This is a genomic window from Bacillus sp. DNRA2 (genome assembly GCF_012843265.1).
In the GTDB taxonomy this organism is placed as follows: Bacteria; Bacillota; Bacilli; order Bacillales; family Cytobacillaceae; genus Bacillus_BU.
Map to the genome: position 1 here is coordinate 115,344 of NZ_JABAIT010000008.1, position 41,800 is coordinate 157,143.

The 41,800-nt window shown below is 37.4% G+C and carries 42 protein-coding genes and 2 pseudogenes (1 of these 44 running past the window's edge); 16 read left to right on the forward strand and 28 right to left on the reverse strand.

The window, feature by feature from the left end; all coding sequences use genetic code 11:
• The 4 genes from HHO41_RS09210 to HHO41_RS09225 all read left to right on the forward strand — a co-directional run.
• Window positions 1–252, forward strand: the 3' end of a protein-coding gene (locus HHO41_RS09210; protein ID WP_169097730.1) for an ATP-binding protein. It extends 861 nt beyond the left edge of the window; only the last 252 of its 1,113 coding nucleotides appear in the window; its start codon lies off the left edge, out of view; the stop codon is at window positions 250–252.
• Window positions 253–361: 109 nt separating this feature from the next.
• The gene (locus HHO41_RS09215) at window positions 362–550 is read left to right on the forward strand and encodes a hypothetical protein (protein WP_169097732.1); all 189 of its coding nucleotides are present in this window, start codon (window positions 362–364) and stop codon (window positions 548–550) included.
• Window positions 551–768: 218 nt separating this feature from the next.
• On the forward strand, window positions 769–1,932 hold the full coding sequence (locus tag HHO41_RS09220; RefSeq protein WP_169097734.1) for a CapA family protein: 1,164 nt from the start codon (window positions 769–771) through the stop codon (window positions 1,930–1,932).
• Window positions 1,933–2,133: 201 nt separating this feature from the next.
• Window positions 2,134–2,424 (forward strand): HesB/YadR/YfhF family protein, encoded by a 291-nt coding sequence (locus HHO41_RS09225; protein WP_169097736.1) that lies wholly within the window; start codon window positions 2,134–2,136, stop codon window positions 2,422–2,424.
• A gap of 67 nt (window positions 2,425–2,491) precedes the next feature.
• Here the strand turns inward: HHO41_RS09225 and HHO41_RS09230 are convergent, their stop codons facing one another.
• Both HHO41_RS09230 and HHO41_RS09235 read right to left on the reverse strand, forming a co-directional pair.
• Window positions 2,492–2,782, reverse strand: coding sequence for a hypothetical protein (locus HHO41_RS09230; protein ID WP_169097738.1), 291 nt, complete (start codon window positions 2,780–2,782; stop codon window positions 2,492–2,494).
• A 13-nt stretch (window positions 2,783–2,795) separates the two neighbouring features.
• Complete coding sequence (locus HHO41_RS09235) at window positions 2,796–3,233, reverse strand: acyl-CoA thioesterase (protein WP_169097740.1); 438 nt, start codon at window positions 3,231–3,233, stop codon at window positions 2,796–2,798.
• Window positions 3,234–3,432: 199 nt separating this feature from the next.
• Between HHO41_RS09235 and HHO41_RS09240 the strand changes: the two genes are divergently transcribed.
• From HHO41_RS09240 to HHO41_RS09260, 5 genes are all read left to right on the forward strand, one after another.
• A complete protein-coding gene (locus HHO41_RS09240) occupies window positions 3,433–3,837 on the forward strand; it encodes a hypothetical protein (protein WP_169097742.1) in 405 nt (134 codons plus the stop codon).
• 4 nt (window positions 3,838–3,841) lie between these two features.
• On the forward strand, window positions 3,842–4,039 hold the full coding sequence (locus HHO41_RS09245; RefSeq protein ID WP_169097744.1) for a hypothetical protein: 198 nt from the start codon (window positions 3,842–3,844) through the stop codon (window positions 4,037–4,039).
• Complete coding sequence (locus HHO41_RS09250) at window positions 4,036–5,565, forward strand: glycosyltransferase family 2 protein (RefSeq protein ID WP_169097746.1); 1,530 nt, start codon at window positions 4,036–4,038, stop codon at window positions 5,563–5,565. The genes HHO41_RS09245 and HHO41_RS09250 overlap by 4 nt, the downstream gene beginning before the upstream one ends.
• Window positions 5,565–6,827: a nucleotide sugar dehydrogenase gene (locus HHO41_RS09255; protein WP_169097748.1), complete on the forward strand. Its 1,263-nt coding sequence runs from the start codon at window positions 5,565–5,567 to the stop codon at window positions 6,825–6,827. Before HHO41_RS09250 ends, HHO41_RS09255 begins: the two co-directional genes overlap by 1 nt.
• A gap of 80 nt (window positions 6,828–6,907) precedes the next feature.
• A complete protein-coding gene (locus HHO41_RS09260; RefSeq protein WP_169097750.1) occupies window positions 6,908–8,497 on the forward strand; it encodes a glycosyltransferase family 2 protein in 1,590 nt (529 codons plus the stop codon).
• Window positions 8,498–8,551: 54 nt separating this feature from the next.
• On the opposite strand, the gene tlp is transcribed toward HHO41_RS09260, so the two are convergent.
• The 5 genes from tlp to acnA form a co-directional block, all read right to left on the reverse strand.
• Window positions 8,552–8,773: a small acid-soluble spore protein Tlp gene (tlp, locus tag HHO41_RS09265; RefSeq protein ID WP_169097752.1), complete on the reverse strand. Its 222-nt coding sequence runs from the start codon at window positions 8,771–8,773 to the stop codon at window positions 8,552–8,554.
• Between the two features lie 142 nt (window positions 8,774–8,915).
• Entirely contained in the window at window positions 8,916–9,059 is a 144-nt protein-coding gene (locus HHO41_RS09270) for an acid-soluble spore protein N (protein ID WP_169097754.1), read from the reverse strand.
• A gap of 69 nt (window positions 9,060–9,128) precedes the next feature.
• Window positions 9,129–9,260: an FbpB family small basic protein gene (locus HHO41_RS09275; RefSeq protein WP_169097821.1), complete on the reverse strand. Its 132-nt coding sequence runs from the start codon at window positions 9,258–9,260 to the stop codon at window positions 9,129–9,131.
• Window positions 9,261–9,457: 197 nt separating this feature from the next.
• Entirely contained in the window at window positions 9,458–9,967 is a 510-nt protein-coding gene (locus HHO41_RS09280; RefSeq protein ID WP_169097756.1) for a peroxiredoxin family protein, read from the reverse strand.
• A 170-nt stretch (window positions 9,968–10,137) separates the two neighbouring features.
• Entirely contained in the window at window positions 10,138–12,876 is a 2,739-nt protein-coding gene (gene acnA, locus HHO41_RS09285; RefSeq protein ID WP_169097758.1) for an aconitate hydratase AcnA, read from the reverse strand.
• A 328-nt stretch (window positions 12,877–13,204) separates the two neighbouring features.
• On the opposite strand from acnA, the gene sspO reads away from it, so the two are divergent.
• Window positions 13,205–13,354 (forward strand): small acid-soluble spore protein O, encoded by a 150-nt coding sequence (sspO, locus tag HHO41_RS09290; protein WP_169097760.1) that lies wholly within the window; start codon window positions 13,205–13,207, stop codon window positions 13,352–13,354.
• A gap of 36 nt (window positions 13,355–13,390) precedes the next feature.
• Here the strand turns inward: sspO and HHO41_RS09295 are convergent, their stop codons facing one another.
• A complete protein-coding gene (locus HHO41_RS09295; RefSeq protein ID WP_169097762.1) occupies window positions 13,391–13,654 on the reverse strand; it encodes a hypothetical protein in 264 nt (87 codons plus the stop codon).
• Between the two features lie 110 nt (window positions 13,655–13,764).
• Here HHO41_RS09295 and HHO41_RS09300 point away from each other — a divergent pair, with 110 nt between their 5' ends.
• On the forward strand, window positions 13,765–13,908 hold the full coding sequence (locus tag HHO41_RS09300) for a small acid-soluble spore protein P (RefSeq protein WP_169097765.1): 144 nt from the start codon (window positions 13,765–13,767) through the stop codon (window positions 13,906–13,908).
• A gap of 238 nt (window positions 13,909–14,146) precedes the next feature.
• On the opposite strand, the gene selA is transcribed toward HHO41_RS09300, so the two are convergent.
• Complete coding sequence (gene selA / locus HHO41_RS09305) at window positions 14,147–15,556, reverse strand: L-seryl-tRNA(Sec) selenium transferase (RefSeq protein ID WP_169097767.1); 1,410 nt, start codon at window positions 15,554–15,556, stop codon at window positions 14,147–14,149.
• 147 nt (window positions 15,557–15,703) lie between these two features.
• Window positions 15,704–15,886, reverse strand: a pseudogene (locus HHO41_RS09310) (Rdx family protein); the annotation flags it as partial.
• A 195-nt stretch (window positions 15,887–16,081) separates the two neighbouring features.
• Between HHO41_RS09310 and selD the strand changes: the two are divergent.
• Window positions 16,082–17,134, forward strand: a complete 1,053-nt coding sequence (gene selD / locus HHO41_RS09315; RefSeq protein ID WP_169097769.1) for a selenide, water dikinase SelD — start codon at window positions 16,082–16,084, stop codon at window positions 17,132–17,134.
• An 85-nt stretch (window positions 17,135–17,219) separates the two neighbouring features.
• On the opposite strand, the gene HHO41_RS09320 is transcribed toward selD, so the two are convergent.
• The 12 genes and pseudogenes from HHO41_RS09320 to HHO41_RS09375 form a co-directional block, all read right to left on the reverse strand.
• Window positions 17,220–17,894, reverse strand: a complete 675-nt coding sequence (locus HHO41_RS09320; RefSeq protein WP_169097771.1) for a PspA/IM30 family protein — start codon at window positions 17,892–17,894, stop codon at window positions 17,220–17,222.
• Window positions 17,895–18,094: 200 nt separating this feature from the next.
• A pseudogene (locus tag HHO41_RS22725) lies at window positions 18,095–18,361 on the reverse strand (PspA/IM30 family protein); the annotation flags it as partial.
• A 2-nt stretch (window positions 18,362–18,363) separates the two neighbouring features.
• Window positions 18,364–18,894 carry a hypothetical protein gene (locus tag HHO41_RS09330; protein ID WP_169097775.1) on the reverse strand — a complete coding sequence of 177 codons (531 nt, stop codon included), beginning with the start codon at window positions 18,892–18,894 and terminating at the stop codon, window positions 18,364–18,366.
• Window positions 18,895–19,041: 147 nt separating this feature from the next.
• Window positions 19,042–20,274 (reverse strand): S1C family serine protease, encoded by a 1,233-nt coding sequence (locus HHO41_RS09335; protein ID WP_169097776.1) that lies wholly within the window; start codon window positions 20,272–20,274, stop codon window positions 19,042–19,044.
• A 721-nt stretch (window positions 20,275–20,995) separates the two neighbouring features.
• Window positions 20,996–22,405 carry a sensor histidine kinase gene (locus HHO41_RS09340; RefSeq protein WP_169097778.1) on the reverse strand — a complete coding sequence of 470 codons (1,410 nt, stop codon included), beginning with the start codon at window positions 22,403–22,405 and terminating at the stop codon, window positions 20,996–20,998.
• Window positions 22,395–23,105 carry a response regulator transcription factor gene (locus HHO41_RS09345; RefSeq protein WP_169097780.1) on the reverse strand — a complete coding sequence of 237 codons (711 nt, stop codon included), beginning with the start codon at window positions 23,103–23,105 and terminating at the stop codon, window positions 22,395–22,397. The genes HHO41_RS09340 and HHO41_RS09345 overlap by 11 nt, the downstream gene beginning before the upstream one ends.
• 279 nt (window positions 23,106–23,384) lie before the next feature.
• Window positions 23,385–23,846: a hypothetical protein gene (locus HHO41_RS09350; protein ID WP_169097782.1), complete on the reverse strand. Its 462-nt coding sequence runs from the start codon at window positions 23,844–23,846 to the stop codon at window positions 23,385–23,387.
• Window positions 23,847–23,929: 83 nt separating this feature from the next.
• Window positions 23,930–24,811: a peptidylprolyl isomerase gene (locus HHO41_RS09355; protein ID WP_211171099.1), complete on the reverse strand. Its 882-nt coding sequence runs from the start codon at window positions 24,809–24,811 to the stop codon at window positions 23,930–23,932.
• Window positions 24,812–24,960: 149 nt separating this feature from the next.
• Complete coding sequence (locus tag HHO41_RS09360; RefSeq protein WP_169097784.1) at window positions 24,961–25,920, reverse strand: L-threonine 3-dehydrogenase; 960 nt, start codon at window positions 25,918–25,920, stop codon at window positions 24,961–24,963.
• A 56-nt stretch (window positions 25,921–25,976) separates the two neighbouring features.
• Window positions 25,977–27,167 carry a glycine C-acetyltransferase gene (locus tag HHO41_RS09365; protein WP_169097786.1) on the reverse strand — a complete coding sequence of 397 codons (1,191 nt, stop codon included), beginning with the start codon at window positions 27,165–27,167 and terminating at the stop codon, window positions 25,977–25,979.
• 251 nt (window positions 27,168–27,418) lie between these two features.
• A complete protein-coding gene (locus HHO41_RS09370; RefSeq protein WP_169097788.1) occupies window positions 27,419–28,540 on the reverse strand; it encodes a phosphatidylglycerol lysyltransferase domain-containing protein in 1,122 nt (373 codons plus the stop codon).
• Window positions 28,541–28,905: 365 nt separating this feature from the next.
• On the reverse strand, window positions 28,906–32,358 hold the full coding sequence (locus HHO41_RS09375; protein ID WP_169097790.1) for a hypothetical protein: 3,453 nt from the start codon (window positions 32,356–32,358) through the stop codon (window positions 28,906–28,908).
• A 335-nt stretch (window positions 32,359–32,693) separates the two neighbouring features.
• Between HHO41_RS09375 and HHO41_RS09380 the strand changes: the two genes are divergently transcribed.
• The gene (locus HHO41_RS09380) at window positions 32,694–34,487 is read left to right on the forward strand and encodes a TIGR04190 family B12-binding domain/radical SAM domain protein (protein WP_169097792.1); all 1,794 of its coding nucleotides are present in this window, start codon (window positions 32,694–32,696) and stop codon (window positions 34,485–34,487) included.
• A gap of 40 nt (window positions 34,488–34,527) precedes the next feature.
• Here the strand turns inward: HHO41_RS09380 and HHO41_RS09385 are convergent, their stop codons facing one another.
• Entirely contained in the window at window positions 34,528–34,875 is a 348-nt protein-coding gene (locus HHO41_RS09385; protein WP_169097794.1) for a hypothetical protein, read from the reverse strand.
• A gap of 134 nt (window positions 34,876–35,009) precedes the next feature.
• Window positions 35,010–36,836: an APC family permease gene (locus HHO41_RS09390; protein WP_169097796.1), complete on the reverse strand. Its 1,827-nt coding sequence runs from the start codon at window positions 36,834–36,836 to the stop codon at window positions 35,010–35,012.
• A gap of 165 nt (window positions 36,837–37,001) precedes the next feature.
• Between HHO41_RS09390 and HHO41_RS22625 the strand changes: the two genes are divergently transcribed.
• Entirely contained in the window at window positions 37,002–37,136 is a 135-nt protein-coding gene (locus HHO41_RS22625; RefSeq protein WP_282434277.1) for a hypothetical protein, read from the forward strand.
• A gap of 52 nt (window positions 37,137–37,188) precedes the next feature.
• On the opposite strand, the gene HHO41_RS09395 is transcribed toward HHO41_RS22625, so the two are convergent.
• From HHO41_RS09395 to HHO41_RS09405, 3 genes are all read right to left on the reverse strand, one after another.
• Window positions 37,189–37,959: a GGDEF domain-containing protein gene (locus HHO41_RS09395; RefSeq protein ID WP_169097798.1), complete on the reverse strand. Its 771-nt coding sequence runs from the start codon at window positions 37,957–37,959 to the stop codon at window positions 37,189–37,191.
• Between the two features lie 224 nt (window positions 37,960–38,183).
• On the reverse strand, window positions 38,184–38,321 hold the full coding sequence (locus tag HHO41_RS09400; protein ID WP_169097800.1) for a hypothetical protein: 138 nt from the start codon (window positions 38,319–38,321) through the stop codon (window positions 38,184–38,186).
• 178 nt (window positions 38,322–38,499) lie between these two features.
• Window positions 38,500–39,219, reverse strand: coding sequence for a YebC/PmpR family DNA-binding transcriptional regulator (locus HHO41_RS09405; protein WP_169097802.1), 720 nt, complete (start codon window positions 39,217–39,219; stop codon window positions 38,500–38,502).
• Between the two features lie 259 nt (window positions 39,220–39,478).
• Between HHO41_RS09405 and HHO41_RS09410 the strand changes: the two genes are divergently transcribed.
• Window positions 39,479–39,958, forward strand: coding sequence for a hypothetical protein (locus HHO41_RS09410; RefSeq protein ID WP_169097804.1), 480 nt, complete (start codon window positions 39,479–39,481; stop codon window positions 39,956–39,958).
• Window positions 39,959–40,010: 52 nt separating this feature from the next.
• Here the strand turns inward: HHO41_RS09410 and ppnP are convergent, their stop codons facing one another.
• On the reverse strand, window positions 40,011–40,322 hold the full coding sequence (gene ppnP, locus HHO41_RS09415; protein WP_169097806.1) for a pyrimidine/purine nucleoside phosphorylase: 312 nt from the start codon (window positions 40,320–40,322) through the stop codon (window positions 40,011–40,013).
• A gap of 205 nt (window positions 40,323–40,527) precedes the next feature.
• Between ppnP and HHO41_RS09420 the strand changes: the two genes are divergently transcribed.
• Window positions 40,528–41,697 (forward strand): MFS transporter, encoded by a 1,170-nt coding sequence (locus HHO41_RS09420; RefSeq protein ID WP_169097808.1) that lies wholly within the window; start codon window positions 40,528–40,530, stop codon window positions 41,695–41,697.
• Window positions 41,698–41,800: the final 103 nt, after the last annotated feature.

Genomic DNA, 41,800 nt, shown 5'->3' on the forward strand with positions numbered 1-41,800 from the left:
ATTCGCATCGTCACGCAATCGATTGAAGACTTTGCTGTTATTAAAATAGAAGATAATGGCCTTGGCATGGAGAAAGAAACGGTGAATAATCTTTTTGTCCCCTTCTACTCAACAAAAGTCGAGGGAACTGGGATTGGCTTAACCGTATGTAAAAAAATCATCGAGGAGCATGGTGGAAATATTTCTGTTTCAAGCACACCGTATTTAGGCACATCTTTTAGAATTGAATTACCTATCTATCGGACCAGTTAATACCAGGTGTGATATTTGACACATGTTTCATGATTTTGTCAAAAAATATAGATAATTACTTTCTCATTTCAAGATACAATAAGATTAACGAATTGAGGAAGGTGTTATTATGATAAGTTCAAACACTAAGCATAACGAATTCATATTTGCTACATCTACAGGTGAAGCTTCTAGCCCTGTTGATGAATTCATTCTAGAACTTTTTGATTACTCTCCCAATCAATCTTGCGAAGGTACACCACGGAAAATCATTACAAATTTCGAAGAATTGATTGATTTTTTCGAATCAATAGAATAAACAAAATGACTTAGTCTTCAAAAGGTCTGATTTCCTAGTTCACATTACGCTTCTTAATTTAAGTGTGCTGTATAGGAAATCAGACCTTTTTGGTTTGAGGCAATTCCAAAAACTAAGAACTCACATAGTGCTTGCCATCTACAACTGTTACATAATATAGTTTAGTTTGATTAAAATAAGTCATATGTTCATACCTATATTTTTACAAGGAGATTATTATGAAGAAAAGCGTTAAGCTACAGATGCTGTTATCTGTTGTTTTGATTGCAGCCTTTGCATATTATTATTTTTACCAAGATGCTCAATCACTCACAGTTGAGAGTTCAAACTCAGTGAAGGTTCGCACCCATGGAGTGAGAACTTCCGCTAGCGTAAATGCTGATAAGGAAATTGTCCAAACTGCAACGATTGGTGCGATTGGTGATATCTTAATCCATGATTGGGTTTATCAAGATGCAGCGATCGATTCTACGTACGATTTTAAACCGATGCTTGCAAATATTAAACCTTTTATGACAAAGCCTGATTTCTTAATGGCTAACCAAGAAACGATTCTAGGTGGCGTTGCAATGGGACTTTCCAGTTACCCTACCTTTAATAGCCCACAAGAAGTTGGAGATGCATTTATAGATGCAGGGGTAGATTTTGTCAGTACAGCAAATAACCATAGCCTTGATAAAGGTGAAAAAGGGATATTGACTGAAATTGACTATTTCAACCGGGTAGGTTTACCTTACGTGGGTGTTTTTAAAGATCGTGAGGATCAACAGACGCTAAGAATTATGAATATAAACGGAATTAAGACAGCGATTCTTTCTTATACATATGGAACAAATGGAATCCCCATTCCAAACGGTAAGGATTATCTGGTTAACATTATTGATAAAGACAAAATAAAAGCAGAAATTAAGCGTGCGAAACAACAAGCAGACATTGTCGTCATGAGCATTCATTGGGGGATTGAATATCAACGTATCCCCTCAGCTGTTCAAAAAGATTTGGCCCAGTTTCTTGTTAATGAAGGGGCTAACATTATTATTGGACATCATCCCCATGTATTGCAACCGATGGAATGGTTAACTGATTCAAATGGACGTAAAGCATTTGTTATTTATTCATTAGGGAATTTTCTTTCTGGACAAATGCATGATTATAAGGATATTGGTGGAATGGTTACGCTAGATGTAAGAAAAACAGTTAGTTCAGATGGTGTCAACATCGAATTATCGAATCCAACCTTCTTACCAACTTATGTTTCCAATCAAAAGCTGCAAAATTATCGAGTTGTACCTCTTTCCGATGCTTCCGCTTTTGGATTATCAGGTGCTCTTGAAAAAAACAACGAAATCATAGCACACATGACCCAGTGGCTCAACAAATAAGATATTTGCCCCTAAGGTGGGCGAAGTGGCTACAGCGGAAATCAACAACACAACCATTTAAAAAGTAGTGACAATTGCATAAAAGTTTCATGGCAAAGGTATTACAAAATCATGAATTAACTGTGTAAACAGTGAATACCCATCGACATTGTTTTCGAGCTTTCTTATAATAAAATCATACCGAGGAGAGGAGTTTTCAATATGAAAATCCACATTAGTAATGAAGCAGCACAATGGTATAGAGATGAATTACACTTACAAAATGGTGATAATGTTCGGTTTTTTGCTCGATATGGTGGTCATAGCTCAGTTCAACAAGGTTTTTCACTTGGACTTTCAACCGAGAATCCTATCGATATCGGTGTTAAAGAAGTCATTGGTGGAATTACCTTCTTCATAGAAGATCGAGACCTTTGGTATTTCGATGACAAGGATTTATACATTGAGTTGAGTCAACAATTTCAAGAACCTGAATTTCTAATTCATGAATAATATAAACAAGCAGGCGATATCCTCGTCTGCTTGTTTTATTCTAGTCATATTCGTCAAACGTTAAACCTTACCAAATATAATCAACCAGACCTTCTTTTGTTAATATTTCAACCTGTTTCTCGCCGATAAGATCAAAATGAGGAAACATTTTATTTCTAGCATCAATCCATTCAGGCTTCAATCCATACTGATTTCCCCATTCAATTAAGCGGTTTATGTCCCTACAGCCAACTTTTGTAACTGTTTTACTAGTAGGAAACCGCTCATCAAGCCAGTAATGTGTAATAAAAGCAATTTGTCCACCAGCGACCTTTTGCTTCCACTCCATAAGTTCCTCTCGTTTGATCCCAAATGCCATCGAAATCCCTCATTTAAACTTGGTTTATTTGGTGTTTTTTCTTCGCATTTTCATACGCCTCATGCCAATCAGGGTATTTCCGTTTAATAGATATAGGACGAAAAGTGTCGTGCTTAACACATACATGCTTCGATTTACCTGTTACTGATAATTCATGAGCTTGATTATATATCTCATAACCATATGCTACACGGAACCCATCATATTCTTCTATCCAAGTATGCACAATAGCGGTTTCTCCGTAACGAAGCGGTTTTTTATAAGATGCTTCAATATCAATCACTGGTGAAATGATTCCATCTTTCTCCATTTCCGCATAATTGAAGCCTAGATCTTGTATTAGTTTGGTTCTGCCTAACTCCATCCAAATTAAGTAATTTGCATGATAGACGACACCCATTTGATCTGTCTCAGCGTATCGCACCTCAATTTCTTTTGTAGCTACAAGCATATTTAAATGTCCCCTTCATACTTTTTTTGCTAAAAATAGACAAATGTAATGGTCAATTTCATTTACCAAACATAAGTTACATATAGACCTAGCAGACAAGCATTAAATGATCTAATGTATCTATTTTACATTTGTTCTGTTATCAAAGTAAATCTTATGCTCATAAATGCTCATTTTATCAATTAAGGGGGATTTTAGCTTGCCAAAAAAACCACATGGTAAGGATATGGTGAACCAAGAGTTACTCAAAAAATTAGTCGAGATTAATTCAAATTTGAACCAACTAGCTTCTACACAAGAATCATTAATCGCTTTTGTAGATGATTTCGATGAAATTGTTAACAATATCATTCGTGAAAATTTAGCCTCATCATATTTTCAAGCCATACTGCAAAATATCCTTAATCCTAATGATTCGGACTTCGGAGAAATTGCCAAGGAATACATGAATATGGAGATAAAACTCATCACTACCGGTGGCACATTACAAGGACAGATTTTGAGTGTTGAAGAAGACTTTCTCATTTTCCAAGAAACATTAGGGTATGAAACATTGGTTCCTTATCGTCATATTCAAGGTATCACACTACAAGGGAGTGTTTAAATTAATGACATTTCAAGAAAAATTATCTAATTATATATCAACACAAATTTATGTAGCGACTTCAGATGACAATTATACGGGAATCTTACAAAATGTTACGGACAATTTAATAATCGTTCAAACGATTTTTCCAGGTTACGGTGACATAACTGACCATGTGATACGCATAGATCAAATCGCTTATGTCAGATTAATTCCATGAATCGCCTATCAGTCATCATACCGGCAAAAAACGAGGCCGATAGCCTACGCCTCGTTCTAGATGAAGTGGTGAAACTAACTCCAGACGAAATCATTATTATTCTAAATGGGTGTACTGATTCTAGTAGACATAGCCTCAATCAATATCCTTGCAAAATCATTGAGTACCCACTACCGTTAGGCAATGATACAGGTCGTGCCCTAGGTGCCTATCATTCCATTGGTGACATTATCCTTTTTCTCGATGGAGATATTCCAATTTCCGCCTTAGAATTAGCGCCCTTTGTTGAAAGTATTAAACAAGGTCATGATATTGCTCTTAACAACTTAATTTGGTCTAGTTGTTTGCCCATTAGACCTCATACAACGACCGTCATTAAACAAGCTACCAATCATTTGCTCAAACAATCACAGCTTTCAGTGAATTCCATCCTTGCCATCCCTCATGCCCTAAGTAGAAAAGCTTTAAATATGATCGGCTGGTGGAATTTAGTGGATCCGGTGCTCACACAAGCAATAGCAGCTGAAAACGGGTTATCCATTCATGCTCCCATAAGTATAGATGTAATCCATCGTAATAAGGTGCGAAATATTCATTTAAATATCGAAATGAACTCCCCCTACCCTATTACGACAAATCGAATTATTGGTGACCACTTAACAGCAATCCATTATCTTTTACAACAACGCGGTTTTCGCGGAGGCTTTTCAGAAGGGAATCGAAACCGTGCTGTCTTAAAAACGATAACCCCTCAAAAATTAACTGTTAAAGGAAGGCGGAGTGCGGTTATTCCAGTTGGTGAAGAGGCTGCAACAATTGAAGGTGTGATAAAATCAGTCAAAAATGCAGGAATCACGGAAATTATTGTTGTCGCTAATGGAGCCGATGAAACTACGATAAAGAAGGCTCGTCTTACAGGGGCAAACGTGATTGTTTATAACAAAGCTCTCGGACATAATGTCGGTCGAGCGATTGGCGCTCTATTTTGTACAGGTGAAACCATCCTTTTTGTTGATGGGGATTTCATCGTTCCTTCAGAAGATTTAGTTCCATTCATTACAGCTGTAGAAAACGGAACAGATATCGCTCTCAATAATTTGGAATCGTTATTAGATCGCTTTTATCCCATCGACCCCATTAGTGCCGTAAAATATTTCTTGAATATTTCTTTAAACATGCCAACTTTACTTAACAACTCCCTCACCGCCGTACCTTTTGCAATAAAAAAACAAGTGATTGAATCCATCGGTTACGATTCCTTAATCATCCCTCCACTGGCTTTAGCAAAAGCAATCCTGATGGGTTATGAACCAAGGGCTGTTCATTATGTGAATGTAGTTGAGCCAAACCGGCGTCGATCGGAGCATGAAATCGAAAAAGGAAGAATCCCAGCTTTTGACCGTATATTTGGTGATCACATGGAAGCGTTTCAATTTTTATTAAGCAAAAAGGATGAACGCGGAGGATTCAGTGATGGAAATCGGGACCGATCCGAAATATCTCGATTATTAATTGGAGGAGAATAATGATTGAAAATACGAAAATAGCAATAATAGGTTTAGGCTTTGTTGGCTTACCGCTAGCGATCCTTTTTGCAGGGAAAGGGTACAAAGTATATGGTTTTGATGTAGATCCCCAAAAAATCCAAATGTTAAACGAAGGTACAAGCTATATTACGGATGTTTCAAATTTTGAGATTCAAACATTACACAAACAATATGGCTTTGAAGCTAGCTTACCTTCATCAAAAATTCAAGAAGTGGCATATATTATTGTCACGGTGCCGACTCCGTTTGACGAGGAAAAAATGAAACCTGATTTAACAGCGCTAGTCACTGCCTCTAAGTACATTGCTGAACACTTGGCTAGTAATCAAACGGTTATTTTTGAGAGTTCTACTTACCCAGGAACATTAGAGGAAGTGGTCCTCCCAATCCTAACAACATCAGGCTTAACAGTGGGCAAGGATTTCTTTTTGGGCTATTCACCAGAACGGATTGACCCTGGTAACCTAACGTTAACAGTCGAACAAATTCCGAAAGTAGTTAGTGGGTTAACCCATACTTGTAAAACAAAGGTACACGAATTTTATTCTACTGTATTTCAAAAAACGGTACCTGTAAGTTCGCCAAAAGTAGCTGAAATGACAAAACTGTTTGAAAACATCCAGCGTTTAATCAATATCTCTCTCGTTAATGAACTGCAGCTAATTTGCGAGAAAATGGGAATTGATTTTCGTGAGGCAATAGATGCAGCTTCAACAAAACCCTTTGGTTTTACCCCTTACTATCCTGGCCCCGGTATAGGTGGACACTGTATTCCAGTCGACCCTTTGTACTTTCAGTGGAAAGCTTCTCATTATGGTCAATCCAGTAAACTAATCCAATCTGCGCACAAAATTAATCAATCTATACCGTTAGAGATTATCAATAAAATTAACAGCAAACTTGCCAATCAACCAAATAACAGGTCTGTGCTATTGCTTGGATTAACATACAAAAAAAACATTGCAGATCTTCGCGAATCACCTGCAATGGTTATTTTTAAAAAGCTAGTAGAATCATCCATCGATGTGCAATATCATGATCCGTTCATTCCCACTGTAAACATCAATGACAAAATCTATCATTCTATGCCGCTTACTACTCAAACGATTAAATCTGCTAATATCATTGTTGTTCTAACAGATCATACATCAATAGATTGGCAATTCGTAAGCGATCATGCACAAAATATAATTGACACACGTGGTGTAATCAGGAATCGGTTAGATAAAGGAGTATCCTAGCATGGCGAATATAAGAATTGTTATCACTCAAAGCATATCAATAACGACTCAATGGTTAATTAAAACTGGGGCTGTTTGATTTGAAAAAAAGATTACTTTCGATTGTTATTCCAGCTTGTAACGAAGAAGAAACCATTTCACAAGTTATTCAGTCATGCTTACAACTAGCCCCCTTTGAAATTATTGTCGTTGCCAATGGTTGTACAGACTCGACAGTAAACATTGCGAAAAATTCTTCACCCATTGTAAAAGTGATTCAAATAGACAGCCCGCTCGGAAACGATGTCGGACGAGCAATTGGTGCAGATGCCGCACAAGCTGAAGTAGTTCTTTTTCTCGATGCAGATTTTTCAATACCTACGGCACAACTAGAATTATTTTTATCACCAATTTTAACAGGCGAAACAGATGTTGTATTAAATGATTTATCATCATTGTTTCATGAAAAAAAACGACCACACTCCATTACTGTGTGGAGACAAGTCATGAACTCCGCCATCATCCAAAAACCAACGATTGGAATAAATTCTACGCTTTCCGTCCCCCACGCCATTACAAAGAAAGCGATTCAACAAATTGGTAGTAAAAATCTGGCTTACCCCATCCTGGCGCAGCTTTTATTGATGTCAAATCCAACTTTAGCAGTTCGACATTATCCAATTGAAGTCATTAAACTGAATCGCTATCGTCCTGAACTACATCAAACGAATCCTATCCAGTTATCTATTTCTGAAAAAAGGATGATTGGTGACCATTTATTTGCATTACATCGACATCTAGAAAAGACTAATTCACGCGGTAATTTTGCTGATGGGGATAGAAACAGAAAGATAATTGAAGATCTAACTAATCAGCAAAGAACGTTACGAGTTTCGCCTGGTAGAAAAATCATTAACCATTCTAATCTGTATGGTGGTCAATCTCTTTCTGTCGTTATTCCCGTTCAAAACGAAGCGCATACGATTGCGCATGTAATAAACGAGGTTCGAAAAATTGAGCCTTCTGAAATTATTGTTGTTGTTAACGGGACCACTGATAACACAGCGGCATTAGCAAAAGCCTGCGGAGCAACGACAGTTGAAATTGAGTCTAGACTTGGAAATGATGTTGGTCGTTCAATAGGAGCCATGTTAGCTACCGGTGATATTATCTTATTTATTGATGGAGATTTCCCCATTCCAGCTAAAGATCTATTCCCTTATGCAAAGGCGATTTCAAATGGAATTGATTTAACCCTCAATAATTTGGATTACTATTTAGATTTACGTTTTCCATTAAATATTGTCACGGCATTAAAATATGCTGTTAATTTGGCTTATGACCATAAGGATTTAGGAATTGGATCGATGGTGGCAGTCCCTCATGCTTTAAGCAGGAAAGCACTAAATCGGATAGGCGTGGAATGCTTGCTGTCACCCGTTGTTGCCCAAGGAAAAATCATGTTGAATAATACACTAAAGATTAAAAATATCCACTTAGTAGAAGTCGATAAATTAAATAAAATTCGTCCGAGCGAGCATTTTTCAAAAAGCGGCTTCCCAAAAGCAGTTGAACGAATTATAGGGGATCATATAGAAGGATTATCTTATCTCTTCATGCAAACTAGCGAACGCGGACTTTTTGCTGAGGATCAACGAAGAATCCATTTATTAGATCAGTTTATCAAATAATTGGTGATTAGTGAAAAGACCTATTCACTTTGAATAGATCTTTTCTTCATTTAATTATTTTCGAGCTCGCGCTTCATCTTTTACTTCTAATCGCATCGCATCAATACTTTCGCGACGGCGATCATTCTTCGCCTCAATCTGGGCTTTTTCTTCTGGGCTTGCAAATTCTAACGCTTCCTCAGCCTCGTCCATGTTTTCGATTGTATGAACAATCATTTCCTGCAGCTTTTCAACGTTATCACTACGATCATCTGGATTAGTTCGATTTTGAGCCATTTTTCATCATCCTCCAATTTCGTTAAGCTTGATACAAAATTAGTTTGTAACGAAACCTTAAAAAAATCTGAGGAAAAGTAAGGAAATTCAAGATAAAAAATAAAGCCCACCATTTGGCGGGCTGACTTGTAAAAGGATATATTTATTCCCCTTTAGTTTGGATGACTTGGGCGTGTTTTCCAGATGTATCCTGCATTTGCTTCCCTTTATTGCCTCCAAATCCTCGGGGTTGCGTACCTAGGGTTTCTGGAACAAAAGCCTGACTTCTCTTCTTCTGATTGCCCATATATTAATCCCTCCTCATAAATAGCTTACCCATTTATGAAAGGAACTTCGTTAGGAAATGCATCCAAATTTATTCTGCTTTTTCCAATCTTTTTTCTTCAATGCGATCTTCGATTTTTTCCATCGCAACACGGTCATTTAATAACTGACGCTTGTTTTCGGAAACTAACTCTGCGAAGGAGCGTTTTCTTGGTTTTCTCATCATATTCACCTTCCTTAATGTTATTGTATCAGTTATTCTTTCCGAAAACGGTTTCAATTATTACAACTTTTTGAAAATTATTTTAAGTATTTTTTATGTTAATAATCATGAAAACAAAATTGTAAAAAAATGCGAATTTTTCGTTCAAGTGTCAACAACAAAAAAGCTAACCAAAATATCATGGTTAGCTTTAAGAGTTATTTAGTGTTTTTTTCCATATCTTCGAGTTTCATCGAGCCATTAATTTTTTGTTTAATAACACCCTTCTCATCAATAAAGAATGTGGTTGGAATAGAAACAATTCCGTAGTCGCGATTCACTTCATTTTTTTCATCTAACAGAATCGGAAAAGTGATACCGTATTCTTTTGCAAAACCTTCAACATCGTTTGTAGTATCCATATTAACTGCTAATATTTCAACACGATCTTTATTTCCTTCATAAAACTTCTCCATATCTGGCATTTCAGCTTTACATGGCGGACACCAAGTTGCCCAAAAGTTTAACATGACTTTTTTGCCTTTATAATCAGATAACTTAACTGTATCTCCGGCTAAGGTTTTAAGTTCAAAATCGGGCGGTGTATTGCCAATTTCAAAACCAACCTCTTTCCCTGAATTATCTTGGTCGTCTTTCCCCATTGCCTGTACCATTGCTACAGCAAATAAGGCTACAATGACGACTGCAGCAATTACTTTTTTAATCATGCTGCGCCTCCTCTAAATTATTACTATTGAAAATATTTTAACCTAAAAAACTTAATATAACAAAGCCGTTTACCTATTTAAATGTGACAAATTAACGAAATACCTATACGGGTATTAATTTATCCCAAAAAAAAGCACCCGATAACTAATTATCGGGTGCCTTTTAACGATTAGTTAGCTTTAGCAGCTTTAACTTTTTCGCGTAATACCATTTGAAGGATACCACCATGACGGTAGTAGTCGATCTCAACTTCTGAGTCGAAACGAACAAGAACTTCGAATTCTTTCTTGTTGCCAGCTTCGTCAGTTGCTGTAACTTTTACCATATCACGAGGTCTAACATTTTCATCAACTTGAACTTCGATTGTTTCTTTACCAGTTAAGCCAAGTGTTTCAGCGCTTTCGCCAGCTTTGAACTGAAGCGGAAGAACTCCCATTAACACTAGGTTTGAACGGTGGATACGCTCGAAGCTTTGAGCGATAACAGTCTTGATACCTAATAGGTTAGTACCTTTAGCAGCCCAGTCACGAGAAGAACCCATACCGTAATCGTTACCAGCAAGGATTGCAAGACCAGTTCCGTTTTCTTTGTACTTCATGCAAGCATCAAAGATTGCCATTACTTCACCAGTTGGCCAGTAAGTTGTTAATCCACCTTCAGTACCAGGAGCAATCTGGTTACGGATACGGATGTTAGCGAATGTACCTCTCATCATAACTTCGTGGTTACCACGGCGAGAACCATAAGAGTTGAAGTCACGTGGAGAAACGCCTTTTTCAGTCAAGTATTTACCTGCTGGAGTATCTTTACCAATTGAACCAGCTGGTGAAATGTGGTCAGTTGTTACTGAATCACCGAATTTACCAACTACACGTAAGCCAGTTAAAGGTTTAACTTCATCTGGATCAGCTTTTAAGCCTTCGAAGAATGGAGGATTCGCAATGTAAGTTGAATCCGCATCCCAAGTGTATAATGGCTCATTGCTAGTTTTGATTTCGTTCCAACGAGCGTTGTCGCCAAATACGTTTTCGTATTCTTTACGGAATAATTCAGGTGTAACAGTTTGTTTAACAACTTCGTTAACTTCTGCTGTTGTTGGCCAAATGTCTTTAAAGAATACATCGTTGCCATCTTTATCTTTACCAAGTGAATCGTTTTGAAGATCGATATTTACGTTACCAGCAAGTGCATATGCCACAACAAGTGGTGGAGATGCTAGGTAGTTACCTTTTACTAGTGGGTGAATACGCCCTTCAAAGTTACGGTTACCAGAAAGAACAGAAGTTACTAATAAGTCGCTATCTGCAACAGCTTTTTCGATTTCGTCTTTTAATGGACCAGAGTTACCGATACAAGTAGTACATCCGTAACCAACTGTGTTGAAACCTAATTGCTCAAGGTATGGAAGTAAGCCAGAATCACGAAGGTATCCAGTTACAACTTTAGAACCAGGAGCTAATGAAGTTTTAACGAATTTAGGAACCTCTAGACCTAATTCAACTGCCTTTTTAGCAACTAAACCAGCCCCTACAAGTACGTATGGGTTAGAAGTGTTAGTACAGCTAGTGATTGCAGCGATTGCGATAGCACCAGTTTTCATTACAGTTTCGTCACCATTGTTAAACTTAACAGTGATTTCTCTGTCAAGTTCAGCTTCAGTCAAACCGAAACCTTGGTTGCCTTGTGGAGCACTGATTTGGTTAACAAAAGTTTCTTTCATTTGAGAAAGAGGAATTAAATCTTGTGGACGCTTAGGACCAGAAAGATTAGCCTCAATCGCAGAAAGATCGATTTCAACAACTTTAGTATATACAGGCTCATCACTTGGATCTAAGAATAAGCCGTTTTCTTTACAATATTTTTCTACAACTTTAACTGCTTCTTCGTCACGACCAGTTAATTGTAGGTATGCTAATGATTCACCATCGATCGGGAAGAATCCACATGTTGCGCCGTATTCTGGAGCCATGTTAGCAACAGTTGCACGGTCAGCTAATGGTAATGAAGAAACGCCAGGTCCGAAGAACTCAACGAATTTATTTACCACGCCAGCGCCACGTAGAACTTGAGTAACTTTTAATGCTAAGTCAGTTGCAGTAGCTCCGTTTGGAAGCTCACCAACTAATTTAACACCAATAACTTCTGGTACTGGGAAGTATGAAGGTTGTCCAAGCATTCCAGCTTCTGCTTCAATACCACCAACACCCCAACCAAGAACGCCGATACCGTTGATCATAGTTGTATGAGAGTCCGTACCAACTAATGTATCTGGGTATGCTTCTAATTCGCCGTCTTCTGTAGTTGCAACATGTACAACATCAGCAAGATATTCAAGGTTAACTTGGTGAACGATACCAGTTGCAGGTGGAACTGCACGATAGTTATCAAATGCTTTTTGAGCCCAGCTTAAGAATTGATAACGCTCAGCGTTACGTTCAAATTCTAATTCCATGTTAGCTTCTAAAGCAGTTTGTGAACCGTAGTTGTCAACTTGTACAGAGTGGTCGATAACTAGGTCAACCGTTTTTTCAGGGTTAATCGCATCAGGATTTCCGCCCATATCAGCCATTGCCTTACGAAGAGATGCAAGGTCAACTACTGCAGGTACCCCAGTGAAGTCTTGAAGGATTACACGTGAAGGCTTGAAAGGTACGTCGATTTCCTTAACTTCGCTAGTACCCCATTTAGCAAGGTTTTCAACGTGTTCTTTTGTGATAACGCGTCCGTCATATTGACGTAACACAGATTCAAGCAACACTTTGATTGAGTATGGTAATCTTGAAATGTTACCAAGACCTGCATCTTCAAGTGCGCTTAATCGATAATAGTTGTACTTTTTGCCGTTCAGTTCAAATGATGTACGTGATTGGAATACATCATTTTTTGCTAAAACATCATTTTTTGACATATGTATTACCCCCTATTCGTATTCAATTATACCAAAACAAGGTTAATTGTCGAAAAGTTTGAATTTTCACCCATCCGAACTTTTCTCGCAATTCCAATTTTAATACATTGCGCGTTATAAGTAAATAACAAGAAAGTTATTGCTTTATATAAGTTTTTCTTATTGTATTGAAGATAATTAACATTAAAATCGATAAAAACTTGATAATTTATGATGGTATAGATGCTCACTCCATCGATTGTTATACGAAAACATTATTTTTATATAATATAATAACTTCTGAATGACATTTATTGTAAAGGAAAAACTACCATGGGAGGTGAAAATATTGTCAAAGCGTAAAGCAAACCATGTCATACCGGGTATGAATGCCGCTAAATCGCAAGGAATGGGCGTCGGTTATAACGAAGAATTTGCCAATGAACCTTTAACAGAAAAACAAAAGTTGAATAATAAAAAAAGGAAGAAGAACCAATAACATAACAAAGCGGCCACTCATGTGACCGCTTTTCGTTTAATTATCTGGTAAATTCACTTCGTGGATAATGGTTTCCAAATCGGAACGGAACCGCTCGAGTTGTGCCCGCTGATGATCTGATGCAACCTCTAGTGCATTTTCAATTTGCTGATATGCTTCATTAACTTCGTTTTTGAGATGCTTCAACTGATGACCGTAGCTAGCTCCATCCTGAACGATTTCAGTATATAATCCTTGCACATCTTCTATTCCCTGCTGTGCTGCCTGAAACGCTTGTTGTTTGTTCTTATGATAAGGCATGCATTATTTCACTCCTATTTCAAGGTTACCGTTAAATTGTGCAATTTTTAAAAGAAATATTCAGTATAATCATTAGACGAATTCACACCCTATATTTAGGAGGGATGAATATGAACAAAAATGATGGTAAAGATATGCGCAGAAATGCTCCAAAAAGTGGTAACAGTGGACAACCAGAGCCATTAAGTGGTTCACATAAAGTAAAAAATCGCAACCATACCAGACAAAAACATAATCAGCATCATGACATGTAACATCGGGTAGGTACGATAATTGAATGGTGTTTTTGAGGTCTTCGTTACCCCTAGCATGCTATTGTGGTAACTAGGGGTTACGATTAAACTCTTTTCGTTACCCCTAAGATGATTAATATCAAGTTTGAGGGTACGATTAGCTTGTATTTGTAACCCCTGGGATGATTATTTTCGAGTTAGGGGGTACGATTGGCAAAACCAAATTCGCCAATATAAAAGAAAAAAGGTTGCAATGGCGTTATTCGCCATTTGCAACCTTTGATAAAGCAATCAAGATTAACTCCGCTTCTTCTTCGGTAACCGTTCTTAAGTCGAGCTGTATTTCTTCATTTTGAATTCGAACAATGATCGCTGGTTCGTGTTCGGTTCGCAATTTTCTCGCTAACTGCTCGGCAGTGAAATCACGATGTTTCAGGGCAACTACGTAAGTTGGCAGTGCAACATCCGGCATTGTTCCGCCTCCAACCTGACTAGTTCCTTCTATTATTTTACTTTGATAGGATTTAGGGATTTGATCGACGAAGTGCATTGCTTTTTCTTGAATATCTTCTTTAGAAACCAGCAAATCACGAATCGTCGGGATATTGCGTAGTTCGTTACCACCTTTAACATAATCTATTAAAGTACCCTCTAGTGCTGCTAAAGTCATCTTATCAACACGAAGGACGCGAGCGAGTTGATGTTTCTTTAATTTATCAATTAGGGATTTTTTCCCGGCAATGATACCGGCTTGTGGACCCCCAAGCAACTTGTCTCCGCTAAACGAGACAATGTCAGCGCCTGTTTGCAAAACTTCACCGACGACTGGCTCATCACCAATTCCGTATTTTTGAAAATCAAATAACACACCGCTACCAAGGTCTTCATAAAAAATGACATGATCATGTTTATAGGCTAAATTAACTAATTCCTTCGTATCCACCGATTTGGTAAAGCCAATCGTTTTAAAATTACTCGTATGTACCTTTAAAAGCATCGCTGTATGTTCGTTAATCGCATTTTCATAATCATATAAATGCGTTTTGTTTGTCGTCCCCACCTCAATTAACTTTGCACCGCTTTCTTCCATTATCGATGAAATTCGAAACGAGCCGCCAATTTCGACTAATTGGCCTCGGGATACGATTACTTCTTTTTCAAAAGCAAGGGCTCTAAGAACAAGGTAAACTGCTGCAGCGTTATTGTTAACAACCATAGCAGCCTCGGCACCTGTGATTTCTTTGATTAATGTCTCTACATGAATGTGACGAGACCCTCTTTCTCCCTCTTCTATTTTATATTCTAAGTTTGAATAATTTTGGGCAGCATTAGCAACATGGGCTGCCGCTTGATCGCTCAATCTAGCTCGACCAAGATTTGTATGTAAAATTGTACCAGTAGCGTTTATGACCCGCTTTAAAGTATAACTTATTCTAGTTTTTACTTGCGCTTCAGCACGCTTGAAGATTTCTGCTAAAAACTGCTCAGTTCCAGGGGCTGAACCGTTCCAACTGGCGTTTAATATTTCTTCTCTGATGCTATCAAGTGTTTGCTTCATCATTCCAGTTACATAATCTGTCGTAAGGCCGTACTCCGATTCGATATGGACAAACCGTGAATCCTTTTGCAGCTCATGAACAGGAGGTAATGATCGTAATAAATGTTTCAATTAATCCCCTCCAAGAAAAGATACAATAGCTATTATACCAATATTTCCACCATTTAAAAAATCAAGATAGAGTTGTCACACATATTTCTAAATTAACAGATATGAAAAAAGACTGATTTCTCATCAAAATCAGTCTGTACAATCAAGTTAACCATTCATTTTTTCTATTAAATCATTGGAACGCGGGAATCTTCCTGTTTCCTTTTTGGAATAGATCTTTTCATCGTTTACGGTAACTTCAAAGATCCCACCAGAAGCTGGTACAAGTTCCATTTTTTCAATTTGACCTCGGAAATGAGTAAATAAGTCTTCTGCGACACTCGCAGCTTTTGGAGCATAGTTTCACATCATGCAAAATTCAATTTTTACAACATAGTTCTTCATCAATCTTTCTCCTCTTCCAAAAAATTAAGCATATGGTATCGTCATTGTAGTATAAATCTGTTTCAACTAGCAAACCATCTGTTTTAATTATGTGCGAGAATGGATAAATAAAGGTATACTATTCAATGGAGGTGGAACTACATGAGTGAACAAGAAAAAATTCGCCTAACTTCATTATCTTCGAAAGCTGGCTGAGGCTGCAAAATTGGTCCTGAGGACTTGGCGCAAGTTTTGCGCCTATTGCCTGAGCAAGCTCCTGTCCCTGAGTTATTAGTTGGGCACGAAACGAGCGATGATGCCGGTGTATTCCAATTAACAGATTCGATTGCGTTAATTCAAACGCTTGATTATTTTACGCCGATTGTCGATGATCCATATAAATTTGGACAAATTGCCGCTGCCAATGCCTTAAGTGATGTATACGCAATGGGCGGTAAGCCAAAAACTGTTTTAAACATTGTTGGTTATCCGGTTAAAAAGCTTGGCCCGGATATACTTGCAGAAATTTTGCGCGGTGCTGCTGATAAAGTAAAAGAAAGTGGAGCTGTCACTGTTGGAGGACATTCCATCGACGATCAAGAGCCGAAATTCGGCTTATCCGTAACAGGAATCGTCCATCCTGATAAAATATGGAAAAATGTTGGTGCAAAACCTGGAAACGTCTTGGTAATTACCAAACCTATTGGTGTCGGGATTATTACCACTGGAATAAAACGAAGTGCTGTCACTCTTGAGCAGGAAGAAATCGTTACTGAAACGATGGCGATGTTAAACAAGACTGCTGCAGAAGCACTCGAAGATTTTCATCCAACGGCCGTTACCGATGTTACAGGATTTGGATTGCTAGGTCATGGCAGTGAAATGGCAAGAGGCAGTAATGTTAGCTTAGAAATTCAACTGTCAAAGGTTCCTGTCCTTGAAGGTACTTTCGCACTCGCCAAAAGCGGTGTCGTCCCTGGAGGTTCAAAAGCTAATCATAAGTGGCTTGAGAACGATGTGAATTACGAGGATATTACATTAGATGAACAACTAGTCCTTTGTGATGCGATAACATCTGGTGGATTGCTCGTTGCGATTGATGAAGCTGAAGCCGCAGCATATATCGAAGCGCTTCATAAACGTGGACATGCCATTGCAGAAATCATCGGTGTCGTCAAAGAAAAACAAGACAAATTGATTTATGTTAGACGGTAAACTGATGTTACCATTGCATTTATTACCTATCTAACATAAAAATCCCCTTTGCATAATTCAAGTTGCAATGGGGATTTTTATGTTTTTATACTATTTCCTGCTGGGATTGTTGTTTAAGCCGATCTAATTCCTTTTGAACCTCATCTTGAAGGATTTTATCCAAGAAAATCGCTTCTTGTGGCCGCTTCATTTCTGTAATGGACTGCGCAACCGTTGCTTTCGCCTCAAGATTTAATATTTGCTCTTCCATCCGTGAAAAACCTTTTACTGCATTTTGTGGTGAGAATGATACTAAGGTTTGGTTAACATGTTGTGTTGCTTGAGCAGCATTCGCGCGGGCAATTAACGCAAGCTTTTTCTGCAGTAATTGCTCGTAAGTATCTTGTAATTGTTTTACTTGTGCATACAGACTAGTCGTTTGTTGCTTAATGGTTTCATATGCTGCCTTTGTTTGAATGAGTTTATTCTCATTCGTAATTTTATCTTGTAGTGCTAATTTAGCAATTTCTTCCTCGTTGCGTGTAACTGCAAGTTGAGCTTGGCGTGTTCGCTTCTCAATTACACTTTCAGACTCCGCAATAAGCAATTCGTATTTCTTTTCAATAAATAACTGGCTAGATAATGCCTGTTCTGCTTTTTCGATTTCACCTTCTAAGTCCCGTAAGTATTGCTTCAGCATACTTACCGGATCCTCCATTTTATCAATGGCATTGTTGATATCAGCAAGAGCGATTCCTTTTATTCTTTTAAAAATACCCATTCTTATTTATCCTCCTTATTAATTGTCCGTTCCCATTCATCTAGGAAGTCTAGCTTTTGCGTTGACACAGACACATATTCATTTGAAACATCTATCGAAACATCTGCATTTTCTCGAGATTTATACCAGTAATAACCACCAATCACGATAAACAATAGCGCAAGCCAGTTAGGGAACAGCATCAAAAGTCCAATGAAAACTAGTTTAGCAATTTCTTCCTCGTTGCGTGTAACTGCAAGTTGAGCTTGGCGTGTTCGCTTCTCAATTACACTTTCAGACTCCGCAATAAGCAATTCGTATTTCTTTTCAATAAATAACTGGCTAGATAATGCCTGTTCTGCTTTTTCGATTTCACCTTCTAAGTCCCGTAAGTATTGCTTCAGCATACTTACCGGATCCTCCATTTTATCAATGGCATTGTTGATATCAGCAAGAGCGATTCCTTTTATTCTTTTAAAAATACCCATTCTTATTTATCCTCCTTATTAATTGTCCGTTCCCATTCATCTAGGAAGTCTAGCTTTTGCGTTGACACAGACACATATTCATTTGAAACATCTATCGAAACATCTGCATTTTCTCGAGATTTATACCAGTAATAACCACCAATCACGATAAACAATAGCGCAAGCCAGTTAGGGAACAGCATCAAAAGTCCAATGAAAACTAGTAATGCACCAATCCCCTTCACCAATGTTTTTTTGTTTGCGAATTTGAAGAGGGCAATTCCGGCAATGATGATACCTAAGTCAAGTAAAAATGGTAAGAACGAGCCTGGGTGATGAGCTTGATAACCTCCCATTCGCTGCTGCATGACCATTGTGTGGTGCGGTCCGTCGAAATGATTGTAACCTGCACTATTTGCAAAGTTGTGGATTACGACCTGCTGGCCTACTTGACTTGTTCCTTGTCCAAGGTGAAAGAAAACCATCTTTGAAAATTGGAATACAATAAATAGCGCTACTACCATTCCAATCAACCATATCAATCTTTTTTTCATTCAGTTCACCTCCTTTCAAATGAATCGATGCTTGAATCTCGCATTCTATTTGCCGATTACCCGATCTTATTAGCCGATTTCGGGGTTCTATTTGCCGATTTTGCCCTTTTATTTGCCGATTCCACCAATTCGACACATTTCCACTTACTATTCAGTTAACGAAACGGTAATTGTTTCGGTTTTTCCGTCGCGGTATACGCCAATCTTCACCTTATCACCGGCTTTCAATTCGGTGTATAAAATCTTCCGTAAATCGCTCGCCCCTTCGATGTCTTTACCATTGAATGAAACAATTACATCCTGGACCTTGAGTCCCGCTTTACTTGCGGCGGAATTCGCATCCATATTCGTCACCATTGTTCCTTTGGTAATCTTCTCAGGAAGGTCCTGCAGATATTGCGCCGGAATTTGCTCAAGGTCTGCCAAGCTAACACCTAAATATGGTCGTGTGATTTTACCGTTTGTAATCAACTCATTTACAATCGGAATAACATCATTACTTGGGATTGCAAAACCTAAACCTTCAACACCGCTTTCGGAGATTTTTAAACTATTGATTCCGATGACTTGACCTGACGTATTCAATAGAGCCCCTCCGCTGTTGCCTGGATTGATTGCTGCATCTGTTTGGATTACATCCAAATCCCATTCTCCACTTGAAGTTGATACTGCCATAGAACGATCGACACCACTGACAATCCCTTGAGTTACCGTACCAGATAAATCAAGACCAAGTGGATTACCGATAGCGACAACTTGATCCCCGGCTCGAACCGTGCTAGAATCACCAAAACTTAAGACATTGCTAGCATATTTCGCATCAATTTCCAATACAGCCAAGTCTGTTAACGCATCCGCTCCGATTATTTTTGCTGATGTCTTTTGTCCATCGTCTAATGTAATCTCAACCTGACTCGCTCCTTCGATGACGTGATTATTGGTTACAACATAGGCTGAGTTTCCGACTATTTTAAAAATCACCCCTGAGCCTGTCCCACTTTCGACTGTCTGGTTCCCATTGGCAAATCGATTGTTTGTTTGTTGAATATTTGTTACTCCAACAATCGACTTCGATGCGGATTCAACCATATCAGCAAGTGACGAGAAGTTTGCCTGGCTACTTCCATTAGAAGCTTGTGCTGTAACTGCTGCTGTAGTAGTTTCCTTCGCAACCTCATCCTTTGCTTCAATCTTTGGAATCGATTGTGATAGATTTTCTAGATTTAACTTATTTAACACTGTTTCTGAATATGGACTTGCGATGAATGCTACGGTTAGCACAGATCCAATCATTCCTCCGGTTAATGTAGCTAGGAATTGCTTTCCCTTCGAACTTTTTTTCACAACTACTTGACGGTCCATTCCTTCATAATTTTCCATCCTACAACCCTCCATGTATTTAAACTGACAATTTTTGTGAATAATCAACATAATTTCATCTGATATCATCTTATCGATAAAATATGACCAACTTATTAACAAACTGGTAAGAGATGATTAAGAGATATGAAACAATTCATTACTGTTAACACCGGGAATGAACAATTGGGTTCAACTGTTACTCGCATATCATTTTTTAAAAAATTGGCTGTGTTAAATGTGTCCGTTGTTTTCCGTTCCAGGCGCTTCGCTTTCCGCGGGGCGGGCGGTGAGCCTCCTCGGCGCTAAAAGCGCCTGTGGGGTCTCACCTGTCCCGCTGCTCCCGCAGGAGTCTTCGCGCCTTCCACTCCAATCAACTATGCCAAAAAACAACATTCTGCTTTAACACAGCCCAAAAAATTAAACGAAAGGCTATGTTATTCTTCATAGTTGATTTTCCTGTAATTATGAGAATTCATAAGCGGAGAATTTCCGTCTACTGTAAAAGAAGGTGGCTCAAATAGCCCAAATAAGCGGAGAGATTCCGATTAACAGCTCAAAATAGAACAAAATAAATAGATTTAGATCAAATAAGCGGAAAAACTCCCCTTATTTTTAAGGAAATATAGGTATTTCCCAATTTAAACGGAATTTGTCCGCTTATTTTTCTATCAAATTGAAATCAACAATTAAACAAAAAAAGCACCCCCAAAAGGATGCTTGGCTTAGTAAACAGGATGATTTAAGAATGTTTAAGTGGGATTTTAATCGTGAATTTTGTACCTTCCCCTTCTATGCTTGTAACGGTTATTTCACCGTCGTGAAGCTGGACTAGCTGTTTGACAATTGACAAACCGAGACCGAACGCACCGTAAGGGTTATTTTTTCGAGATAGATCAGCTTTGTAAAAACGACGCCAGATTGCTTCGATTTCCTCAGCGCGGATTCCCACACCAGTGTCCTCAATTTCAATCACCGAATAATCGTTATTGTTATGGCCTCGTAGAGTAATCGTTCCATCGCTTGTAAATTGGATGCTGTTTTTAGCAATGTTGATTAATATTTGCGTTAATCGGTCATAATCGGCGAATACGGATGCAGTTTCGTCCGCATCAATTAAAATGTGGTTATTTTTTTCTTCAGCTTGAAACAGCAGGGTTTCTTTAATGATTTCGAGCAATTCGGTTAGCTGAATTTCCTCTTTGTTTAATTTAACCTGATTTGAACGGATTTTCTCATAATCCAAATTTTCGTTGACGAGGCGGATTAACCGTTTTGTTTCTTTGCTGACGAGACTGATGCCCTTCTCTTTGTCTTGTTCAGAAATCATTTTGTTACGCATTCCCTCAATTACACCACTAATCGTAGTTAACGGTGTCCGCATTTCATGTGAGACATCGGCCATAAATTGCCGGCGGCGATTCTCTAAGCTTTCAATCTCATCCATGGAGCTTTTTAATTTTGACACCATTTTATTAAAATCGTTTGCCAATTCGCCAATTTCATCAAATTCTGATGATGGTAATTGGACATCGTAGTTCCCAGCAGAAACCATCGACGTTGCATCGCGAATTCCTTGAATTCTCCTAACATGAAACTTAGAAAGGATCCAACTCAACAATAACGTGACTGTCAATGCAATACCAACTGTATAAAGCAAATACCGGTTAATTTCACTAATCATTTCCCGAGTACCACTTACAGGTGCTAGCAATAATATGCCGCCAACAAACCGACCTGACTGAAGATAAGGGACGGCCACCAACGAAACATCCTGATCATATCGAGTATCACGCTTAACGACAAGCTTTTCCCCGTTCGCGATTTGCTGCCATTCCCTTTTATCGAATTCAATCTCTGGTATTCTTCCCATAACAGGATAAACAACAATTCCTCGTTCATCGAATAAAATAAACGTTATATTTCTGGCTTTTAATACCGAGCTGTATTGGCCTAAAATCTGTTCACGGCCTACCGGAATTCGCTGAAACTGATGGAGAATGTTCTCACCGTAATTCGTTAATTCCTCTGCCTTGTTACGATAAACAAAGTTTTCAACTAAATTAGTAAAGACAAGACTGAGAATGAGAAAAGCTACAACGAGTATACTTAAATGGCTGATAAAGAGCTGATAAATATATTTAAGCCTCATCCTCTACCACCGATTCGTCGAACTTGTAGCCGACTCCCCATACCGTGTGCAGAAATGGTTGTTTGGCAGTACCAATTTTTGTCCGTAATCGCTTAATATGAACATCGACGGTACGTTCATCGCCATAATATTGGTAACCCCAAACGCGCTCGAGTAACTGCTCTCTAGAAAATACTTGGCGGGGATGCTCGATAAAATAATAAAGCAATTCAAATTCCTTCGGTGTTAAATTTGAGATTAGCTCACCATTTAAGAAGACTTCCCGTGTTTCTTTGCTGATTTTAAACATTTGCGTCTCAAGAAAATGATTGAGCTGATCCTCGTCATTTTTCTGGACGGCCCCAACTCGTCTAGAAACTGCCTTTATCCGTGCCATTAAAGCAAGCGGACTAAATGGCTTTGTAACATAATCATCGGCGCCCATTTCGAGCCCTAATACCTGATCTGATTCTGAATCTTTAGCCGTTAGCATAATGATTGGAATGGATTTATCTTCTTCACGAATCTTGCGGCAAATGGTCACTCCATCCATATTAGGGAGCATCCAATCAACGATTAACAAATCCCATACTCCGTCTTTATAGCGTTGAAAGCCTTCGCGACCATCATTGACAAATTCGCCCTGGATTCCTTCCTTTAAGAAAAACATCTCAACCATCGAACAAACGCTCTCATTATCTTCTATCATTAAAATTTTCATAAAAAACACCTGCCTGTTTTAGTACATACGATTCATTTAAATATAAAATTCAGTTTAGCCTAAAAAATGTTTGAAAACCAAAAATACTTCTAAATTCAAGGTAAAACGAATTACTAGAACGTTCAACCGTTTTTTTGCTTTATCCCAAAAGTTTAATCTTGCAGAAATAGTTTGTTAATAATTTGTTCATTTACGTTGGAAAAATTGGAATATTTTGGTACAACGAAGGATAAACCCATATAAAAAGGGATGAGCCATGTCATCCCTAATTTTCTGAAGCTATTCGCTAGTTTTCTCAAAAGCTTCGCTAATTTTCCACCTGTCACTACTGCGGATTATTTCAAGGAGCGTATTTTCTCCATCATTATTTTTATAAAAAATATAGCCTTTATCATCGTGTAAATAGACAGCCGGGCGTCCATAACAGCCATTCTTACAACTCGTATACACGATATCAAGGAGAGATAGTGACGCGACATCTGTTTTACCACTATTGATTATATCATCAGTTGATTCTTCTTTAAAACCGTCTAAATTTACAGCAAAGCTATTCTTAACCTCATCAATAATGGGACGGTTTAGCTCATGAGCTGTTTGATCAATTTGCACGAAGGTGACAATATTTTTTTGGTATATCAGTTGCATATAACCGAACCGAATCAGGACAATTGCCATCAAACTAGTAAGAATGATATATATGAATCGAACACGAATTTTTGTCAGATTCTCTAATTCCCTCACCGACATCTCCCCTATGTTTTTTTACCAATATATGCTGAGGAGAATTACGATAGAATGGGGATGTCCAATATTCTCGAGCTGTTTTAATATTTTTTAATTTTCGCATCCTTCTTTGCATCTTCAAGCCATTTTGTATATTCGCTAGAAAGCTTTTCATCGGTTAGCGTCTCTTTGATTTCTTTTTTATGTTCCTCAAATTTAGCTTCCTGTGCTGCCTTTTTATCGATTACTTTAATGATGTGATAACCGTAATCCGTTTTAACTGGTGCACTAATTTCATTAACACCAAGCGTAAATGCCACCTCTTCAAATTCTGCAACCATATCACCTTTCGAAAAATAACCAAGATCACCACCGTTTTCCTTCGTGGTTGTATCAGTTGAATACTCCTTCGCAAGCTTTGCGAAATCTTCTCCATTGACAAGCTTCACCTTAATTTCGTTGGCCGTTGCTTCATCCTCTACTAAAATATGGCTTGCCTTCACTTGTTCAGATGTTGCAAACGAGTCTTTGTTATCTTCAAAATATTGTTTTATCTCTTCATCACTAACTTTAATACCAGGCTTTAGAATTTTTTCAGCTAAAAGATAGTTTTTAATATCTGCCCTAACCTGTGTTTCAGTCACACCACTGGACGCGATCGTTTGTTTAAACGCATCTTCGCCACCATAGGATTCTTGAAGCGCTTTGAATTCTTCATCAATTTCATTTTTAGATACTGATAAATCTTTTTTGGCAGCTGCCTGCTCAATTAATTTTTTCGAGATTAATGAATCTAATATATCATCACCATACGTATCGTTTAGGAGTTTATTTAGCTCTGTCTGCGAGATTTTTTCTCCATTTACCTCCGCTACTACATCCTTGTTTAAAATCGTTACACTTATCACGATAGCAGTGATAAGGACGAGTACTCCAATCGATGCGTATATGATACCTTTTCTAGTTTTCAATATTGCTAACATGGTTCATCTCCTTAATCGTTTTATAGCCCTATAAATATATCTTAGCGACACATTGTGAACATTCTATTAACAAACGATTAAAGGCATATGAAAAAAAGCTGATTACGTTTTCATAGAAAAAGAATCAGCTTTAGGCATAAAAATAACGATTAACTTGCGAGTGGAGATTTATCATGTCCTAACTGGGCCAGCATGTCTTCAGTCATAGCAGAGAGGCTATAATTTGCTTTAAAACCCCATTCTGCTTTTGCTGCTGATGCATCAAGTGAATTGGGCCAGCTTTCAGCGATTGCCTGCCTGATCGGATCTATTTTATAGGATAAAATAAAACCCGGAATATGCTTCTTAATCTCCGCAGCAATCTCCTCTGGGTCAAAACTCATCGCAGTTACATTATAAGAATTTCTATATTTAAGTTTTGTGGGGGCAGCCTCCATCAAATCGACAATTGCCTGCAATGCATCTGGCATATACATCATATCAAGATAGGTCCCCTTGTCTAAGTAACAGGTGTATTGGCCATTCGCTAATGCTTCATAATAAATTTCCACCGCATAATCCGTCGTTCCACCGCCTGGTGCAGTTTTATAGGAAATTAACCCTGGAAATCTCAAACCTCTTGTATCAACCCCGTGTTTTAGAAAATAATAATCACTTAACAGTTCCCCGGAAACTTTATTTATGCCATACATGGTGGTCGGACGCATGAAGGTGTCTTGAGGGGTTTGAACTTTTGGTGTAGACGGACCAAATGCACCAATCGAACTTGGCGTAAAAAACTGACATTTGCATTCCCTTGCTGTTTCCAGTGCATTGATTAAGCCTCCCATGTTTAAATTCCATGCCTGTAAAGGATTCTTTTCTGCTTTAGCCGATAGCAGTGCAGCCAAGTGAATAATTGTATCGACTTGATACTGCTTGACGATATTAGCCATTGCCATCCCATTTGTCACATCAAGTATCTCGAATGGACCGCTCTCTGTTGTTTCGGTGCCTGTACTGTTAATATCTGTTGCAATAACGTTAGCGTTTCCGTAAATATGTCTTAAAAAAGCGGTTAATTCCGTTCCAATTTGTCCTAGCGCTCCTGTAATCAATATTTTCTTCATCGCTGCTCCTCCGTTTGAAACTCTACTGAGCGTAGAGTCAGGATCCAATAGAGTTGCTAAATTAAGCCCATTTGCTTGCCAACCTTTTCATAAATGGCAATCGCTGAATCGAGCATTTCTTTCGTATGTGCTGCAGTCGGCATGTTACGAACTCGGCCGGTTCCTTTGGCAACCGTTGGAAAAACGATTGCTTTGGCGTATACGCCCGCTTCTATTAATCGCCGACTAAACTCTTGTGTCTGTACTTCATCACCAATGATACATGGTGTAATTGGTGTTTCACTTTTACCGATGTTAAAGCCTAATTCCTTTAAACCTTTTTTTAAATAGTAACCATTTTCCCATAAACGCTCATTAAGTTCTGAAGACTCCATTAATATACTTATGGCCTTTATGCAAGCTGCCGTGTCTTGAGGAGTCATTGCTGTCGAGAATAGAAACGGACGGCTGCGAACCTTCAGCCAATCTATCAATGCTTGTTTACCAGCAACATAGCCACCGATTACACCAATCGCTTTTGAAAGAGTACCTATCTGAAAATCGATTTTGTCTGATAGTCCAAAGTGTTTAACGGTACCCGCTCCTTTACCCAACACACCCGAACCGTGAGCATCATCTACATAGGTAATTAAATCGAACTCCTGGGCAATCTCGACGATTTCCGGAAGCTTTGCAATATCACCGTCCATTGAGAACACTCCATCAGTGATCACCATGATTTTGTTAAAACGTCCTGAATTTTTGGCCTGGATGGCTTGCTTCTTTAGGTCTTCCATATTGGAATGCTGATAACGGATAATTTTCGCTTTTGAAAGCCGACAGCCATCGATAATCGATGCATGATTTAGTTCATCAGAAAGAATGGCATCATTTTCGTCCATTACTGCCGAGATGGCTGCCATGTTGCAATTAAACCCTGACTGATAACTTATGGCTGCTTCGGTCTGTTTGAATTTGGCAAGTCTTTCTTCAAGAATCGCATGGAGAGTTAGCGTACCATTTATCGTCCGAACTGCCCCACTGCCTACTCCAAAAGTATTAATGGCATTGATTGCAGCATTTTTCAGGCGTTGGTCCGTCGCCAAACCCAGGTAATTATTCGATGAAAGATTAATCAGGCTTTTTCCGTTAATGGTAATCACTGAACCATTGGGACTTTCAAGCGGATCAATCACATTGTATAAGTTTTTTTGTTTCAGTTCCTGCAAATTATCCACTAAAAACGAATGCAATCTCTGACTAGTCATGTTTCAACCTCCCAATTTAGGTTCCGCACTACATGACACACACATTTGTACACCCTAAAAACACAGCGATAAAGCTTGTAACACTTAATATAACAAAGATTTCCTTACTCCCATTCTATTACACTCACTGTAAATGTGCACCCTTAACAGACAACATCCATCAAAAAATACCTATTAAAATTTGATGTAAACAAACTAAAAAGAGGTGAAATCCCCTCCGGAACTTCGCCTCTTTTCATATTTTCCGAAAATCAACTGGCACGTCGTAAGCCCCGTGCTAATTTAGCTTCAGCTTTCTTCGTATTATTCTGATGAATAAGGAAAATTAATTGCAAAAATAAAAATGGTAAAAATGATTTCTTATATACTAAATATCTAGATTCCCATTGTGGAGTGAACTTATTTTTATACTCATGTAATCCTTTAAACTTATAAAACGAATCTCCGTGTTCGAACACATATCGAGCGAGCTTTTCATATGTTGTCGCCTGTTTTGAAGTCCCAACATTGGCTAATGGAGACATTCCCATACTACACCAATCATAACCTTGTTCCTTACACCACTGGAAAATCGATAAAAACAAAAAATCCATTGTTCCATGAGGACAATCAGATGTATGTCTCATTAAGTCAACCGTAAATGTCTTTTTTTGTTTTTGCTTATCACATGCAAGTGATGCGAATGCAATCATTTTTCCGTCAGGATTTGTTAGAGTAGCAATCGGAAACCGTGAGAGATAATCCTTACAGAAAAACCCGACTGAATATCCCTTTTCTTTGCGTTCACCTAACCAACAATTAGAAATATCTTCGGCTGTCTCTAACAGTCCATGATTATGAGGCGGAAATGAAACTGCAAATTGATAACCATTTCGTTCAAATTTATTCTTCCTCGTCCGCAGCTTGGCTCCTTTTTTGCCAGCTAAGCTAAACTCATGCAAATTTAGTTTTGCCTCTTCCCCTAATTTAAACAGTCGATAATGAAAATTTCGGTAGAATAATAAGAACCGTTCTGATACTTGGTAATAAACTGGAGTCTTATTTAATTCTTTACAATATTTTTGAAATTCTTGAATTGCATCACGAATATACTCATCTTTTCCAATCGGGTCCCCTAGGACAATCGCTTTATTCCCAATCAATTGATAAACAAATAACACTTTATTGTTTTTAGTTCGATATACTTCTTTATCATTAAGGAAAGTCAAATGCGATACATGTGTCCCGCCATTATTTTCAATAAATGCCTGTACATCATCAAGGCTTTCTCCCAACCCAAATTTCCTGTGTGTTTTTAAAATTAATAATAGAATAAAAATTGATAAAATAAGTCCAACAAAAATGAGAACAAATTGTTCCATAAATTGTTCCATAGCACCCTCCCCGTCGCAATATCAAAAGCATAAAAATCATAACATAGAAAAAACGTTGCGCGATATTATTTTTTTAAACAATATTCGACGAATCTCGGTTCATTTCTATCATAAAATAACAATTTTTCCAAAGGGCTGTGTTAAAGGTGTGTGTAGATTTCCGTTACAGGCGCTTCGCTTTCCGCGGGGCGGGCGGTGAGCCTCCTCGGAGCTAAGGCTCCTGCGGGGTCTCACCTGTCCCGCTGCTCCCGCAGGAGTCTTCGCGCCTTCCACTCCAATCTACATTGTAAAAAACAACATTCTTTTTTAACACAGCCTTTCATATAAAAACGAGGCTGATAAACTCCGCTTCAGCCTCGCTTTGTTTAATCCCACTTTTTATACCACGATTGAACTTTTTCCTTAAATTTGGTCAGTCCGGTTATTTCTCCTTTGGCAAGTTTCTGCTTATTCCATTCATTAAAACTGGCAACAGTAATAAGAATTGAACCAGCAATAAGCATATATACCCACCAAGGCATATTCCCCCAAAACGGACGTGTTTGCAGCAATACATTTAATAATAGTACCCCTGATCCAACTAAGAAGAACGATTTCACCTTCCAATACATCCCGGCTAACATTGATAAGAGTGATAATGTCCCTAAAATAATGGCATCATAAATCGTCGAGCTAGCTAAGCCATCTTGAACGAGTGTTAATGAGACAAAAATTAAGATGATCCATTGAATTTTATTGGTAATGTGCTTATATTTTCCTTTTAAACTATATCGGAGGAATATGGTAACCGCAACTAAAGGAAGCACGAGTACTTCTCGTTCCAACAATAGTGGTATATCTACTTTTGCAATGGTTGCATAATAAGGTTCTAGCAAATAGATACCACTTAAAGCCTTCAGCCAAATTCTTAAGTGCGTAGGCACTCTTACTATTTGAAGCCAGAGAGCTAATGAGATGAGTATTCCAGGAATAGATACTGTGAATATTAAGTCAGTATTAAACAAATAGCCCGCTCCTAGGAACAAAAAAGCAATAATGGTATAGCCATCAATCTGTTTGACTATCCCCTTCTCATCCACCTCGCACAATTGTTGATAGGTAATCTTGCCTACTATTATCAAAACGAGGCCAATTACGCCTACCATCATCATTTTATATACATCCAGCATTGTTGCCTGGAGTAAATACTGCATGGTTGCTGAGAAGAACAGCAGCAAAGGGACAAACGTCATAATGTTCCAATTTATCAAGGTTAAATATGCAAGTAACCCCAACGAATAGCCAACGGTGACGATAAACAGTATAAGTGTAAACGGATAGATTCCGATAAAAGCAGCGATTCCAATGATAGAAAACGGTACGAGATAATATTTTGTACGATTTTTAAATTCCGGTGCAGCTACAAGCCAATATCCCATCATTACCAAGCTAGTAAATAAAAATGCATATTGCAGTTCAAGAGAAAAATGTAGATTTAACATACCCGTTACAATCCATAAAAATATCGAGGTAAAGCCGGAATATAAAAATGTTCTGATTTGCCATTCTTTCGTTGACAAATATGCACTTGCAAAATAAATTACAGCAGTAATGATGAAACTCCAAACAACCTTTTCTGCAAAAATGAAGAAACTGAATGCGAGTGCAAAAGGTAGATATAAATGTCCAATCCAAAATAGTCCCTTTGCTATTGCCTTATACTTACTTCTTATAAAATAACCAATAAGAAGAAGGATTGTTCCAGCCACTGTATTTTCAAAGTATATCAAACTCGTTGGCACACGAATTTGTAAATAAAGTGATTGCAACAACGCGAAATAGCTTATTAAACTCATAACCCCTATACAATATGGTAGCCATTGATATAACGTAACCCGGTAAAACGAAATATAGACAGCTATTCCACCAATGAGAATTGCTGGACGAACCCATTGCACATCAAGTGAAGTTGTCAATGCAAACAAAATTGCCATTGTGTAAAACAATTGTCCTATCATAAAAGAATTACTTGAGTTCTCCAATTTCTTCAGCTTTTTCCAGCAATAGTAAGATATAAAAGAAAAAACACTACCCCAAATGGCATTTATCGCTATACCAAAATTGATAAAATAAAAATCTGAAATCGAGCGAAGTTGTTCACTAAATGCTGATCCTGAGAGTGCCAATGATAGCGGTAGCAACCATTGAGCCGCTAAGATTACGATCCGCCGTTTCTCAATCTGAATGCAAATATAGAAAGCAACAGCTAGTAATAAAGAGATAAAACCTAATTGAAGCCATTTCTCATAAAACAAAGTCAATAAAATACCTAGCACCATGATTGCAAGACCTACATCACGTGAGCTCTGCTTGATCATATCAAGGTAGGAATATCTGAAGTAGTACCCTAATAAACCAAATAAAATAAAGCCAATCATAAATATCGGGAATGTTAACTCATCAAGTCCCATGACTTTGTTGGCTAAATTCACAAACTCAAACAGGGCGGAAGCTAAAAAGATGGGACTTAGGTAGCGAAATATCAGTGTCTTCATGCTGTTGGCCAAATAAACAAATTGAACTGACAACAATAAGTACGCTAAACAAATTGCTATAGAAGGAGCACCCTCATGCATATTAACAATAAAGGCCTCAAAACTTATATAGATATATGCGGCAACGGAAACGACAGAACTTGTTAATTGAAATATTTTTCTCCAGTAAACATCGTCATTAAGAAATCGTGGAACTGCTAAAAATCCAATCCCCACACAGACAAAAAGTACTGCAGCAAAGTTCGTTAGCAGCGAATGTTCAATTACCTGATAAGCACCATAAACAATCATTGTGCTAAAGACAAAATGATACTCTTTTTTTCCACTGACAAAAACCATACTAAGATAAACCACGGCAGTTAGTAATATATTGATGCCATTGACTAACTGATTCTCATAAAAAACTAATGTTAATAATGATGATATTACTAGCTGGATTTGCGCAAATGCTACTAGTTCATTTGTGAATAACTTGAGATTCTCTCGACCTTTCCATTTATGAAAGCCTATTACAGTTATTGCGTTATAAAGCATGAATCCCAAATAAAACCAATCTTGTCGCAATTGGAGTGAAGCAATTAAAAATGCCGCCCAAGCGGTAATAGTCAAATAAGAAAACCACACAAATAGACGTGATGAAAGCTTTTTGGCAATCGTAATATAAATCGGAATGAGTGGGATACAGCATAATAATCCAAAGATATATTTTCCCTCTCCGTTAAAAGACAAATACGTTCCAAGTAATTCAAACCAACCAATCGAAAGAAGGAAAATGGGTAAAAACAAGCTACCCAATACAATAAAGGCTAGGCCAGTTTTTTCAATTTTCAGTACACGCTTTGATAAATAGGATATCCCAAAAAACAGGAAGGAAATGAAGCCAATCAGGCTACTTTTCATCCAGTTTGTCATCACTGCCCAATTACTGGTTGCCACAAACAAACCACTGATAAGGAGTAAAATGACACCCAGGTTTAACGACCATGTAATATTTCTTTCCCTTATCTCCTCGCTTGTCAGTTTTTTCTTTTCTATCTTCTGTTTTGTTTGTACTTTCATTTTGATCAATCCATGTTGTGTGCGATCAGGTGGTGTAGTTGGTTGAATAGCTGTTTTTCGTTCTTTTGGCTTTATTTCCTCGTCAAATTGCAAATCACGATAATACTGGTGATGTGCTCTGGCAATATCGTTAAATTGTTTCCCGGAAATGTAATCTTCTTCTAATAATTGATGTAATTCCTCCAAAAACATCTTTTTTCGCTCATTTTTTAATGGTCCATCCAAGACCTTCACCCCCTCATCGTTTTTTTAAAATCGATTTCAAATTTTCCCTATGGTGTAATTTTACACTATTTGCAGAAAAATTCAATATATTCCAAAGTTATATCAATATTACATTTTATCAACCTTTTTTATAAAAATAATGACTAAAAATGCGAAATACATCACAGTTGGACAAGATTTCGAAACAGCTTTTCGAACGTTTCTTGTCCAATTTTTATAGATATAGATTTAATTTCCTTTTTTTAATACGATTATCACGTGATAGATGTGAATAACATCACAACAAATTTTTCTAATAAAACGAATGGTAAAAAAACTCATTGAGGTGACGATATATGAAATACGATTTAGTCCTATTACATGCTCCGAGTGTTTATGATTTCCGTGAGAATTCATTATTAGCTGGACCAATCAGTGATGTAGTACCATCCTCACCGGTATTCGAAATGTACCCGATTGGTTTAACTAGTATTGCAGATTATTTAGAAAGACATGGTTTAAAGGTAAAGATTATCAACATTGCTAACCGCATGCTGATGAATCCTAACTTTAATGTTGAAAAGAAATTAAAAGGAATAAAGGCTCATGCAATTGGAATTGATTTACACTGGTTGCCACATGCTCACGGTAGTATCGAACTTGCAAAGCTAACAAAAAAATTCCATCCTGAAACACCTATCATTTTTGGTGGCTTATCCGCAACATACTATCACAAGGATTTAATTAATGACTATCCTTTTATTGATTTCGTTATGCGCGGAGATTCAACCGAAAAATTAATGCTGATGCTTATTGAAGAAATCAAATATGGCAAAAAGCATTTTAATGATATCCCGAATTTATCATGGAGAGACGGAAATGGTGAAACTGTTTCTAACCCGCTAACGTATGTGCCAGATAGCTTAGATGAATTTGATGTTCCAGGTTATCGATATTCGATTAAATCGGTCTTTAAATACTTTAACTTCAAAGATCCACTTCCATATAACGGTTGGTTACAATATCCTAACACCGCAATCTTAACAGCACGTGGTTGTACACAAGGCTGCTTGATTTGCGGAGGATCAAAACTTTCCTACGAGCAAAACTGTAATCGCCCAGGTTTAGCATTACGTTCACCAGCCAAATTGGTCGAGGATATACAATTTATTCAACGCTTTAGCCGTGCTCCTATCTTTATTCTGCATGACATCCGTCAAGGCGGTAAAGAGTATGTAGATGAATTTTTAAGTCGGTTAAAACAAATTAACCTAAAAAATGAACTAGTCTTTGAATTGTTCCAATATGCTGATGAAGAATTCTTTAATAAGATTAACGACGCTGTACCAAAATATAGCATGGAGTTAACATTAGAAACACATGATGAAGGAATCAGACGATTTAACGGAAAATTCCGTTGTACCAACAAGAAAGTCATCGACACCTTAAACTTTGCATTAAAGCATGGCTGTGCGAAAATCGACCTGTTCTTCATGGTTGGTATTCCTGATCAGGATTATGCAAGTGCCTTAAAGAATATTGATTTTGTCGAAGAAATTCATAATGCATGTAATCAGGACCGCCGTCTCTCTTACTTTGTTGCTCCGCTTGCTCCATTCTTGGACCCAGCAAGCCCAGCGTTTGAGAATCCGGAGCTTTACGGTTATAAAAAATTCTGTAATTCACTTGAGGACCACCGTGAAGCCATTAAAGCTCCATCTTGGAAATACATGCTAAGTTATGAAACAAATAAGATGACTCGTGATGAAATTGTTAACTCAACCTATGAATCTGCTAGTTTATTAAACGACTTCAAGCTAAAATATAACTTAATCGATAAAACAACTTATGAAGATGTAAAGAGCAAAATTGCTGCTTCAATGAAGTATATTGCCCAAATCGATCACCTTATGACATTACCTGAAGCTGAAAAAACGGCCGAATTGGCAAAAATCAAAAAAGAAATTGAAGGTATCAATGAGTATAGTATTTGTGGTGAACATGAATTGAAATGGGAAGTTAAGAAGCATTATGCAGACTTCCTATCCCTAACTATCGTTGGTATGGAACTTTTATTTGAGGATATTACAGTTACCCTCAAAAAACAACTATCCTTTAAAACTCGCACTCAAGTAAAATTGGATAACTAATAATACCCCCCACTCCTTATGGTGTGGGGGGTAAATATTGTTAATTCGCTTTTTCTTTTTTCCCTGACATCATCAAAATAGTTTCTTCATTTTGGGCAATTTTGGTCAATTGTGCGTCTAAGCGTTTATGAATATATGCTAATTCATCACTGTATTGTTTTTTCGTCATTGGTAAAATGATTTCTTTCTGGAATTGTTCCATCTTTTCAACAATTTCCTTAATATCTGTTAGGTCAATTTGATTGACTGATACACGGTGCTCTATGCTATCCATCTTTTCTAATCTTGATAAACGATTCTCTAATACATGTATGGAGTCGTCAATCTTCGTGAGATTATTTTTTATTTCACTAACATTTTCGATAAGTTGTTTAAGTAATTCCTCCATGTTGTCGCTCCTAACTGTTTTTAACATTAACAGTATTTTATCATTGATTAGGTGTCATAGTTGTGAAGGTTTTATTACTTTTTACTATAATAACAGTAACAAATTAAGATTCAGTTTCTATTTCCCTTTCCGTTTTATTTGATAAAATGAAACGGTACAGTAGAGACAACTACTTTTCGCTTATACAATAAATATGTACGAATCAATAAGCTCGATTGATTGTGCAAAATATGATGCCACCCCTTCTTCGGTATAAATTGCGGAATGATGACGGTTACTTGATAATTTGCTTCACTCGCCTTATGTTCTACGGTGTCAATGAACTTCGTTAACGGCTGAATAATACTCCGATAATAAGAATATAAACTGACCAATCTCACCTCCGGCTCCCAGCTATTCCATTTTTCTTCTAACTTTTTACCTGCCTCACGATCAAAAGAAACATTAACAGCAATAATCTGATCTGCTGGAAAAGATTTTGCGTAGTTTAACGAATTCTGAACTACTTTTGTCATTCCGGCAATTGGTACGATAATCACATTACCTTTAATCGGGTTGATGCGATCGTGTTCTGTTATCCTCAATTGTTCACCGACATCTCGATAATGTTTATTAATCCGATGAAAAATAAAAATGATGACCGGGATAAAAATGAGAACTGGCCAAATTTGGATAAACTTCGTTAAAAAAAATACTATCGTCACAATTAGACTGATGACGGCTCCGATTGTGTTAACAATGAATTTCGGTAACCAACCATTAGGTTTTTCGCGAATCCATTTCACCATCATACCGGATTGTGACAGTGTGAATGGAATAAATACTCCTACTGCATAAAGTGGAATCAAATGCTCGGTTCGCCCCCTAAATGCAATAATTAGTAAGATGGAAGAGACTCCAAGCATTAAGATCCCATTAGAATAACCTAAACGATCACCACGATTTGTAAACATCCTAGGTATAAATTTATCATTAGCTAAATTAACGGCAAGCAATGGAAAGGCAGAGTAACCTGTATTGGCGGCAAGAATTAAGATTAATGCAGTTGTTCCTTGAATAAAGTAGTAAATAACATTTCTCCCAAAGATTACTTCTGCAATTTGGGAAACGACCGTTACTTCTTCCTTAGGTGCAATTCCATAAAAGTATGATAAAAATACAATTCCTGTAAATAATCCTGCTAATAATAACCCCATTGCAATTAGAGTTTTCGAGGCATTATTTGGGGCTGGTTCCTTAAAATTTGGAATGGCATTCGAAATCGCTTCTACTCCAGTTAAAGCTGAGCTACCTGATGCAAAAGCTCTTAGTAGAAGAAACAAGCTCATTCCAGCGACAGGGGAACCGATCGGTGCGTGGAGATTTTCTGGCACATTGCCACTTGTGATCTGGATCATTCCAACTATGATTAAGATAAATAAAGCAAAGACGAATAAATACACTGGATAGGCCAAAATCGATGCTGACTCTGTCACTCCCCTTAAGTTTAGAATCGTCAAAAATATCACGAAAACTATTCCAATTAGAACATTGTATTGATGGAGCCCAGGTAAAGCTGAGGTAATAGCGTCTGTACCTGCTGAAACACTTACCGCAACTGTTAAGATATAATCGACTAGGAGGGAACCGCCGGCAACTAAACCTGAATTCACGCCAAGATTTTGTTTAGATACTACGTAAGCACCACCACCATGTGGATAGGCAAAAATAATTTGCCGATAGGAAAGAATTAATGCGACTAACAATATTAATACACCGATAGCGATAGGGATTGAATACCAAAATGCTGCAGTACTGATGGTAACTAACACGATTAAGATTTGTTCAGGACCATACGCTACTGACGATAAGGCATCAGATGAAAGGATTGCTAATGCCTTGATTTTTGTAAGCTTTTGTTCTCCAAGCTCAGTTGATTTTAATGGTCTTCCGATTAGTAACCTTTTAATTGAAGAAACCATTTTTAACCACACTCCATTCATTAAAACCGACCATTCCTACCTTAAAGGATTTACACAATTAGGCTTTTTCATCCTAAAAATTAGATGATCCTTACTAATTTTGAATGAATAAACAGAATTTCGCTAAAGATGATAATAAAAAATTAGAAAGGTAAGTCAGTTAATATGGCACAAGCAAAAAAACCACTCTTATCAGATGAATTTTTAGAAGAATTAGCAAACGAAATTAATGAACAATTCGGTAAACCAAAGGAAACACAAGAAAAGCAAAAAGATTCCAGCAAAAAAGATAAGGGCTGACATTCGTCAGCCCTTTTTTAATCCTGCTTATTCTTATTATTAGTAATCCATATCACTGCACAAGCTTCTTATCATAGAAAGCAAATGTATTTTTTCCTTTGCTTTTTGCAAAATACATCGCCTTATCTGCATTTTGGATTAAATCTTCTTCATTATCACCATCATCAGGAGCAATACTTGCCCCAATGCTTGCCGTAATTTGAAAATTCACATGATTAAAATGATAAGGATAGGAAACCTCCCTGATAATTCGATTAGCAACATCACTAGCTGCCTCTCGATCACAATTACTTAAAACAACTATAAATTCATCTCCACCAAGTCTGGATACTAAGTCTACATTTCTAACACATGATTGGATTCTTTTCCCTATTTCTTTCAAAAGCATATCCCCAACGTTATGCCCCGTTCGATCATTTACTTCTTTAAATCCATCTAAATCAATAAACAATACAGCTAGCATTTGCTTATTCTGTTTTATATCAATAAGCGACTTTTTTAAATAATTATATAATAGAACACGATTCGGTAGGGATGTCAATTCATCATAATAGGCTAACTCTCTGAGCTTTTGTTGTGATGCCATTAATTGTTGATAACTATTTAATAATTGTTGTTGTTTCAATTTTAATTCTTTATGATAAAAGGTTGCCCGGTCGTATTGCATTCCAAGCCAATAGACGATGGCCGTTACCGTTATTAACACCATCATGTCAATCAGTGTTCTAGTACTACTTTGGAGAGTTATATAGTTATATACGCAATAAGGAATTCCCACCATTAAACTTATTATCGTAATGCTTAATCTTCCGCGATATCCCATGCGCACACCACCATTCAAAATAAAGAATATTTCATCAATTAATCACTAACTATTGTAACATAACTTATCTTTGTTCATTAATATTTTACGTATTGCTTATTATGTATATTGAAAAATCCTTCGGTTTAAAACACAAAAAACCCCGCCTTGTATTTTTACATACTGGCAGGGTTTTTAGACCTTGACTTCCGCTTCAATATCCGTGGTAATCACATCCTATTTCATTAATTATTTGTTTTACTGAATTGAGATAGTTGCTCATCTGTTAAATGCTTGATAAACAAATTAAAGTTCATGGTCTCCATTCCATAGTTTTCACAAGCCGATTTATAGCTTTCGTAAGCCTGACGATACATATCCATTTGTCATTTCCCCTTTCTGTTATATAACAATTTATTTTTCATATTATTAATATATGACAGTTATTAAACTTCGTCAATCATTTTTTTAATTTTTTTACTTTTTTGTACAATTGAATGATCATTTTTAAAAAATAAAACAGACCGTTGTTATAGAACAATCGGTCTGAGATATGTATTATTATTCACCTAAATCTACATTGTGGTAGACGCGTTGTACATCGTCGAGGTCTTCTAATACATCAATCATTTTTTCGAACTTTAATTGCCCATCTTCTGGTAGTGTTACTTCATTTTGAGCTAGCATCGTAAGTTCAGCAACGGTGAATTCTGTTACACCTGCTTCTTTAAGTGCCGCTTGTACAGCATGGAATTGATCTGGTTCAGCGTAAATGATTACCGCTTCATCCTCTTCAAGAATGTCACGAACATCGACATCTGCTTCCATTAAAATCTCCAATACCTCATCTGAAGTTTTACCTTCTAAACCAATTACCGCTGTAGCATCAAACATATAGGCAACGGATCCACTCACGCCCATGTTTCCACCATTTTTTCCAAAGGCTGCACGAACGTCAGATGCAGTACGGTTTACGTTATTTGTTAACGCATCCACAATCACCATTGACCCATTTGGACCAAAGCCTTCATAGCGAAGCTCTGAGTAGTTTTCCTCTGAACCGCCTTTTGCTTTATCAATTGCACGATCAATGATATGCTTTGGCACGTTATATGTTTTTGCTCGTTCAAGCACAAACTTTAACGCTTGATTTGCCTCAGGATTCGGTTCACCCTGTTTAGCTGCAACATAAATCTCTACGCCGAACTTTGCATAAATACGACTAGTATTTGCATCTTTAGACGCTTTCTTGTCCTTAATATTATTCCATTTACGACCCATCTTGAACACTCACTTTCAACATTAGCTAATAACCGCTGTGAAGGGACTCTTTGTCCTATTCACTGTATTATTATATACCGCAATTTAATCATTTGTTAAGTGTTTCATCATGAAAATGAAACAGGCAATTGAATCTCCTTTGATACAAATGACGGATTTAATCAATACAATGCCAAAAAAATATCCCACATCGTACTGGAATGAATTACATTTTTACCAATATGATTAATAACAACATACATTTATGGGGGTGTAAATGATGAGTTTCTATCTCCCGTTTATCATTGGCATCATCTTTATCATCGGTATTGCGGTATATTCGTTATTTTGGTTTACGAAAAAGAATACTAATTCAGTGCGCAAACAAATATTAGCTGGCGAAAAAGACTTTTTAGCACATTGGACGTATGATGACTCCATTAACTTCGCATCCTTTCAGGGCAGAGGAAGCGCATTATCATGGTATAAAAAGAAACTTGCTAATGTCAAAGAGGTTTATATCTGCCCAGACGGTGTCCTTATTGGTGATGTCATATTTTATAACTGGAATCGGTTTGCTTATTTTAAAGCGTTAGAAATCACGAATGGAAGTCCAGCTTGCATTTTTGTTAAAATTGAATTTTCGGCGGGAGAGACGGAAACAATCGCTGAATTTCAAATTCCAATTCCATCTGGAAAAGAACAAGAAGCTGAAGCCGTTCTAGATACATTGTACGGAATTGTTCGATTCATTTATTAGAGAAGAAAGAAAAAACAGAGCAGTCATTCGCTCTGTTTTTATGTATGTATTCTTATTCCTTGTGATATGAACAGCAATAATCAACAACTGAATAGACTTTAAGTTGAAAAGATTCATTTGCTGGAACAAAAAAGATTCCCTGTTCTTCAATGGTTTTCCAATCCTGACCATTCAATTTATAATCCAATTTTCCAGCAAGAATTTCCATTTCTTCTCTTTCGACTGTTGAAAACTCATACTCACCCGGTAACATGATTCCTAGTGTTTTTCTAGTACCATCAGTAAATTGGACTGTTCTGCTTGTCACCTTTCCATCAAAATAAATATTCGCTTTTTTATTTAATGTTACGTTCGTAAATGTCATTTTGATATCCCTCCTTTACTCATCTAATTTATCACATAATTATATTAATTCAAACAAATCAATTACATATCTCGCTAAATATTCAAATTTATTAAAAATATAACGATTAAGTATATTGAAATAAGCATGTCAATTCCCTTATAGTCATAAATATGATAAATTATGTAGATGATATTTATCGGAAAAGTTAGGAAGTGAAATGTTTTTGAAAAATAAAAATGCTATGTTCATCTTATTTTTCGTAATGTTCCTCGTTATGGTTGGATTCGGGATTATTATTCCTGTATTGCCTTTTTACGCTGAAGACCTAGGGGCAACACCAACGGAATTAGGGCTACTTATGTCTGTTTATTCGATCATGCAGCTGTTATTTTCACCTGTTTGGGGGAAAATTTCAGACAGAATTGGACGGAAACCTGTGTTAATGTTAGGTGTTATTGGTCTGGCTATATCATTTTATATGATGGCGATTGCTGACAGTTTATGGATGCTATTCGCTGCACGTATCATTGGGGGGATCCTCTCATCGGCAAATATGCCAACTTCCATGGCCTATGTAGCTGATATCACTACCCCTGAAAATCGCGGGAAGGGCATGGGAATCATCGGTGCAGCTGTGGGGCTCGGCTTTGTGTTTGGACCAGCTATTGGAGGTATTTTTTCCAAAACAAGCCTTAGCCTACCATTTTATATCGCAACGATTTCTTCTTTTGTTACTTTAGTCTTAGTCGTACTTTTATTAAAAGAGTCCTCAACAAGGGAAAGCAGAATTGAGAATGCAAAACAGGAATCCTCAATGTGGAAAGCATTTAGTGGAAGTTTATCCACCTTGTTTATTCTTCAATTATTCATTTCGCTGTCTTTGTCTGGTTTGGAAGCAACATTTGCCTATTTTGCAGCTGAAAGAGCAGGAATGGATTCAACAGAAATGGGCTATGTTTTTATGATTATGGGGCTAGCAGGCGCAGTGGTCCAAGGTGGATTGATGGGTAAATTAACTAAGCAGTACGGCGAAGGTCCAGTTATTCAAGGTGGAATTATCATCTCAGCAATTGGCTTTGCGTTAATTTTACTTGTGAATGATTTTATTACTGCTGCTGTATTCTTAACTATTTTTGGCATTGGCAATGGTGTCATTCGTCCAAGCATTTCTTCCTTGTTAACAAAGCGGTCTACGACTGGACACGGAAGTGCGACTGGACTATTATCATCCTTCGATTCATTTGGAAGAATCACAGGACCTGTTCTCGGTGGCTGGCTATTCACACTGTCTAGTGGTCTCCCATACATCATCGGAACTGTATTAACAGTCATAGCTTTTGTATTTTATCGAGTATATCATTTAAAAGAAAAAAAGCATTTGGAGACAGCCTAAATGGCAAAATAGAGTAGGCGCATGAATTACTCATGCGCCTCTCACAGTTCCGTACGTGCGGGTCATCGCATACGGCTCCTCCATAATTATCCCCGTTGGGGAT

Coding starts and splice junctions, on each gene's coding strand:
- HHO41_RS09370 (WP_169097788.1), bottom strand. CDS start 28,540: ATGGAACAATTTATGGAACAATTTGTTCTCATTTTTGTTGGACTTATT.
- HHO41_RS09255 (WP_169097748.1), top strand. CDS start 5,565: ATGATTGAAAATACGAAAATAGCAATAATAGGTTTAGGCTTTGTTGGC.
- HHO41_RS09220 (WP_169097734.1), top strand. CDS start 769: ATGAAGAAAAGCGTTAAGCTACAGATGCTGTTATCTGTTGTTTTGATT.
- HHO41_RS09405 (WP_169097802.1), bottom strand. CDS start 39,219: ATGGGTCGTAAATGGAATAATATTAAGGACAAGAAAGCGTCTAAAGAT.
- HHO41_RS09335 (WP_169097776.1), bottom strand. CDS start 20,274: ATGGAAAATTATGAAGGAATGGACCGTCAAGTAGTTGTGAAAAAAAGT.
- HHO41_RS09400 (WP_169097800.1), bottom strand. CDS start 38,321: ATGGATATGTATCGTCAGGCTTACGAAAGCTATAAATCGGCTTGTGAA.
- HHO41_RS09235 (WP_169097740.1), bottom strand. CDS start 3,233: ATGCTTGTAGCTACAAAAGAAATTGAGGTGCGATACGCTGAGACAGAT.
- HHO41_RS09355 (WP_211171099.1), bottom strand. CDS start 24,811: ATGTTAGCAATATTGAAAACTAGAAAAGGTATCATATACGCATCGATT.
- acnA (WP_169097758.1), bottom strand. CDS start 12,876: ATGTCAAAAAATGATGTTTTAGCAAAAAATGATGTATTCCAATCACGT.
- HHO41_RS09225 (WP_169097736.1), top strand. CDS start 2,134: ATGAAAATCCACATTAGTAATGAAGCAGCACAATGGTATAGAGATGAA.
- tlp (WP_169097752.1), bottom strand. CDS start 8,773: ATGGCTCAAAATCGAACTAATCCAGATGATCGTAGTGATAACGTTGAA.
- HHO41_RS09340 (WP_169097778.1), bottom strand. CDS start 22,405: ATGAGGCTTAAATATATTTATCAGCTCTTTATCAGCCATTTAAGTATA.
- HHO41_RS09270 (WP_169097754.1), bottom strand. CDS start 9,059: ATGGGCAATCAGAAGAAGAGAAGTCAGGCTTTTGTTCCAGAAACCCTA.
- HHO41_RS09385 (WP_169097794.1), bottom strand. CDS start 34,875: ATGGAGGAATTACTTAAACAACTTATCGAAAATGTTAGTGAAATAAAA.
- ppnP (WP_169097806.1), bottom strand. CDS start 40,322: ATGACATTTACGAACGTAACATTAAATAAAAAAGCGAATATTTATTTT.
- HHO41_RS09295 (WP_169097762.1), bottom strand. CDS start 13,654: ATGCCTTATCATAAGAACAAACAACAAGCGTTTCAGGCAGCACAGCAG.
- HHO41_RS09395 (WP_169097798.1), bottom strand. CDS start 37,959: ATGGGATATCGCGGAAGATTAAGCATTACGATAATAAGTTTAATGGTG.
- HHO41_RS09280 (WP_169097756.1), bottom strand. CDS start 9,967: ATGATTAAAAAAGTAATTGCTGCAGTCGTCATTGTAGCCTTATTTGCT.
- HHO41_RS09380 (WP_169097792.1), top strand. CDS start 32,694: ATGAAATACGATTTAGTCCTATTACATGCTCCGAGTGTTTATGATTTC.
- HHO41_RS09320 (WP_169097771.1), bottom strand. CDS start 17,894: ATGGGTATTTTTAAAAGAATAAAAGGAATCGCTCTTGCTGATATCAAC.
- HHO41_RS09410 (WP_169097804.1), top strand. CDS start 39,479: ATGAGTTTCTATCTCCCGTTTATCATTGGCATCATCTTTATCATCGGT.
- HHO41_RS09330 (WP_169097775.1), bottom strand. CDS start 18,894: ATGAAAAAAAGATTGATATGGTTGATTGGAATGGTAGTAGCGCTATTT.
- HHO41_RS09365 (WP_169097786.1), bottom strand. CDS start 27,167: ATGACTAGTCAGAGATTGCATTCGTTTTTAGTGGATAATTTGCAGGAA.
- HHO41_RS09345 (WP_169097780.1), bottom strand. CDS start 23,105: ATGAAAATTTTAATGATAGAAGATAATGAGAGCGTTTGTTCGATGGTT.
- HHO41_RS09275 (WP_169097821.1), bottom strand. CDS start 9,260: ATGAGAAAACCAAGAAAACGCTCCTTCGCAGAGTTAGTTTCCGAAAAC.
- HHO41_RS09250 (WP_169097746.1), top strand. CDS start 4,036: ATGAATCGCCTATCAGTCATCATACCGGCAAAAAACGAGGCCGATAGC.
- HHO41_RS09215 (WP_169097732.1), top strand. CDS start 362: ATGATAAGTTCAAACACTAAGCATAACGAATTCATATTTGCTACATCT.
- HHO41_RS09230 (WP_169097738.1), bottom strand. CDS start 2,782: ATGGCATTTGGGATCAAACGAGAGGAACTTATGGAGTGGAAGCAAAAG.
- HHO41_RS09245 (WP_169097744.1), top strand. CDS start 3,842: ATGACATTTCAAGAAAAATTATCTAATTATATATCAACACAAATTTAT.
- HHO41_RS09360 (WP_169097784.1), bottom strand. CDS start 25,920: ATGAAGAAAATATTGATTACAGGAGCGCTAGGACAAATTGGAACGGAA.
- HHO41_RS22625 (WP_282434277.1), top strand. CDS start 37,002: ATGGCACAAGCAAAAAAACCACTCTTATCAGATGAATTTTTAGAAGAA.
- HHO41_RS09300 (WP_169097765.1), top strand. CDS start 13,765: ATGAACAAAAATGATGGTAAAGATATGCGCAGAAATGCTCCAAAAAGT.
- HHO41_RS09390 (WP_169097796.1), bottom strand. CDS start 36,836: ATGGTTTCTTCAATTAAAAGGTTACTAATCGGAAGACCATTAAAATCA.